The sequence below is a fragment of the Pleionea sp. CnH1-48 genome (assembly GCF_024124665.1).
GTDB lineage: Bacteria > Pseudomonadota > Gammaproteobacteria > Enterobacterales > Kangiellaceae > JAMXSB01.
The window spans coordinates 1-57,671 of sequence record NZ_JAMXSB010000009.1 but is presented as its reverse complement, the minus strand read 5'-3'; the positions used below and the strand labels follow the sequence as shown (position 1 = coordinate 57,671).

Annotated in this window: 46 protein-coding genes and 10 tRNA genes (1 of these 56 running past the window's edge); 26 read left to right on the top strand and 30 right to left on the bottom strand. The window is 40.9% G+C overall.

The annotated features are described in order from the left end of the window. On the bottom strand, window positions 1–2,894 hold the 5' portion of the coding sequence (locus NH399_RS15000; RefSeq protein WP_253041452.1) for an efflux RND transporter permease subunit. It extends 262 nt beyond the left edge of the window; only the first 2,894 of its 3,156 coding nucleotides appear in the window; it begins with the start codon at window positions 2,892–2,894; its stop codon lies off the left edge, out of view. Between the two features lie 15 nt (window positions 2,895–2,909). After that, a complete protein-coding gene (locus NH399_RS14995) occupies window positions 2,910–4,184 on the bottom strand; it encodes an efflux RND transporter periplasmic adaptor subunit (RefSeq protein WP_253041450.1) in 1,275 nt (424 codons plus the stop codon). A 463-nt stretch (window positions 4,185–4,647) separates the two neighbouring features. Here NH399_RS14995 and NH399_RS14990 point away from each other — a divergent pair. From NH399_RS14990 to NH399_RS14980, 4 genes are all read left to right on the top strand, one after another. Next, a tRNA-Ile gene (locus tag NH399_RS14990) sits at window positions 4,648–4,724 on the top strand. 162 nt (window positions 4,725–4,886) lie between these two features. Beyond that, window positions 4,887–5,033, top strand: coding sequence for a YhfG family protein (locus tag NH399_RS25945; protein WP_371876082.1), 147 nt, complete (start codon window positions 4,887–4,889; stop codon window positions 5,031–5,033). Beyond that, window positions 5,023–5,610 (top strand): Fic family protein, encoded by a 588-nt coding sequence (locus NH399_RS14985; protein ID WP_253041448.1) that lies wholly within the window; start codon window positions 5,023–5,025, stop codon window positions 5,608–5,610. The genes NH399_RS25945 and NH399_RS14985 overlap by 11 nt, the downstream gene beginning before the upstream one ends. A gap of 379 nt (window positions 5,611–5,989) precedes the next feature. Continuing rightward, a complete protein-coding gene (locus NH399_RS14980; protein ID WP_253041446.1) occupies window positions 5,990–7,885 on the top strand; it encodes a hypothetical protein in 1,896 nt (631 codons plus the stop codon). A 96-nt stretch (window positions 7,886–7,981) separates the two neighbouring features. On the opposite strand, the gene NH399_RS14975 is transcribed toward NH399_RS14980, so the two are convergent. Both NH399_RS14975 and NH399_RS14970 read right to left on the bottom strand, forming a co-directional pair. After that, on the bottom strand, window positions 7,982–8,809 hold the full coding sequence (locus NH399_RS14975; protein WP_253041444.1) for a hypothetical protein: 828 nt from the start codon (window positions 8,807–8,809) through the stop codon (window positions 7,982–7,984). Window positions 8,810–8,966: 157 nt separating this feature from the next. Continuing rightward, on the bottom strand, window positions 8,967–11,006 hold the full coding sequence (locus NH399_RS14970) for a winged helix-turn-helix domain-containing protein (RefSeq protein ID WP_253041442.1): 2,040 nt from the start codon (window positions 11,004–11,006) through the stop codon (window positions 8,967–8,969). 365 nt (window positions 11,007–11,371) lie between these two features. Between NH399_RS14970 and NH399_RS14965 the strand changes: the two genes are divergently transcribed. The 5 genes from NH399_RS14965 (at window position 11,372) to NH399_RS14945 (ending at window position 14,644) form a co-directional block, all read left to right on the top strand. Next, window positions 11,372–12,283 carry a hypothetical protein gene (locus NH399_RS14965; RefSeq protein ID WP_253041440.1) on the top strand — a complete coding sequence of 304 codons (912 nt, stop codon included), beginning with the start codon at window positions 11,372–11,374 and terminating at the stop codon, window positions 12,281–12,283. 82 nt (window positions 12,284–12,365) lie between these two features. Beyond that, the gene (locus NH399_RS14960; RefSeq protein ID WP_253041438.1) at window positions 12,366–13,139 is read left to right on the top strand and encodes a hypothetical protein; all 774 of its coding nucleotides are present in this window, start codon (window positions 12,366–12,368) and stop codon (window positions 13,137–13,139) included. A 196-nt stretch (window positions 13,140–13,335) separates the two neighbouring features. Beyond that, the gene (locus NH399_RS14955) at window positions 13,336–13,527 is read left to right on the top strand and encodes a hypothetical protein (RefSeq protein WP_253041436.1); all 192 of its coding nucleotides are present in this window, start codon (window positions 13,336–13,338) and stop codon (window positions 13,525–13,527) included. Between the two features lie 372 nt (window positions 13,528–13,899). After that, window positions 13,900–14,163 (top strand): hypothetical protein, encoded by a 264-nt coding sequence (locus tag NH399_RS14950; RefSeq protein ID WP_253041434.1) that lies wholly within the window; start codon window positions 13,900–13,902, stop codon window positions 14,161–14,163. Between the two features lie 235 nt (window positions 14,164–14,398). Continuing rightward, window positions 14,399–14,644 carry a hypothetical protein gene (locus tag NH399_RS14945; RefSeq protein ID WP_253041432.1) on the top strand — a complete coding sequence of 82 codons (246 nt, stop codon included), beginning with the start codon at window positions 14,399–14,401 and terminating at the stop codon, window positions 14,642–14,644. A 197-nt stretch (window positions 14,645–14,841) separates the two neighbouring features. Here the strand turns inward: NH399_RS14945 and NH399_RS14940 are convergent, their stop codons facing one another. From NH399_RS14940 to NH399_RS14930, 3 genes are all read right to left on the bottom strand, one after another. After that, complete coding sequence (locus NH399_RS14940) at window positions 14,842–16,257, bottom strand: hypothetical protein (protein WP_253041430.1); 1,416 nt, start codon at window positions 16,255–16,257, stop codon at window positions 14,842–14,844. A gap of 1,104 nt (window positions 16,258–17,361) precedes the next feature. After that, window positions 17,362–18,840, bottom strand: a complete 1,479-nt coding sequence (locus NH399_RS14935) for a DUF4407 domain-containing protein (protein WP_253041428.1) — start codon at window positions 18,838–18,840, stop codon at window positions 17,362–17,364. 244 nt (window positions 18,841–19,084) lie between these two features. Then, on the bottom strand, window positions 19,085–19,981 hold the full coding sequence (locus tag NH399_RS14930) for an FHA domain-containing protein (RefSeq protein ID WP_253041426.1): 897 nt from the start codon (window positions 19,979–19,981) through the stop codon (window positions 19,085–19,087). Window positions 19,982–20,236: 255 nt separating this feature from the next. On the opposite strand from NH399_RS14930, the gene NH399_RS14925 reads away from it, so the two are divergent. Continuing rightward, the gene (locus tag NH399_RS14925; RefSeq protein WP_253041424.1) at window positions 20,237–21,472 is read left to right on the top strand and encodes a hypothetical protein; all 1,236 of its coding nucleotides are present in this window, start codon (window positions 20,237–20,239) and stop codon (window positions 21,470–21,472) included. Between the two features lie 52 nt (window positions 21,473–21,524). Here NH399_RS14925 and NH399_RS14920 read toward each other — a convergent pair whose 3' ends face one another. The 3 genes from NH399_RS14920 to NH399_RS14910 all read right to left on the bottom strand — a co-directional run bounded on the left by NH399_RS14920 (window position 21,525) and on the right by NH399_RS14910 (window position 26,150). Beyond that, the gene (locus NH399_RS14920) at window positions 21,525–24,044 is read right to left on the bottom strand and encodes a serine/threonine-protein kinase (protein ID WP_253041821.1); all 2,520 of its coding nucleotides are present in this window, start codon (window positions 24,042–24,044) and stop codon (window positions 21,525–21,527) included. Window positions 24,045–24,293: 249 nt separating this feature from the next. Next, the gene (locus NH399_RS14915; RefSeq protein WP_253041422.1) at window positions 24,294–25,028 is read right to left on the bottom strand and encodes a hypothetical protein; all 735 of its coding nucleotides are present in this window, start codon (window positions 25,026–25,028) and stop codon (window positions 24,294–24,296) included. Window positions 25,029–25,052: 24 nt separating this feature from the next. Then, the gene (locus NH399_RS14910; RefSeq protein WP_253041420.1) at window positions 25,053–26,150 is read right to left on the bottom strand and encodes a hypothetical protein; all 1,098 of its coding nucleotides are present in this window, start codon (window positions 26,148–26,150) and stop codon (window positions 25,053–25,055) included. Between the two features lie 267 nt (window positions 26,151–26,417). On the opposite strand from NH399_RS14910, the gene NH399_RS14905 reads away from it, so the two are divergent. The 3 genes from NH399_RS14905 to NH399_RS14895 are packed head-to-tail and all read left to right on the top strand — an operon-like array spanning window position 26,418 to window position 28,936. Continuing rightward, on the top strand, window positions 26,418–26,684 hold the full coding sequence (locus NH399_RS14905) for a DUF4212 domain-containing protein (protein ID WP_253041418.1): 267 nt from the start codon (window positions 26,418–26,420) through the stop codon (window positions 26,682–26,684). 12 nt (window positions 26,685–26,696) lie between these two features. Continuing rightward, a complete protein-coding gene (locus NH399_RS14900; protein WP_253041416.1) occupies window positions 26,697–28,427 on the top strand; it encodes a sodium:solute symporter family protein in 1,731 nt (576 codons plus the stop codon). Between the two features lie 20 nt (window positions 28,428–28,447). After that, on the top strand, window positions 28,448–28,936 hold the full coding sequence (locus NH399_RS14895) for a hypothetical protein (RefSeq protein WP_253041414.1): 489 nt from the start codon (window positions 28,448–28,450) through the stop codon (window positions 28,934–28,936). Between the two features lie 88 nt (window positions 28,937–29,024). On the opposite strand, the gene NH399_RS14890 is transcribed toward NH399_RS14895, so the two are convergent. After that, on the bottom strand, window positions 29,025–32,153 hold the full coding sequence (locus NH399_RS14890; protein WP_253041412.1) for a response regulator: 3,129 nt from the start codon (window positions 32,151–32,153) through the stop codon (window positions 29,025–29,027). Window positions 32,154–32,645: 492 nt separating this feature from the next. Between NH399_RS14890 and NH399_RS14885 the strand changes: the two genes are divergently transcribed. From NH399_RS14885 to NH399_RS14875, 3 genes are all read left to right on the top strand, one after another. Then, entirely contained in the window at window positions 32,646–34,883 is a 2,238-nt protein-coding gene (locus NH399_RS14885; RefSeq protein WP_253041410.1) for a PKD domain-containing protein, read from the top strand. Window positions 34,884–35,213: 330 nt separating this feature from the next. Then, window positions 35,214–37,343, top strand: coding sequence for a pre-peptidase C-terminal domain-containing protein (locus NH399_RS14880; RefSeq protein ID WP_253041408.1), 2,130 nt, complete (start codon window positions 35,214–35,216; stop codon window positions 37,341–37,343). A 119-nt stretch (window positions 37,344–37,462) separates the two neighbouring features. Next, window positions 37,463–37,942: a hypothetical protein gene (locus NH399_RS14875; protein ID WP_253041406.1), complete on the top strand. Its 480-nt coding sequence runs from the start codon at window positions 37,463–37,465 to the stop codon at window positions 37,940–37,942. Window positions 37,943–38,025: 83 nt separating this feature from the next. On the opposite strand, the gene NH399_RS14870 is transcribed toward NH399_RS14875, so the two are convergent. The 5 genes from NH399_RS14870 to NH399_RS14850 form a co-directional block, all read right to left on the bottom strand. Next, the gene (locus tag NH399_RS14870; RefSeq protein WP_253041404.1) at window positions 38,026–39,177 is read right to left on the bottom strand and encodes an amidohydrolase family protein; all 1,152 of its coding nucleotides are present in this window, start codon (window positions 39,175–39,177) and stop codon (window positions 38,026–38,028) included. Window positions 39,178–39,377: 200 nt separating this feature from the next. Continuing rightward, window positions 39,378–40,622, bottom strand: a complete 1,245-nt coding sequence (locus NH399_RS14865) for a HEAT repeat domain-containing protein (RefSeq protein WP_253041401.1) — start codon at window positions 40,620–40,622, stop codon at window positions 39,378–39,380. 11 nt (window positions 40,623–40,633) lie between these two features. Next, window positions 40,634–41,815 (bottom strand): outer membrane protein assembly factor BamD, encoded by a 1,182-nt coding sequence (bamD, locus tag NH399_RS14860; protein ID WP_253041399.1) that lies wholly within the window; start codon window positions 41,813–41,815, stop codon window positions 40,634–40,636. A 75-nt stretch (window positions 41,816–41,890) separates the two neighbouring features. Beyond that, complete coding sequence (locus tag NH399_RS14855) at window positions 41,891–42,655, bottom strand: hypothetical protein (protein WP_253041397.1); 765 nt, start codon at window positions 42,653–42,655, stop codon at window positions 41,891–41,893. After that, window positions 42,648–43,220, bottom strand: a complete 573-nt coding sequence (locus tag NH399_RS14850) for an RNA polymerase sigma factor (protein WP_253041395.1) — start codon at window positions 43,218–43,220, stop codon at window positions 42,648–42,650. Before NH399_RS14850 ends, NH399_RS14855 begins: the two co-directional genes overlap by 8 nt. A 262-nt stretch (window positions 43,221–43,482) precedes the next feature. Between NH399_RS14850 and NH399_RS14845 the strand changes: the two genes are divergently transcribed. Next, window positions 43,483–44,283 (top strand): hypothetical protein, encoded by an 801-nt coding sequence (locus tag NH399_RS14845; RefSeq protein WP_253041393.1) that lies wholly within the window; start codon window positions 43,483–43,485, stop codon window positions 44,281–44,283. 173 nt (window positions 44,284–44,456) lie between these two features. Here the strand turns inward: NH399_RS14845 and NH399_RS14840 are convergent, their stop codons facing one another. The 6 genes from NH399_RS14840 to NH399_RS14815 all read right to left on the bottom strand — a co-directional run bounded on the left by NH399_RS14840 (window position 44,457) and on the right by NH399_RS14815 (window position 49,699). Next, window positions 44,457–45,152, bottom strand: coding sequence for a LytTR family DNA-binding domain-containing protein (locus tag NH399_RS14840; RefSeq protein ID WP_253041391.1), 696 nt, complete (start codon window positions 45,150–45,152; stop codon window positions 44,457–44,459). 12 nt (window positions 45,153–45,164) lie between these two features. Then, the gene (locus NH399_RS14835; protein ID WP_253041389.1) at window positions 45,165–46,898 is read right to left on the bottom strand and encodes a histidine kinase; all 1,734 of its coding nucleotides are present in this window, start codon (window positions 46,896–46,898) and stop codon (window positions 45,165–45,167) included. 62 nt (window positions 46,899–46,960) lie between these two features. Further along, window positions 46,961–48,331, bottom strand: coding sequence for an alpha/beta hydrolase-fold protein (locus NH399_RS14830; RefSeq protein WP_253041387.1), 1,371 nt, complete (start codon window positions 48,329–48,331; stop codon window positions 46,961–46,963). A 108-nt stretch (window positions 48,332–48,439) separates the two neighbouring features. Beyond that, window positions 48,440–48,811: a VOC family protein gene (locus NH399_RS14825; protein WP_253041385.1), complete on the bottom strand. Its 372-nt coding sequence runs from the start codon at window positions 48,809–48,811 to the stop codon at window positions 48,440–48,442. 23 nt (window positions 48,812–48,834) lie between these two features. Beyond that, window positions 48,835–49,050 (bottom strand): helix-turn-helix transcriptional regulator, encoded by a 216-nt coding sequence (locus tag NH399_RS14820; RefSeq protein ID WP_253041383.1) that lies wholly within the window; start codon window positions 49,048–49,050, stop codon window positions 48,835–48,837. 1 nt (window position 49,051) lies between these two features. Beyond that, window positions 49,052–49,699 carry a DUF2975 domain-containing protein gene (locus NH399_RS14815; RefSeq protein WP_253041380.1) on the bottom strand — a complete coding sequence of 216 codons (648 nt, stop codon included), beginning with the start codon at window positions 49,697–49,699 and terminating at the stop codon, window positions 49,052–49,054. 1,117 nt (window positions 49,700–50,816) lie between these two features. Here NH399_RS14815 and NH399_RS14810 point away from each other — a divergent pair. The 9 genes from NH399_RS14810 (at window position 50,817) to NH399_RS14770 (ending at window position 51,664) form a co-directional block, all read left to right on the top strand. Beyond that, window positions 50,817–50,906, top strand: a tRNA-Tyr gene (locus tag NH399_RS14810). Window positions 50,907–50,915: 9 nt separating this feature from the next. Continuing rightward, window positions 50,916–50,991: transfer RNA gene (locus NH399_RS14805), tRNA-Asn, on the top strand. Window positions 50,992–51,006: 15 nt separating this feature from the next. After that, window positions 51,007–51,081: transfer RNA gene (locus tag NH399_RS14800), tRNA-Glu, on the top strand. A 41-nt stretch (window positions 51,082–51,122) separates the two neighbouring features. Further along, window positions 51,123–51,198, top strand: a tRNA-His gene (locus NH399_RS14795). Between the two features lie 5 nt (window positions 51,199–51,203). After that, window positions 51,204–51,302, top strand: a tRNA-Ser gene (locus tag NH399_RS14790). A gap of 17 nt (window positions 51,303–51,319) precedes the next feature. Beyond that, window positions 51,320–51,394, top strand: a tRNA-Lys gene (locus NH399_RS14785). Between the two features lie 12 nt (window positions 51,395–51,406). Further along, a tRNA-Leu gene (locus NH399_RS14780) sits at window positions 51,407–51,491 on the top strand. Window positions 51,492–51,496: 5 nt separating this feature from the next. After that, a tRNA-Asn gene (locus NH399_RS14775) sits at window positions 51,497–51,572 on the top strand. 17 nt (window positions 51,573–51,589) lie between these two features. Then, window positions 51,590–51,664 (top strand) — tRNA-Lys (locus NH399_RS14770). A 480-nt stretch (window positions 51,665–52,144) separates the two neighbouring features. On the opposite strand, the gene NH399_RS14765 is transcribed toward NH399_RS14770, so the two are convergent. From NH399_RS14765 to NH399_RS25750, 8 genes are all read right to left on the bottom strand, one after another. After that, window positions 52,145–53,020, bottom strand: a complete 876-nt coding sequence (locus tag NH399_RS14765) for an IS3 family transposase (protein ID WP_371876084.1) — start codon at window positions 53,018–53,020, stop codon at window positions 52,145–52,147. Between the two features lie 20 nt (window positions 53,021–53,040). Continuing rightward, entirely contained in the window at window positions 53,041–54,183 is a 1,143-nt protein-coding gene (locus tag NH399_RS14760; protein ID WP_253041376.1) for an IS30 family transposase, read from the bottom strand. Further along, complete coding sequence (locus NH399_RS14755) at window positions 54,113–54,517, bottom strand: transposase (RefSeq protein WP_253041374.1); 405 nt, start codon at window positions 54,515–54,517, stop codon at window positions 54,113–54,115. Before NH399_RS14755 ends, NH399_RS14760 begins: the two co-directional genes overlap by 71 nt. Before the next feature lie 216 nt (window positions 54,518–54,733). After that, window positions 54,734–55,249 (bottom strand): hypothetical protein, encoded by a 516-nt coding sequence (locus NH399_RS14750; RefSeq protein ID WP_253041372.1) that lies wholly within the window; start codon window positions 55,247–55,249, stop codon window positions 54,734–54,736. A gap of 96 nt (window positions 55,250–55,345) precedes the next feature. After that, window positions 55,346–55,813 carry an Imm26 family immunity protein gene (locus NH399_RS14745; RefSeq protein ID WP_253041370.1) on the bottom strand — a complete coding sequence of 156 codons (468 nt, stop codon included), beginning with the start codon at window positions 55,811–55,813 and terminating at the stop codon, window positions 55,346–55,348. Then, window positions 55,810–55,950, bottom strand: coding sequence for a hypothetical protein (locus tag NH399_RS14740; protein WP_253041368.1), 141 nt, complete (start codon window positions 55,948–55,950; stop codon window positions 55,810–55,812). The genes NH399_RS14745 and NH399_RS14740 overlap by 4 nt, the downstream gene beginning before the upstream one ends. Before the next feature lie 88 nt (window positions 55,951–56,038). After that, complete coding sequence (locus NH399_RS14735; RefSeq protein ID WP_253041366.1) at window positions 56,039–56,263, bottom strand: hypothetical protein; 225 nt, start codon at window positions 56,261–56,263, stop codon at window positions 56,039–56,041. Window positions 56,264–56,280: 17 nt separating this feature from the next. Beyond that, on the bottom strand, window positions 56,281–57,671 hold a 1,391-nt coding region (locus tag NH399_RS25750), incomplete at its 5' end, for an RHS repeat domain-containing protein (RefSeq protein ID WP_305885097.1).

The window sequence follows — 57,671 nt, the reverse complement described above, 5'->3', positions numbered from 1 at the left end:
AACACCGGGCGGAATCGCGCAGCGCCCGCTGTTCGAACGGCCTCGTCGATAGACATACCTTCTGCCCGTTTCCGATTCACATAGTCCACTAAGACTAAGGAGTCATTAACCACAACACCGCTTAAGGCCAGAATGCCCATCACCGAGAGCAGAGTAAGATTCATCCCCATGATCCAATGACCGGCAATGGCTCCGACGGCGCCAAAGGGAATAACTGACATCACAATAAAAGGCTGAACATAAGACTTAAAAGGAATCGCCAGCAACACAAAGATCATAAAGAATAATCCCAGTGCTCCATACATCAACGAGTTTGAAGCTTCTCGCTGATCTTTTGCCTCACCTTCAAAACTGTAACTTACGCTCGGATAAGAAGGCAAAATATTGCGGATCTGCTCATCCATTTCTCGCTTCACCACTTCCATATTACCGCGCTCTTTATCAAAATCTGCGGTGACATTAATGGTTCTGCGACGATCAACACGCTGAATAGTGGAAGGACTACGACCCGGCTTAACAGAAGCCACTTCATGAAACGGTACTTCTCGACCATCTGCGGTTCGGATCAACATAGAATCCAAAGTCGCCAGAGAGTTGCGAGCTTCCAGTGGATAACGCACCATAACTTTCACTTCATTACGGCCACGCTGAATGCGCTGAACTTCAAAACCATAAATAGCCTGACGTACCTGACGCGCCAAAGTAGTTAGATTCAATCCAAGCAAACGAGCTTCGGGTTTAAGTTCGAGCTGCAATTCTTCTTTACCATCCGATAAAGAATCCTGAATGTCGAACACCGCTTCGTATTCACCTAATCGATCTTTAACTTCCGCAGCCATGGCTTCTAACTGCTGAATATTATGACCACGCAATTCTATGTCGATAGGGTTACCACGCCAGCCTATTTCGGCGCGATAACTTAAGTTTTCAGCTCCAGCAATCTTACCAACCAGCTTGCGCCACTCATTAACAATTTGTTGGCTCGAAACTTCAATGGTTCTAAACTCTGGCGCAACGATTTCAACTCGCACACGGCCAATATGACTGCCTCCAGCACCAGTTGTCGAAAAGATGTGATTGATCACACTTTCGTTGGTCACCGGATCAATGTATTTATCTTTTAGCTTTAAAGCTTGTCGATTAATATGTTCCACCATGGCATCAGTGCTTTCAAAAGCGGTCCCAACAGGCATCGTCAGATCAGCACGAGCCACTTCACTCTGCACCCGAGGGAACCAGGTAAACCGGGTCCACCCACTAGAGAACATGGCAGAAACAATAAATAAAACGCTAATAGCGACGGCAATTGAAGTATAACGATACTCCAACACCCAATGTAGAACGGGTCGATAACATTTATTGATAAAGATTTCTAAACTGCCTGCTATCGCCTGCTGAATTCGCGTTAAACGAGTTCTATCTTTACCAGTGCGACGCTTCACATGCTTTAAGTGTGCAGGAAGAATAAATTTTGATTCAATAAGAGAAAACAATAAAACAGGAACAACGACATAAGGAATCGATTGATACCAGGAACCACGCCCTTCCATAAAGGCTAATGGAACAAACGCCGCTATCGTTGTTAAAACACCAAAGGTCACAGGCACAGCCACTTCTTGAGTGCCTTCAACCGCAGCTTTGTATGGATCGACACCTCGTTGCAAATGAGAGTAAACATTTTCTCCCGTTACAATAGCATCATCTACGACAATTCCCAGCACGAGAATAAAAGCAAACAAGCTCATTATATTGAGCGTAATACCAAAAGCAGGCATCAAAATAAAAGCGCCCATAAAGCTCATCGGTATACCAATACAAACCCAAAGAGCTACCGCAGGACGAAGAAACAGAGCAAGTAAAAGCGCGACTAAGAATGCTCCTTGCATCGCATTGTTAGAGAGTGTTTCTAATCGGGCTTTTACAATTTTGCTGCGGTCACGCCAGAAGTCTAAAGAAATACCATCCGGTAACGTGGTGCGTTTTTCATCGATGTAGCTTTTTACGATATCAGCTACTTCAATGGCACTTTGATCACCCACGCGGAATATTTCTATCTCTACCGCAGGCTGATTATTGAATCGAGTTTTTAATGGTGTTTCTTCAAATCCATCACGAATAGTCGCTATATCTCGTAATAAAACTTTAGAGCCATCCTGACTGGTCACTACCGGAATGCTACCAAAATCAGAACCGATGTAAGCCTGACCACGACTACGAATGAAGATATCGCCACCTTGAGTACGCATATTACCCGCCGATAAATCCAGCGAGTTTTGACGCAAAACTTGTGACACTTGTTCTAAAGTTAAACCATACTCTTTGAGCGTCGCTTCCGATAGCTCGATAGAGATTTCAAAACGTTTAGTATTCTCTAAAAAGACTTGAGTAATACCTGGTTTAGCTGAAATATCATCACGAATTTCATCGGCTAAATTACGCAAAGTCAGTTCGTCAGCATTACCATAAATTACAGCACTGATAACCTCTCGACGTCGCTCAGCGATGCTAACAACAGGACGCTCAGCATCTTCTGGAAACGAATTAATGGCGTCCACTCGAACTTTAACATCATCCATTAACTCTCGTAGTTCAACACCGTCTTCTGCTTCGATGGTAATACGCGAACTGCCTTCCGTTGAACGAGACACAATCTGACGAATGCCCGTGAGATCTTGTACCGCCTCTTCAATACGAATACTGATCCCTTCTTCTACTTCGCGAGGAGAGGCACCAGGAAAAGACACTCTAACGTTCACTTGATTGATTTCGAAATCAGGGAAGACTTCGAGTGGAATTCTGTTGTTCAAAGAATAAAGACCAATGGCAAATATCGCGACCATTAACAAGTTGGCGGCAACATCATTCTTGGTAAACCAGGCAATTAATCCGTGCATCGTTGAGTCTCCTGATTAACCTTGCGTTGCCGCAGCTTTACGTTGAGAGACTTGCTTGGCGGGCTTCTCTTTTTCTTTCGCAACCCGCTCTCCACGACCTTTTTTGCCAGGAGTTTTTTGTGCTTCATCGAGACCACGTACACGGGTACCTGCTGGCACATTGCTGACAGGTGTTAATGAGTAGCGTTCTCCAGCATCCAGATTGTCGCGAACGATAATGTAATCGTCATCAGACCAAACAGGCGTTAAATTGCGTTTATCCAAACGCCCTTCTATCACAACACCCAAGGCATTGTTTTGCGAGACGGCTCGGCGCGGCAAAATAAAGACTTGTTCTAATAATTTGCCGTAGATTTTTGCTTCAACAAATTGGCCAATTTTTAAGGACGGACGTTGGTTATCAGATTGCTCGTAAGGATTTTCAATCTGTGCAATCAGATAAAGCTGTCGAGTCCCCGAATCGATAGCCCCTTCGGTACGAATGATAGCGCCTTCCCATTCATAATGACTCATACCGACTTGCGCAGAGAAAATTACTTTGGGGAGAATGTCGTTGTCTTTGGCACCGATATAATCACCGGGCAAGTCGATGTATTCTTGCTCTCGGTTTTGAATTGGCAGACGCACTTCGATGGCATCAGTCGCGTAGATATCAGCGACAGCCGTTGAGGCGTTAATCAATTGACCAATGTCGACCATTTTTGCCAATACACGACCATCATAAGGTGCGCGAAGTTCGGTTCGCTCGAGATTGAGTCTGGCTTTTTCTAATCGCGCTTTGGCTGCTTTAAGTTGTGCTTGCGCTGCTGCAACCTGAGGTTCTCTTAGGGCCAATGCACGGGCTTTCTGAGTGCTGGGTTTACGGTTCCAATCTTGCTCGGCGATGGCCGCTTGCGCTTTTTCTTGCTCGAGAGCAACTTCGGCCTCGGCAACGGAGGCTTCAGCTACCGATACTTCGACCTGATAGTCGCGAGGATCGACTTTTAATAAAACGTCACCTTGTTTAAAGAAGGCACCTGAGCGTAAGGACTCGGAAATGTGAACCACCTTGCCGCCGACTTCAGAGACCAATCGCGATTGCACTTTGGGCTGGGTGACACCAAAAGAATCAACGGTAACCTGATAGTCGCCGCGTTCCAGTGCTTTCATTTCTACAGCAACGGCGGTAGGGGGTCGTTGGCCAAACTTTCTTCCTTGGGGCGGGTTAGATGTGATCAGTTGATACGCCACAGCCCCTATAATAAGGGCCACAAGTGGTAATAAGATCTTTCTACGAGAAACAGCACTCATTCAGAAATCACTCTCTCTAAAATTAAACCTTGGGAATCCAGATATCAGGGTAATGGATAACTTACTGAATATCAGGATTTTTTACATTATTTTACATGGCTATTAGGCTGCGGAAAAAAGTCGTTAACGGGATTGAACCCGAGGCGATTTTACCGTAAACTTGCGCCCCTCTGCTGTCACTAATCGACTGCGTTTTTGAGGTGTTTTCGCACTGCCTAAACCGCTCAATTATTGTTCAGCATAGTCAAAGCGAAAGCGACTATAACGGATTTATACGTCAGAATTGAGTCTGTTGAGTTAAACGGACGATTATCCAAGTTAAGTATAGCTTTTGCAGGGGTTTTCCGAGAACTCTCATCTCTCAAAATACCCCAACCTACTCCGCTTTAGAAATGAGATTAAACGCCAAGTTTAAGCACATAGAAATCGCGCTAAATAGGTAGGTACCCATAAAAGTAAAAATGGGCCCTTAGCTCAGCTGGTTAGAGCACCCGACTCATAATCGGTAGGTCCACAGTTCAAGTCTGTGAGGGCCCACCATTTTTACTTCATCTCGTCAGAAAGAAACAACACCCGGCTAGCCCTCTACAATCCATATTGGCTCTATTTCGAAACCTCGTTTTGCGAACCTTTACTGTAGCCCCACAAATTGAAATAACGGCTCTAAAAAGCTATAATTTTGCCAATAAGCAAGGGGGCTATATGGCAACTAACGAACTGAAAAAGAAAGAATTTAAACGCACTGCAAGAGCTAATATGGTGGCTAGCTTGCGGTTAGAAGGTATTAAACCCCCCCTTAGCTCCCGAACCAAAAGTATTAGTGAATTAAAAGCCAAATATGCGCGATAAGTACGGTGTTGAACAAGACACCTACTGTTATTCAGAATCAACAGTCCTAAAAAACTTACTGAATATCAGAAACCTCGAAGAACTAGAGGAAGCTGAAGCAGAATTTATCCTTACCCGTGTTCAATCCTATGAACCAATCTTTACAAACTTTGATCTGAATCATTTAAAAACCATCCACTATCATTTATTTCAGGACCTTTATAGCTGGGCAGGACAAATAAGGACGGTTGATATTAGTAAAGGTAATTCTCGTTTTTGTACAACTTCCCGTATTGAACCAGAAGCGGAAAAGCTTCTAGCGGCTCTCAATGAAACATCCTTATCAACAATGAACCAGGATGAAGTTGCTAGTACGATTGCTGAGTTTTATTGTGACTTAAATGTTGTGCATCCGTTTAGAGATGGGAATGGGCGAACCCAAAGATTATTTTTTGATGAATTTGTGGGGAATCATCATTACAAGATTAATTGGGACTTAGTATCAAGGGATGAGTGGGTAGAAGCTAATATTGCTGGTTTTCATTGTGATTATTCGTTGATGACGCATATTTTTGCGAGAACAATATATTCTTATTGATAGCTGAAAAATATCCACACCTCTCGATAACTTAAATACCGAATATACGTAATCCTATGAACTTTTATAGTCATTACTTTATATCTCCTTACTTATCATTCTGTCTCATTTAAATAAATGTCGTTTACCTATAGCGACAACCTCTTAACCTATAACGACGCCTATATTTTTCATTCAATTTCAAAGAGTTATATTTCGTGCGCGCTGAAGCATTATTCCTTTTAGTGACATTGTCAGACTGGCTGGTCCTAACAGAAAAGGCGTTAAGGTTTTGCGGCGATAGATTATTTAGATCGTTAATTGAGAGCAGGTAAGCCTCTTTTGAGTAACTTACTTCTGGTTTTCGATTGGCGTCATACCAATAAAATAGTTGGAGAAAATGATGAAGAATAAGTGGTATCTAAAATTAATACCTCTTACTTTCCTTTCCTGCGTAGGAATTGAGAGAGTAGAAGCTAATGAAGAATATGAAGGGTTGATGACTCAAAAGGAATTAACCGCCGAGTTCATCGAATATTACAGCCAAAAAGGTTATACCTATGTTCAGCTTAAAGACTGTAATATCTTAAGTCGTCAAACCATTAAGAGCCAACCCACAGCAATCAGAGTTCAACAAGATTTGCTGAATAAACAAGCAAAGGCAGCGGGATGTTATTCTAGCAAAGCAGTCGACTTTTATAACGACAAAAACATTTACTTAGTAAGCATCGCATTTGATGGCTCAAACTCAAAGAGTAAATCACTCGCAGAATCAGACAATGTTTTTTTGGCTGACAACGTCAATAAAACCAATATTACTGCGAATGATAGCCAGGGATTAAAAATAGACCGAGTCATTGATATTCATGAGCTGGATCATGAGCAAACTTTAGTCACGAGTAATGAAATCAATGTTTCGAGTAATCATGCGTCTTATAGAAACATCGTTGTTAACGGGGTATTTGTTAAACAATATACAAAGCCGCCGGTACAATCTATTCTTACTCAGGCTGCTGCATCTAACTCTGGAACGGGTATTGTTAATGGAAACTTCAGCAATGGTACGACAGGTTGGACAGCAAGATTTAAAACCACCACTTACTTTTGTGAAAACTTTCAAAATCAAGTAGGAAATCCATCTCCAGTTCACATTGGATATCACCATGGAAACCCGTACGGCGGACAACATGCAACAATTGCTGGCGCAGATCCCTACTGTTTACAGAGAGAAATCCAACAAACCTTTGTTTTTCCTGAAGCGAGTAAACTTTCATATCGCTGGAAAATAGCTCCAGAAGTAGATCATCAAGACTTTGTCCAGACGAGCACTCTCTACAGAATAATTAACAATTTCACTACTGGTCGATACTATTACTTAAAACATAATGATAACAGGCTGAATCAACCCTTTAGAACATCAACTCGAAATAGCATTTCTTTCAGTGGGCATACAGCTAAAATTCGTTTCAAAATGCAAGACACAGCACAAAGCAACGTCGTTCACTCTGCTCGTCATGGAGGCTTTTATGTCGATGATGTTAAATTTATACCTCAATCCATTAACTCAGCGGCTAAACCACAATCGGGTCTTTGGTATAACCAAGGGCGCTCAGGTCATGGATTAGAAATTTCTAAAAGTGTTAATAATGAATATGTCATGATTTGGTATACCTACAAAAGTGATGGAACACCTATCTGGTATATCAGTGATTTAAAACCTATGTACTACGGCGTCTGGATTGCGGGACTACATAAAGTAACCTGGAACCAAAATACACAATCAACAACGTCAGAACCTATCGGTGAAGTTAAGTTCGAAATGTACGACAATAAAACCATGAAATACTCATGGCAATTCAACGCAGCTTATGGAAACCGAAGCGGCAGTGAGTATATGGTTCAATTTTTTGGTAATGGCGGCGTAACCGGACTATGGTATGAACCCGCACTTTCAGGATGGGGATTGTCAGTTGACTATGAAGGTCAAGCTTCTCCAAATAATACAGTAGTAACAGCATACTTATTCGATGGTAGTGAGCCTGTTTGGGCACAAGGGGTAGCAGGCGGAACACCGACTGGCGATAAAAAGTTTGTGATGAGTTACATTACATCCACAGGTCTTTGCCCTGGATGCACAGGAAATATCTCTACTAACCGACAAAACATAGGCGATGTATTCCTTGATCTGAATTACGCAAATGGTGAGGGTTGGACAGACCTTCAATTCCCCAGCGGAAGACACTGGAATAGAGGGACTCGCTCACGTCCAGTGGATTTAAGTCGTTTAACGCTTTAAGTTCCAGGAAAATGAACATAAAGATCTCAGCCGAGGTCTTTATGTTCTCGTTATCATACAGAAGCAAAACGTAAATCTTATAGCCTAGCTTTCTAATCATATCTCTTTCAAATTGTACTCTTCTAATAACTCACTTATATCTGGCCAATCAACCTTTTGATTACATTCATTAGCCAGTGAGGTAGACCATTTTTTACGCGTCTCAATATATTTAATTAGTTTCTTCCTATAGTCTTCATCAGAATCGTGACGATCAGGAGGCACTGGCCACCCTCCTGGTGGAATGTTCACTACAAGTTCAGCAACTGTTATTGACGCGCGCGATATAATTATAGGCCTCTTTTTCTCCACGTTCCAAAGAATCATGTAATTAGACAAACCTGCAATGATAGCGTTGCACCTATAGCTTCTTTTGTTCTTTGTTTCAAAAGAGTACCTTTCAGAAAATCCATCCTTTATTTCTTGAGCATACTTTGTTGGGCTAAATAACAGCATAATAGTAGCTTTAATAGATACCACCAACAAAAAAATGATAGCTAATAAAGGAAAGATAAACTCAAAGTTTTTAGTTAACTTTTTACTAGGTATCTTTCCTTTTTTTGATTGATGAGTTAATGCTTTATTGTAGTTGACACGAATAAAATAATAAGTAAACCATACTGTTCCAGACAAAATCATTGTAATAGAAAATATAATGGGTATTATTCCATTTGCGAGTGCGATATCAATTACACTGCTGAAGCTAGTGAATAAAGAAAATCGAATATCAAAAGATAAAAGAAAGGCAGTGCTAAAAGCAGCACATAAACAGTAGAAAATACAAAGTAATAAAGCACTAATAAATGCATAGTTGCTTTTCAAGAAACTAATAAGCCTGCCCAAAACAGTTCTCACTTCTGCTTCAACTTTTTCATCAGGTCCCATACTCATACCTTATTAGATATAACGGTTAATACAATAAAAATCTAATTAGTCACATCCATAATTGAAGCCATTCACTCCCACTTTCAATTAAGCTCCTACCTAAGCTATCATTTACGTCATCGAATCGAAAGTGCATAAATAGTATCTCTTGATGTACCTACTCAACCCTAGAAATATAAACATCCGACTCACGACTATCCGTTTGACTAAAGATAATCTGAGAATGCTCAGGGTGCACACTCAAAGATAATCCAATTGCAGAAGGCAGCTGGTGAGTCACTTTATTCGTTTCACCTGTTTGTAAGTTTAAGCGCCAAATACCTCTACCCGCCTTGGTCTTTGGATAATAGAGATAGCTTCCTTGCACTACCCAGTGTTCATCATAGGCAATATTAAAATCATCCAAAACGGTTCGATGCTCGCCATCCTTTAAACTCATAGAAAAGAGTTTATTCTCACCGGGCCGGGAATAAATAATACTGTCCAGTGCCGTTGTTTGTATTCGATTAACGGCAAATTCTGTTAAAGACTTTGTTGCACCATTTTCAGCTAGCTGGACTATCTGAGCAACTTTCCCCTCAGACTTAACAATACCGTAAACTTTATCATCTAAAGAATAGACGCAATTAAACAGCGAAAAGTTTGGAGTAAGTAACTCTAACGACTTTGTTGCCAAATCCGTCTGATAACATTGATAGCCGTCTTTTCCCCGTCTGGTGAACAATAACTTCTTACCATCACTCGACCATTGAGGAAATATCAAGTCTTGATCAGGAAGCGACACCACTAACGATTGTTGTTCACTTTTTTTATCGTATACCCATATAGAAGACTTACCTTGGCGGTTACTAGAAAAAGCAATCGCACTACCATCGGGAGAATAAGCCGGAAAGTTGTTGTACTTAATGGAATGAATAATTCGAGACGGTTTGCTGTCAACGGAATCAGTACTCACCTGCCAAATATTGGCGTTATAACGTAACACCTGAAAAGCCAGTCGAGTATTATCTTGGCTCATCGATAAAAACTGCGCGTCTCGCCCACCTAATAAAGTCAACTCGGGATCGTCTTTAGTAGTTAACCACAGCTGTTTATCGCCTTGATGATTACTATCAAAGAGAAGTGTTCGACTGTCACTTAACCACTCAAAACCGTTAATAAATCCAAATTGATGAGTGATCGCCACCACCAACTCAGTATTATCAAATGCAAGATAATGAATGTTTCTGGATGAATCCGTTCCTCTGGTAAATCCGAGGTATTTGCCATTAGGAGAAAAACGAGGATTTGAGTCAGTCACTTTGGCGTCGGTAGGATAAGTAATTTGTGATGACGACTCAGAATCTAAATCAAAAAGCCACAACGACTTATTGTCGCTGTTACTGCTGGGGGCCACATAGGCAAAGCGCTTTCCATCAGGTGACCAGTCGAATATACGAGTGATGCCCGCCAGGGCGCATTGCCCTACTCTTTTATGTTGTAAATCCGACAATTGATACAGCAAGATATCGCAACGCTGCCCCTTGTAGCCAGCTACCAACAACTGCGAGTCATCAGGAGAAAATGTTGCTGAAGATAGATGCAACTCTTCGTGTTGAATCACTCTTTCGGTCTTATCTTGGGTATCAACCAATTTAATGACCATCTGGTTATTTTGATTCACCGAGAACGCAATCTTGTCTCCGCTATTGGATAGCTCTGGTTGAACCTCATTGGCTAAATCAGTGGTCAATCGTTGAGCATTGGAAATAGCAGCTTGAATGGCAGACGTTGGTGAAGCCGTCGGCAACAGAAAATAAATGAACGCGATGAGCAATAGCACACCAGCGAAAGCACTCCATAATAATGTTGGTTTTGATGCCTCATTCACGGGATGAATAAAGCGATACCCTTTCTTAGGAATGGTTTCAATATAAACAGGATTGCTTGTGCTATCCCCCAACACCGAGCGTAACTCAGCGACACACCGAGATAACGCATCTTCATTAACCGCCCTGTCTTGCCACAAGTTTTCGATGAGTTCATTGCGCGAAAGTAACTTATCTGGGTTGGCCAGAAAAACAGCCAGCAACTTCGCAATTCGAGGTTGCAGTCTTCGTTGCTCCTGCTTAGAAATGAGCTTGCCATCGGCAGGATCAAAACGCCAACCGCCAAAATGGCAAGGCGTACTTTGCTGTTTTAGTGATTTCTCGGTCATTTCATAACCATATTTCAATAATTTAAATAAAACAATCAGTTACAACAATTATAACGATAAAAGGAGGTTTTGAGGATATTAAAAAGAGGCTTTCCACAGGCTTATTACAGCCTAATTTGAATATGTTGAATCGCAGACCTGTTTAACAACGATGGATAAAAACAATGCGTAAAAACAAACCTATTCTCACGGCAAAGTTGTGGACTTTTTGCAGAACCTCACATGTCATTTATAGATCAATTCAATCTTTTTTAATGATTTCATTGTCTCTGCTTATCCCTGGAATCGCCGCAGCAGCAGACGCAAACTCAAAACAGAAAAATTGCGAATCGCTATTATTGGTAAGCGACTGGAATGCCAACAATGTGAAAATATACAATGGATGCACAGGCAACTTTATCCGCGACCTAGACAGTCAAGGCCTCATCCGTGGACCATTAGGCATTCTACAAGCGCCAGATGGCGACATATTGGTCATCAGTGAGAACAACGGACGCTTGATCAAATACGATTATCAAACCCTCTCCGAAGGCACCGTAGTGATGGGAGATGACCCTACAACGGCAGAAGTTGAAGACAACTTCATACAAAATCCGGTCGGCGCCATCATGGACGATAACGGCATGATGTACGTTGCCAGCTTCACCCTTAATTCTGTAGTGAAAGTAAACACACAAAACTGGACCATCGAAGACGAGATACTACCGGCCAACAATGGATACATTAATGGAATAGACTCCGGAATGGTCATAGGTGATGACAATGAACTCTACTTACCTGGTTACTACAGCAACAACATCATCAAAGTCAATCTGGATACCAAAAACGTTTCTCCGGTTGTGGTTGAAGGCGAAGGCGGTTTAAGAGCGCCGCGAGCGATTCTTGTGAAAGAAAACGAACTTCATGTAGCAGCTGAGCGCAGCAATGCGATTATGATCTTCGACAGACAAACAGGCGCTATAAAAAGCACTTTGGTTGATATTGCTTATCCAGCCGCTCTAAAAGAGGACGGCGAAGGCTACTTTATTACTAATTCACCAGCCGCCGTTTTTCGAATTCCAAATGACGGCAGCGCTTATGAAAAAATAGTTAAAAAAGGAACCAGTGGATTATCTGCCGTCACCTTTGTATATCGATTACAAAAAAGCAACTTTGATATGGGTGATAATAACACCGATGACAATACAATCGAGCCTGCGAGAAGCGGTGGAGGAAGCCTGTCATTCTGGCTACTGGCATGTCTAATCATTCGTGCAGCCATTAAAAAGCGAATGTAGTTTACCTTCCAATAACCTTCGGCAGAACCTGCCGAAGGTACTATGTTACAGAGCCTAGTCTAGTTCTTTGCAGGAGTGAATAATGCGCAAACACTATCTACTTATCACCGTCTTAATGATTATTCTGGCAGGATGCAAAAGCTCGAATCAAAATGATACCAGCCCACCAGTTGACGATGAGCTGGTTCAACTGGCATCAGCAGATTATGAAGTGCTGTTAATTGGCAACAGCCACAGCTCTAATAACAATCTACCCGGACTGATTGAACGACTTATTGAACAAGGCTCTTCTGGTAAAACAGCCAATGTGATAGCCGCCCCTGGATGGCAATTTCTCGATGATCGATTGAATGATCCAACAACGAATGCTTATTTAACAGGACGTCAATGGACTCATGTGAGCCTGCAAGCTCAAAAGTATTCGACAACGGGACAATACTGGTATCCCACCACAGCAGCCGAAGAATGGATCAGACGGGTGAAACGACAAGAAGCCACTCCAATTATGTTCCCCGAATGGCCAAGACGACGAAACTATGAGGAAGGCTTGCGAGTTCATGAACTGCATGTCGATATAGCGACAAGAGAAAGCGCCTGTGTCGCTCCCATAGGGCTTGCGTGGGATGCCTTTATCGCAGAACATCCCTTCGTCACTTTGCACGCTGCCGATGGCAACCACTCAAATCCAACGGGTGCACTGCTAACGGCTTATGTTTTTTATCAAGTGATCACTAATAATCCAGTTAACGAGTTAAACAACACTCCTGGACTTGGCATTAGCGACGATCTCCAAAAGACGTTACGAGACATCGCTTTTGAAGTGGTGACTCTGAATCCTCCTTGCCAGTATCTTTGATGAAAAATATGCTTTATTAATACGGTTCAAAACAATCCACAACTTTACCCATTCACAGCCAATATCAATAGAGCGCACAAAAAAATGATCATAGATATGAAGTATTGCCCCAAAATATTCTCTTTACCAAATGAGCATGAGTTAAATCCAGTATCGTTTTTACATATTCAATAACAACGGGCATCTAAGTAAGAACTTGAGTCAATGGCTAGCCAAACTCAAGCCACCACCCCAAAAGCTCATAATAAAAGTACTCAATATTGGAGTGCTTACTACCCACGGAAAATATACGCAGCACAACAATGTTGATATTTATGCTCAAGGGCAGGTTGTCGATGGAGGAAATCTGATAGCACTAGAAGACTCGGATAAACCCAAACGCTATTAAATATACAACGGTTACCCTCTCTACATATCAAGTTCAAAAGATAACAATACACTTATCCTCGATAACGACGATAAGATTGCTAATAGCGTTGTAAAAAAGCTCAAGCCTAATCAGTGGATAACACTTGATACGGGAGCTTTCAGGGGGGTACTTAAAAGATGCAGAGCAAAATAGATAGTCGACGATAATAATGGCTCCCAGTTACATATACGCCCAACATTTATCCCCACAGGAAAGCTTCAAGCCTCTATTGCAAATATCAATCAACATGTAGCGACGATCACCAATTAGCCTCTGGCCGCTCACTTTACCAAAGGAAGTGTCAGCGACAATACTTTCATAGAAGATGTGAGTTATGAAGCCTGTCATATTATGGATGTTTTTCAATACTCAACAACTAAAGAAAACTATGACCTCATTTTATTGGATTATCCTATTATCGACCGATATGGTCATGCACTTTTTCAACTGACGCACAATACAGACGACACTATCTCCCCAAAATATAAAACAATCATAGAAAGTGCTTATCAACGTATGGATAACAATTTGGCAAGAACTAACACCTATGCCAAAGCGAATGGCAATGAGCTTTTAGTCACTCAGGACATGGCTTCACTCCTGTTAATACAGTAATCAACCTGAATCAGTTTATTTTTAAGCAGGTATTTTCAATAGAGCAAAACTGAAATGTTAGAGATATCCCAAGGAAAGTATCAGCTCTTATCTATGTAAATCAGAACTTTAATGATAAAGAGAAAAAAGAAGCGATTAATAAATTACATGGAGCGTTTTCGCAACTAAGGCCTCAGCACCGGGACAGCTTGTTGCAGAGAAAGTTCTCTTAAAGGAGGAACTAGAGCCCGTTTTGATGAATTATAAAAACTCAGGTGAGTTATATGTACTGCTCAAACCTGGCTTTGTATTTCAACCCCAAGCTCTATCAGACAGACCTTTATTTGATAAACCCATTTTTAATGGCGAGCATGGATATTCAACTCATCATAATGAGTCGCTAGGTATTATTTCATACAATAATGAGCTTTCCAATGTAGTAGATACGGCAAAATATATCCTAGAAGCTCTAGACAGAGAAGACATGCAAGGTAAGACTTGATAAAAACAGACTCCAGGACTTATCCTCAGGTTCAAAAGTGAATGGCAGCTTAATGATGAAGCTCCTATCGATACCATTCACTAGAACTTGAAGCCAAGTTTCCGTTTGGTATATCTGCGTAAATAATATCTATCCTCGGTTTACTGAATGATTATGAATAACACTAAATCAAGTTATCCAACAAGCACAAAACTAACTTAAGCCCGTCTTCTTAAAGCCCCTAAATAAAAACCGAATAAAATTAAAATAAAAGGATTAATGGCGCCACCGCCACCTTCATCACTACTGGCATCAGGAGTATCGACATTAGATACCTTATAAGCCCAAAGTTCCATAGGTTCTACATTATCTATATAATTATGTGCCTTAGAAAAAATAATGCCATTAGTCATCACAGAGTCGGTCAGGTAGTTAATATTATCAATTTTTGGGTAGCTAGTTTCGAAAAGTACTGAGTTCTGGTTGTAATCCACTCGATACAATGAAGCAACCTCTTCAGCATCCTGTTGAATAAAAAATAGATTAGCGGAATCTTGACTACTGACTAACCTGTTTCGTTTATCAGGGTCAACAGTGTAGGAGCCATTGATAGTTCCATCCGTAACTATCAGACCATCATCAAACGTCGTGACATAAACTTTCTCACCAACAAGATCAATCTCATTCGCTTGATCCATCATGTCAAAAACTTTACCTGCTGCTCCTGTCGCTTTGGATACAGACCAAAGCTCTCTACCAATGGCAAGAACGATATAGTTAGCATTTTGTCTGACAATTGCGGTGTTGGAAGATCCTGAAATACCAGAAGAGATTTCGATTAAGTTTACTTGTGTTCCATCTTCCCCCTGATTACGACCAATAGTTAACTTATCTGAAGACAATGTGTATATGTAGTTCTCATCAACCGCAACCATTCGGGTCGATGCAGGCAATGACATTTTAAACTCTTTAGAAAAGCCATCAGAACTCCAAATATCATTTCTATTAGGGGAACTATCTTTATTCTCTACTGTAAAATATAAACTTCCTTGAAACATCTTTCCTGAAATAACACGCCCATTATGAAATAGCTCAGTGCCAGTTTCAGTCCCATCTGTACGCCAAAGAGAATAGCTACCGTCAGCCAGCTGCAAAGTAAAAAACATCATGTTTTTATAGGGAATAAAGAGTAACATGCTAGTTCGACCATATTTGCTGGTCGAACGCTGACAGTAAGGATCGCAGCCCACTTCAAATTCTTTCAGCAATCGAGTCCCTTCCTGAGAACCATCCGTCACCCATAGCTGTTCATGCCACTTGTCTCTATTCACGGTAAAATAAGCCAAGTTTCCAGAAATATAAAATATACGTCGAAAAGAGGTTCGGTAACGATGATAATCACTAGATGAGGGGCCAGAAACTATATCAGATAAAATAAAAGTCCCAGCTTCTGTTCCATCAGAAACCCAAGGTTCCTCACCATAATCACTATGGTCAACTGTAAATAGAATCTTATTTTTGAAAATGACTGGCTCAGTAATGTATCCAGTATTCTTTAAAACTCGAACAACATCATTCTCTTGTGCTTGTGCCAAACAACACAGCAAAGTTAGTGCTAATAGTACAACTCTCATCTAAAGCAGCCTCTTTTAACAAATACATGAAATCCTTTCTATTGAGTCCCTATTAAAATAGAGGCGACTTTATACGCAAAACCAGTGCAAAAGTCAACCAATCGCTTAATTTAGCAGTTAATTATCTATTAATAGAACGCTAAAGACGTAGCTATAAAGTAAATTTCATTTATCTAGAGCCTATCGAAGACTCTCGGTCACACACTTTTGTTTTTCAGCCTCCTATTAGCATTACTCGTCCAAAGCGCCTCCATCAGGTAATATACAATCCTCTAATGACTCTTTGAGTGATCTCATCCCCTCTTCTGTCTTACCGAATAAATCAGCTCCCCCTACGGATGAAAAACAAATGCAGTTCTGAGAATGAAGCGGACAGGTTAATAGATAAAATTACAGAAAAAACATATGACGTTATCAGTCTTGTTGAAAGCTTGCTGCCCAAATCATTTCTAGCTCCTTTGGCAGAAAGTATCTTTTCTGGCCTGCTGAGTCAGTCTAAAAAACCAGCCAGTCAAACATAAGAATTTTCTCGAACGTAACCCCTGCGCCCCAAATAAGTTCATACAAGTAACAAAGGATGATTTCAACTTATGCAGACCATATACCTCATGAAACCAATCTCAGTTCTGTTATTATTCTTATTGCCGATGGATACAGCATCTAAGTCACACTCGGACTTGACACAAGCTAATATTAAAAATGACTTAAAAAAATAAGCCAGAAAACAATTTACCAATGCCGATAAAAAGACTCAAAGCAAACGGATAGCTCTTGAGAAAAGAAGGGAGAAAAAATCTCCTGATTCAACTCCAGATAACTTCAGCTGTGGCATTGTTACTTTCCCCTTTTATCAAAGAAACGCCAAAAACCACTACATCATTTATGGTACAATAAAACTCGAAACATGAATCCCTATTGACGGAGCACGAAAAAAGAAAACGACCTGGCATATCTCCTTAACTAACTCATGAGATGTTACTTATAGTCAAAGCCCCTCGATAATTGGGGCTAATCGACAAAGCAAATACAGCCAGTCAAAAAAACTGGCATGTGCCGACGATCAGTATCGACAACGAATTATTTAACTTGCCTCTAGAGCTTTTCTTAAACCGCATTCACCGCATCAAGCTCTCCGGTTTCACGAATTCTTCGCTCGCGAGCCATCTTGCGTTCGGCTTTTGCAGCCTCTAAAAGTTCTTCTTCTTCAAGCAATGCTATCTGCATTTTTCGATACATACGTAACGAGTAGAAGCTGAATGGGGAGAAAAATAGTTTAACAATGACTGGCATTAACTCGATAGCAATAAAGAAGATTTTTAACAGCAAACTAAACATAGAAGCCGCTTCGCCGACCTCGGGATCGTTATGAATACTCTTCAGCGCCAGATAACGACGCAACATCCCCGTTTTAACTTCGTAGAATAAACCGTCTTTTTCTAACTTAGTTCGATACTCATCCATCTTCTTTTGCTTATCATCGATAGCACGGTTAAGAGTTGCTTTAGCAGCCAACAGATCGTCATTCAAGCGACCTATATTCTCTCCATTTTGAGCATAATTGGTTTCTGATAATATCAATTCATTGCGCTCTTTCTGCACAAGATTTAACTCTTCTGTTGCGGTGTCAATATCGGGCTTCAAAGCCGTGAGCTTATCCTTTGCGTCAGCCAAACTGCCTTCTAAAATGCCTATCTGTTCCTTGATATCGGTATAGGTAGAAACCGCACGACGATATTTAGGACCTTCCGTCGGTGCTCGTCCGTCTTTACCTGTTCTCTCTAACAAGGCTTCATTAAACCAGTAGCTGTATTCTTCTCGACTGGTGGCCAGCCGTTTATTAATAGAAGCTATTTCGGCTATAAGCACTTGTTGTGTGCGTTGAAGCTCAGCAAGGTTTTCCTGCTTTACCGTCAAAGTATTGCCCAGCGTCTCTGTATCATTTGAACGGACAGATAGTTCGTAACGTGACTTTTGTTCGCTCAGCTGTACGATCTCGGCCTGAATATCTTCAACTTTTTTACGATCAACACCAATGCCGGTCTCTAACTCCTGCTCATACTTCTCTAGCTTGGCAAAATACTCCTGATTCTTTTCGTTTGATTCTTTCTGTATTTGCTCATCAATGGCATTCGCTTGTAAGCTGATCTCAGCCAGAGTGGCCAATCCTATTGCGATGATAAGTGAGTAAACAATTCTCGGGATGAGCCCAAACAAGCTACGAATGGGCAACCCGCCTTTAAAGGGATTTTTCAGTGCCCAGTCAGAGCCAATGATGGCCTGATCAAGAAAGAACAGTGTCAGAGCAAAAATAACCCCGATGATAATGGCCGCATACAAATCCAAAAACATGGAAACGCCATAAGAAAACAGCAGACAAGTGAATGCAAAAGTGACTATCTGGCGGAATACCATGGCATAGACCAGCGTATGATCGTATTTTCCACACTCTTTTAGCACTTGATAATCGGTGAGAGAAAGAAAAGCGAAGAACTTAAATAGCTTACTTTCCTTTTGAGGTGGTCGATTCAAAGTATCACGAACCGCCCGAAGAGGCGTGTTTTCACTGGAATTATTATCTGACATAACGCAGCCTTTTTTATTTTCTAAAGCAATCGCACACTACAAATAGCTTTAGACGATCAGACTGGTGATTTGGTTTGGTGAAGAATGTAAAAATATGTGTGATTAAGGAAAAATTAATGAATTAATATTAGAAAAAGTGCGATCTCTAGTTGGAAAGCACTTCACTCACGTTCAATATGTTAATGGCGGCGATTCGACTTTTTTCGTCATATACAAAAAACAGTCATACAATAGAGCTATGGGACTAGCCTTTACGAATATCTATCAAGCATTCATGCAATCGGATTTCACCACGACGTCTCTCGAACAAATGCTGACTCCAGTAGGGCGAAAATTCTTTCAGTGCTTTTCTGGCTCGATAGATTTGAATATTGAAATTATTCATATCAATCCCCAAGGTATGCAGCATCAAATCATTACTGAGCCATCCGCGGTCACTCTCCTTAGCATCTTTATCCTCCAGCCGATGCCGAGCCAGTTCCAACATCAAGTAATGATAGATCTTGCGTCCTAAATTAAACTCCTCGTTTTGGACTCTCAATACAACACCAACATGTTCTTCGTTGCGGCTAACATCAAAAATGATCTGGGGGATTTCTTGTTCTTGATCAGAGAATAATTCAGTTTCTTGTAATAAGAAGTTAGGATAAAAATGCCACAGTTTTCCATCCATAATAAAACTGAATCCCTCCTTTATCTCCTGGTGTTCGTTGTCTTTTTCAAAAAACCATTGCTGTCCTTGCTTAATAATTTGACAGTCAGGTTGCTCCTCACTTGGCAAAATATTCAGTTCATCCAGCTCGATACTAGTAGAGGATTCTTTGTGAACCAGTATTGGGCGAGGCTCAGAGTCATCCTCAAGCACCCACGCAACCGAATTATCTTTGCAGGTAGAAAATACATCGCCCTTGTTTAAACACAAGCTATGCCCTTTCTCGATTCTTTTTCCGTTGATAAAACAACCATTTTTACTTTCATCAGTCACAAACCAATGGCCACTTTGCCAGCGCATGACACAGTGCAACCGAGAGCTGCCTGGGTGAGAAATAAGCGTATCAGCCGCATTGGCATCTCGGCCTACGATATGCACAGGTTTTAAATAAATGGAGGTGTTGGAATGTACCGAGTTAAAGGTTCCCATGATGCAGCTTTGTCTATCCGTGCGTGTGTAAGGGAATGTTATTGACTTTTCAAGTTTTAATCAAATGCAGAGCGCAACTTTTCATAAGATAGAGCGACTAAAAACCAACGAACAGGGCGACATGATTCTCATATAGAGATTATTAGGAAGTAATAGGATGTAATGGCTTTAAAAATGTTTATCTCTAGAATACACAACCAAGCAGTATCAAACAGGAAATATGCCACAGGGCATACAAAACTTTGGAGAACAATTATGGACAGCTTAGCAAGAATTTCAGCCACCGAAAGCTTCACTTCAAAACTCAATGAGTTTGGTCACACCATCGCCAAGCTCACGGCGCTATCCTTAGCTACCTGCGCATCGGTATTCGCACAAGACGATGCATCAGATACTCTTGATAAAGAATGGCACAATGCCATGTTGATTTCTCATCCGTATACAACCAATTTAAATCCGATGATTAACAGCGTTAATTTGTCGGTAAAAAATAGCCAACCGGTTTTTGAAACACTAACCCGAGTTGCAAAAGAAAATGCTCAACCGCGACGCATCTTATGGACTGTAGAGGTAGAGCCAGAAACGAAATTTTTCCGCCTGAAAAATCTTAAAAATGGCCTTTATCTTTCACGTATTGATGGAACAAATAAAGTAGTGCTGATGAATAAACCGCCTAGAGAGCACTTACTGTCTCAATGGTTTGTTCAATCTCTTACCATAGAAAAAGACTATGCTATTGTGAATCGCAGTGGAGACCAAGATTACGCATTAAACTTAAACGAGAGTTTTTCTGCTGAACAGTCGGGTAACGTAACGCCTGTTTCTCTCAAGAAAATTAGTAATGAACAATCAACGGCTTTTATGTATCGAATGAACAGCCGCTTTCTTGACGCAACGCTCTACCCTCTGGATATTGAAAAAGGCACTTGCCTGGTCTTTTTGCCAACAGGCGTACCGCTAGAAAGCTTTACTAATCCGTCACCTTCTCACTACTTTTCGGATTCGGTGACCCGTCGTTACAAGATCAGCATTAAAGGCTCAGGCCCAGATATTTATTCTTTTATCGATGGCATTGGTTTTGACCCGCTGAGCGACAGCCTGACAGTGCAACAGCAATCTATATTAACAGCATTAAGAGCACGGGTAGACAACCTGAAGATTGTTATAGAAAACGAATTGGATGCAGAGATCGTGTTCCAATCATTTAAAGAACAGCTGTCTGATGCTTACAACTCAAACACCCCTATTAGCATTCTTTACTTTCCAGAAAGCTACACCCAACTAACGACTGATAAAGCCGATGGAAAAATAGAAAAAGAACATATTATCCTTGATGAACAGAGACTGGGTATGAAGGTCACCATTCATCAAAGTTTAAGTGCCTCTTATAGCTATGGCTTATTAGTGAAAAAGAGCGATAACAACGGCAATGAAGAGATTATTATTGTTGACCCAACCGATACAACCAAGCCAACAAAACCAAGATTCTAATAAAATTGGAAAGCACATTAAACGGCATAGCGTATTACTAAGGCTATGTCGTTTAAGCTGTTGTAAGCGCGGCTTTCTCTAGCTTTTCTTTCAAGCTTTTAAGCCAGGGAAAGTTATACCAATGCAATCCAACACCAGATTTCAACGCCTTTTCAGCATTAACAAAAGCCGCCTCTTGCTGTCCTAGCAACGCATAAATTTGAGAGGATAATAGATAATAAGAGCTGCTATCCGAAACTTTATCAACAGAGGCTTTTGCACTCATGTCTTGCAGCGCCAGTAGCGCATTAGAAGTTTGCCCCAGATGAGCATAAGCCATCGCCAGGTAAGCCATTTCTTTCCATTGAATCGTTTCCAGTTCCATAATTTCTTCAACGTAAGCTTGATAAAGCCGATTAGACTCTTCGAGATTTCCAGCACTTTTTTGAGCTTCGGCAAGATTAATTAGTACTCGTCTATCTTGAGGATTTGACTGCCGCAGTTTTTGTAACTCTTCAATGCTCTTGTTGTACTGGCCACTCAACAAATAGGCAACACTTAAATTATAACGAATATCATCGGTTACTTGCTGTCCTACAAAACTCTTACCCAATTGCGCAGCTTGCTCCATATTACCCAGATGAATGTAGGCAATAAGTTGATATTCTCTAGCTATGATATTACTGGCATCCATCACCAGCCATAACTCAACCACATCAAGCAGGTTCTGATATTGGCCAAGCACTTCTAGCATATAACTTTTTAAATGATAATAACTTCCTGTTTTACGAATATTACTGTGGCCATCTAGATACTGAACCGCTTCGGCTTCTTTGCCCTGTTCAAACAAAAGCATCGTATGCCTTAAAACCAGATAACTATAATCAATGTTCGGCAACTGTCGCAGCCGCTCTAATACACTTAGTGCATTCTCAAATTGATTGGCCTCCAGATAATACCAAAACAACAGCTCTTGCCCACTGGAAGAGTCACTGATGCGATCCGCTACTTCTTTCGTTTTTTTTAACCATGTATCATCTTGAGTCGCATCATACTGTTGTAGATACACTTTACCGAGTTGCAATGTGCTGCCAGTAAAGTCAGGGTTATTACGACTCAACTCTTTGAGTCCAGTAATAATCTCGTCAACAGGAAGCTGCTCAATATGGGCTCGAAAGTAAGCGTACTTTTTTAATGAGGCTTCATCAAGATTTAAAGCAGCATGTTCTTTGTTTTCATTACCAATGATCTTGTTAGACAAACTATGAACCAGCTCAGCAAACACCAATAAGTTATCTGTCGGAACCGACAGTTCTTCTGTTTTAATCACCTTGCGTTCCTGCTTACTAAACAAGGCAATCTTAACGTCGCATGCCAGATTATTGCTGCAATGTACTTCGCTAAATAAGATTTCATCAACCACTAACTTTTCTGCGACTTCTGGCCAATGCCGTTCTCCTCGCCACTCGCGATTAGGAACAAGCATTCGCCCAGACGCCGATAATACAGACTGCATCAGTTCATCATTTAAAATGACAGATAACTCTTTGCTTTTCTCGAGCAAGGACACATCAAATTGCGAGCTGTCTGCGCTAAGGTCGTCCGTTTGATTGACGACCAAAGCCGGAATAACCAGTGTTTTGACTTCTTGCTGTGGCGACCAGTAATAGGCAAAGATAGCAATGAACACTAACAGTGCTGCAGGCAAAAGATAAAGTAACGGGCGCTTTTTAGAAGACACTTCAATATCAATGGTTTCGGTGAGCGTGTCGGCATGACCTGAAGACAGTTGTTGTTGGCTCTGTAACAAGATATCAACTACCTGATGGATGGAAGGTCTTTTATCGGGTTTACGTTGGAGCATGGCCTGGCAGAGGGACTCAAAAGCTCTGTAACGCTCATCAAGCAACAAAAACTCCGAGAAGTTGATCTCACGATTTAATCGCTTTCTGGCTTCGACCAGATCGTTATTTTCAATATAAGGGTGCCGTCCATAGATAGTTGAGAAAAGAATAATCCCCAGAGCAAATACATCGGTTTTATCCGAAACATTTTCTCCTTTGATCTGTTCCGGTGAGAGACACTCCCATGTACCAGACACCTGACTGTCTGATGAGTGCTCGCTGGAGGAATCATTTGCAGTATCTTGTCCTGCTCTGGCCAACCCAAAGTCTGTCAATTTAACCTGCTTAGAAGACTCCATAAGCATGTTACTTAACTTAATATCACCATGAATAATTCCGGCTTCATGAATCGCTTTAATACCCTGTGCAGCTGACAACAAAAAGCTCACAAAATCTTCATGGTTAAAATGCTTGAGCGTCTCAAAGGTTAGCGGTAGAGCATTATCAACATACTCCATCACCATGGCTTGTTGCCCATCCCAATCTAGAATATCGTAGATGGTAACCACATTAGGAGAGTTAACCTGTGCTAGGGTTCTGGCTTCCTGAGTAATTTTTGCTTGGTGCTTATGAAACAGTTTTATTGCAACATCACGCTCTAACTGTTTGTCCCAGGCCTTATAGACAGTACCATATCCGCCTTTTCCAAGGATGTTCTTTTGAATATATCGGGTTTGCTCCGTAGGCATGCGCACACAATTTGTCCGTTAAAGGGAAGATAATTGTATCCCTTCTATGGGGGTAATTCATCTTTGGCGCTGGCGGCAGGAAGGCTTTGGAGAATATTTACCTTTATTTATATTATTTTTATGAGATATGTCTCGTTCTTAAATAACTGGCTGGCTATAAAACAGGCTTAAAAAAAATCTCTTAACGAGAACAATCAATCTCTAAAACGCCGACGATACCATGACAGCATCGTCGACCAAGGGAGTCATTTAATGATGGTCGTGTCCATCATGTTCGTGTTGATGTTGCTGCTTGTAGTAGGCTTTCAGACCCTTTTTATTAATTTTTCCGCCTTCATCAAGTGCTGTTTCGGCAATGCGTTCAAATCGAGTCTGCTGAGACTTCGCCTTTCCAGCTTTTTGCATCTTTAAAGTCTTTCGTGATTTAAACCGTTTGAGTTCAGATATCGCCTCGTACTCGCCAGAAAGTGCCAGCCCTAACATTGCGTACTTGCTAAAGTCAGCATTTCTTTCACCCTCTGTTTTGTGCAACTTACCTAAACCTCTTACATTGCGCTTAGTCCAGGTCTCTTCATCAAGACTGGCTACCAAATAACGTAATGCCTTTTTACTTTTTGTGTGGTTAATAAAATAACCCAGGCCATATATGGCTGCATTTTTTGCACGCTCATGGGCAATGCTATATTCATCACCGGGATCTCTTTCGATAAAGCGAATGATATCGCCCAGGTCTTCTTTGTCACCGATGATCTCTAACATTACTATGGTGTTGGGCCATAACTCACTCTGTGAGTAATCGTTCAAAATCGCTTTTAGTTGAGGAACGTGGACCTCGTTGTATTGAAGCGCTTCTTCGTAAGGTAAACCTTGAATATAGGTTTTGCTAACAAACTCATTAACACTCATTAACTCAGCAGCCATACTGGAAGCAGACATCACAAGCGCAGAAAATGTCACTATTGCTTTCTTCATAGAAATATTCATTGTCTTATCCTTTAGTTACTTAAGTTAGTTGTTAATAAAAGAGTTGCACTCAGATTGATTCACTCTACGTTTCGACGTACCAACATAACTGTCCATCAAGTTGTTGCTACCATTACGGTGGCTTAATCCTTTGTTGTGACCGTATTCATGGGCCCAGACCATACCTTCCTGATTCTCGGTAAATCGAATGAAGACGGCCTTTTTGCCCGGTGTGCTAGCACAACCAATGATATTAGGAGACAAGCTGGAGCAATAATTTATTGCTTTAACTAGAGTAATGCCATCAGGGTAAGCCGATAAATCGCCTCGCGCATCGAGGGTACCATCACCTTGCGTTGTGGTTGTTACATTTCCAGAACGTTTCATCGTTACAGGACATGCCACATCATCACTGCCATCTTGTGTTAATAAAATATCAGATGCATCACCAAGAATACGATCAGCCTCACTGTTAGAAAAGCTGGGTGCAATGCTATGGCGATAAACTTTAATGGCTCTGTTTTTAATAGGGTCAATCGCTTTTACAACCACCGAAGAAAGCTCGTCGTTTTTGCTGCTACCAACATAAGAAGTATTAACCACATAACTTTGTTTCCAACCACCAAAGTTATTATGCTCATAAGTATCTAACTGAAAACCACTCGGTACTTTTACTGATGACACATCATCATTCTTAATACCACGAGCATTAAGAACATTAAGTGTATACGAGCCTTCCAACAGCTTTACACCATAGCCACCATAGTTGCTGTGTTGATATAACGTAGGGCCATTCAGCGCAATTTGATGAGGGCTAGAACTGGATATGGTAAAGATGGTTCTCCAGTCAGAACTATTCGGCCCAAGATAATTGACTTTCTTGGTCCACAAATCTAATTGCAAGCGGACATTTCTGGCGCTATCAAACAGATAAACCGACCATTGATCTCGACCGTATTCGGTAAATACAAATTTATGAGAATAATTGGGTGCACCTCCTCTCTCATACCACTTACTGCCAATTTGATAGAAGCTCGAACCATTGGTGTGAACAAGCTTAACATCCTGTCCATTAACCGCAGCAGAGTCAGCGGATGTGAACATAAATGGCAGTGACAATATAAATGCCTTAATCGTCTTCATTTAATTTCTCCTAAATTAAATTGTTGAACAAAACTGCCTTTCACTAAATTTTCCTTTAGTCCTTAGCAGTTGAGTTCAAGGTTAAGACGAATCGCCTTTCTATTCGATTACATCCCATTACACTTATCTCCTTACGAGTTCCCACTCACAACATCTTCAATAGCTATTGAATATCGCCTCCCAAAAAGCACTAAATTTTGGTCGAATTAGGTTCAAAACTTACGTATTATCAAAACCTAACGCCTTTCTGCATGATAAGGATCGACCATGACTTCTGATAATAAAAATAAAGCTCAGACTTATTGGCGCGCCAACGTTAAACTCATGATGATTCTATTAACCATCTGGTTCATCGTCTCATTTGTATTCGGTGTTCTTCTGGTTGACCAACTTAATACAATCCGCCTCGGTGGCTACAAACTTGGCTTCTGGTTTGCTCAACAGGGCTCTATCTATACCTTTGTGATTCTTATTTTTGTGTATGCAAAAAAAATGAAAGCATTGGATAAACAATACGGTTTAGATGATCAATAGGAGCTTGTTGTTATGGATTTAAAAACGGTTACTTATCTTATTGTCGGGGCAACTTTTTTGCTCTATATCGGCATTGCAATATGGTCGCGGGCCAGCTCGACAAAGGACTTTTATATTGCTGGTGGAGGTGTCCATCCGGTAGCTAACGGGATGGCGACGGCAGCCGACTGGATGTCAGCCGCTTCGTTTATATCAATGGCAGGCTTAATCGCCTTTATGGGTTATGGCGGTTCCGTCTTTTTAATGGGATGGACTGGCGGTTATGTTTTATTGGCCATGTTACTCGCACCTTATTTACGAAAGTTTGGCAAGTTCACAGTACCCGAATTTATCGGTGAACGTTACTATTCTAACGCAGCTCGCATCGTTGCTGTACTTTGTCTCATTATTATTTCAGTGACTTATGTTATTGGCCAGATGAAAGGTGTTGGCGTCGCTTTTTCTCGCTTTCTTGAAGTATCTTATGGTACTGGACTTATGGTCGGCATGTTGATCGTTTTTATCTATGCCGTGCTAGGGGGCATGAAAGGAATTACTTACACTCAAATTGCACAATACTGCGTATTGATTTTTGCCTACACCATTCCTGCTATCTTTATTTCTTTAACACTGACTGGCAACCCTATCCCGCAACTAGGATTAGGTGACACTATGACAGGAACCAATACCTACTTACTTGATAAGCTGGATCAGGTAGTCACTGAGTTAGGATTCGCTGAGTACACAACAGAAAAGCGCCTCAGCACTTTAAACATGTTTGCTTATACCATGTCACTAATGATCGGCACAGCAGGACTTCCTCACGTCATCATTCGCTTCTTTACCGTACCCAAAGTAAAAGATGCACGAAGTTCAGCCGGCTGGGCATTAGTATTTATTGCCATACTTTACACCACCGCACCTGCCGTTGCTGGCATGGCGAGATTAAACCTCATAGAAACCATAGAGCCGAATCCAGGCGACCACCTGGTTTATGATGAGCGTCCCGACTGGTTTAAAAACTGGGAAACTACAGGTCTATTAAAGTTTGAAGATAAAAACAACGATGGCCGCATTCAGATGTCTGCTGATACCACAGACAACGAGATGGTAAAGATTGATCGCGACATTATGGTCCTTGCTAATCCAGAAATCGCGCAACTGCCTAACTGGGTAATCGCCCTGGTAGCGGCAGGAGGGTTAGCCGCAGCCTTATCAACCGCCGCAGGGCTATTGTTAGCCATCTCTTCAGCCATTTCTCATGATTTAATTAAAGGTGTGTTCATTCCCGATATTAATGAAAAAGCAGAATTACTCGCCAGCCGGATTGCTATGGCCGTTGCTATCGGACTCGCGGGTTACCTCGGTTATAATCCGCCCGACTTTGCAGCAGGCACAGTCGCACTGGCATTTGGCTTGGCGGCATCCTCTTTGTTTCCTGCACTCATGATGGGGATCTTTAGTAAGAACATAAACAAACAGGGAGCCATTGCAGGAATGATTGCAGGGATCACAGTGACTTTACTTTACGTCTTCCAACACAAAGGAATCATGTTTGTGCAAAGCACTTCCTTTTTAGGCGATATGAAAGCTAACTGGTTTTTGGGAATAGAGCCGAATGCCTTTGGCTTTGTGGGTGCGATTATTAATTTTACAGTGGCGGCCATTGTGACACGAATGACGGGCAAACCACCCGTTGAAGTACAAGAGTTGGTTGAATATATACGAGTGCCTTCAGGCGTTAGCCGTGCGCAAGACCACTAACCCGGAGAAATGAAGCTTTGATGTTAAAGAATAAACACATAACCGTCGCGCTTCTGGTGGCACCCTGTTTGGCGCTCATCAGCTACTTTGCTGTTGACTATCTGGTGAGCCAACCAGCTCAAAGAGCCGAGAAAGGGCAAAGTTATGTTTTGGTAGAGAAACCTAACTGCCGCTATCTAAGTGGCCTTTGTGAATTAAAAAATGGGGATGTGTCTCTGACTCTGTCAGCAACAAAAACACCTCAATCCAAACTATTCCTTCGTGTTGAATCTAAAGTTGCTCTTGATGGTATCGTGTTAGCTTTAGTAGAACCCATAGTCAATGAAGTTTCCAAAGTTAAAGATATTACCGCGCCAGAAACGATGGCATCAACGAACGCATCTAATAAAAGCTGGAGTATAGAAGTACCCTATCCCAAACCAGGTCAACGCTTAAGAGTTGCTGCCTCCGCGGCTGGAACTCATTATTACGGTGAGGCGTCCACCGTTTTTATAGATATGAATCCTTGAAGAATAACGATACTCACAAGACAAGTCAGTAAGGTATAAAGCATGTACTTTTTTAAGAGTGCATGCTCAATACCCCAATAGCATTCCATCAATCGAGTGACGCAAAAACCGGAGAGCTTTCATCACTGACGGGTTGTGTCTTTTGCCGCCCTTCTTTTACTTTGGTAGGAGGATAATCAAAGTGCTCTCGGAAAGCTCGGCTAAATGCCGATAAACTTTGATAACCCACCGCATAAGCAACCTCGCTGATAGTGCCATCGCATTCAGTTAACATTTGATGGGCCAGTTCCAATCGTCTTTTTTTGAGCAGATTCATCGGTGAGCAACCATAGATTTTTTGTGTATAGCGATACAACGAACTTCGCGTCATATTAAGTGCGGTATACATTTGCTCTACGTCAAACTCATACTTACTTAAGTTTTTAGTAATAATGTTATCGAGCTTTTTGCAACGCTTAGCGTCTTGCCCTTCAAAAGAATGATTGCCGAGTTCTCGACCGCCACTTTGTTGGAACTCTTTTAACAGTACTTCAGATAAGCGTTGTTTTTGTGCCAGATGATTTTTAACTCTTGCTTTGAGCTCGTCATTATCAAAAGGCTTAGTGACATAGTCATCGGCGCCAAGCAAAAGACCATGAACTCGTTGCTCAGTCTCCGACAATGCCGTGAGTAATATAATCGATAAATGAGCCAACTGCGGATTTGACTTTAATTGCTCAGTTAACTGATAACCATCCATCTCTGGCATCATTACATCGACAATGAGTAGATCCGGCTGAATTGACTCTGCCACCTTAAGTGCTTCGAGCCCGTTTTCAGCTTCAACAATATGATAATCGGGTTGCAAGATCCCACGTATCAGCTGTCGGATCTTCTTATTGTCATCAACGACCAGCACCACAGGCTTCGATTGCGTAGGCTCCGCTTCTGTATGATTGCCGGCTGCTTTGTTTACGTCAGACAGTGCAAGCTGAGTCACCAAGTCTTTTGAAAGTTCATGTTGCTCACTATGATTATCAGAGTTGTCTTCTTGTGCTTTTTTAAAGGAACTCAGAAGCTCCCTGGAATAATGTTCACATCCCTTTTTAAAACTGAGCTTAACGCAACACCCCTCGCCTTCTTGACTCGAAATACTCACACTTCCCTCATGAAGCTCGATTAACTCTTTGACCATAGAAAGGCCAACACCAGTTCCAGGAAGGCGTTTATCAGCAGATGACTTCCCCTGATAAAAACGATTGAACACGTAAGCCAGCTCGCTTTTACTAATTCCAGGGCCATCATCTTTAACAGACAAAACGTAGTGATCATCCTCGTTTTCTAGCTCTAAGGTAATAGTACAACCATTAACACAGTACTTACCGGCATTAGAGAGTATATTGGAGATGATTTTTTCGAAGTGTGAGGGGTCAAAAAATAGAGTAGTGTGTCCTTCGAAGCTTTGTTTCTTTAAGCGAATATTTTTTTCTTTGAACTGTAATTGAAAGCGATTAACACAAGCATCAATCGCCTGCGACAAATTAAATTCCGATACAAGAACAGGCATGGTGTTAGCATCAATCTTTTCAATATCTAACACTTCATTTAACAAAGTCATCATATGCAAGTTGTTTTCTAATGCAGACTCAACGGGCTCTCGATGGGGTAAGTTCTTATGGGCAAGTAAAGATTTAAGCGGTCCAATAGACAAAGTTAAAGCGGTACGAAACTCATGAGATAAATTATTAAAGAAACGTTGCTTTGTCTCTCCAACCTCAATGGCCTTCTGGTTCAGTTCGGCTTCTTTATCCAGTAATAACTTAAGCTGCTTACGTTTTTGATAAAGTAGCAAAGCAATAACTAAAAGCGCAGATAATACAATCATCAATAACCAGCGCTGTGTTTTTTCGTTCTTCAGTTGATAGCTATTAACCGCAGCCAGCTGAGTTAATCTAGAAATCTCCTGTGTTTTCTCCCTCGCGTCGTACTTCTCTTGTAAGTCCATGAGCGTTTGATTATTAGTTCGATTAATCAGCTTAAGTGAGCTGTCATGAAAGAGCTTATAGTATTCAAGTGCTTGTTCATGATTCTCTAACATTTGATAAGTCAAAGCATAGTCTTCATAAATCCACATCAGTGACTGAATACTATTGATTTTTTTATAGTAGGTCTCTGCGGCCTTAAGAGATAATATGCTTTCCTCAAACTGTTCCAGCTGACGGTAAGCAATAGCCATATTATTAGAAGCGACAGCGCTTTCATATTCCAGTCGATGCTCGCTTGCAAGCGCAAGAATTCTCTTGCCGGTTTCCACTGCCTGTTGAAAACTATTCTGACTGATATATTGACTTTGCTGAATGATCAACGCCCGTAACATTGAACGATAATCCTGTATACCTTCAGCGATGCTCAACACTTTTTTCTGCATAGCCTGACTTTGAGCCATATCTTGTTGGTACTGTGGATTATCTTTGGCGTTCCCCGATGCCAACGAATCTGCAATATCCACAGCTCGCGCATAGTAGATATTCATGTTGTTTGAGAGCGCCGCAACCTCTCTATACTGATCTCCCATAGCACGAGCAACCAAAATGTTTTCGTTACTAAAACTCAGTGCACGTTCATATTGCTTCGTGTAATAAAACAGCTGCACTATTTGATTGCGAATACTTAACTCGAGCCCAGCCAATTCAAGTTTTTTAGCGCCTTCGAGTGCAGCAGTAAGTTGAGGCAAGGCTTTAGTGAACTGGTACTTCCGTACATGATAAGTGCCTAATAAATACGTATACCAAACATTCAACTCAGTCTGAGGTTCACTATAAAACTCGGTCTGAAAGGGTGCCAGACGGTTTAAGAAGTTTTCCATATCCAGATTGTGTAACATCAACATCCCATGTATTAACGCTAATTGAGGTTGATAGTTTGCATTTTCTCTAAAGATCCGTGTTAACTGTTCATAGGTTTCTTCCGCCTTCATCGAGTCACCCGTTTTGAGATAGAGCTCGATCAACAACCACTGGCTTTCAAAAAAAGAAGCGTCCGAATGACTAGCAAGGATGTCACGATTATTTTCTATAACACGAATAGCCAACTGCGGATTCGTATGCCGCATAGTCTTAGGCGTTTGCATTAAGTCGCCTTCGGCATGACTGAACAAGCAAACAAAAGCCACAACCAAAAAAAGGATATTGCGAAATATAAATCCAGAGGTTCTCATAATTTTTGTTCTTGCTGCCATTTTCAACTCTGACTCAAACATCTCATTGCCAGTCTGCTCTAAAGTGACTATACAGGTCAATGTAAATACTCCCTTAGTTGTCATTTTTGAGATAGCTTTATCCCATATTTTTTTTGTTTTTATTTCTTGAGATATTTTTAACCGCAAGCGCTGCCTTTTTTAAAAACCACATTGATTAGAGAGTTACTTTGTTTAATCGTCTCAAAGTATATATTGAAAATACCACTCATTTTTTGTGCACTTTACAGCTGCATCTCAAACTCTAATTAGCGCATAAACAGCGCATATTCAGCTTACTTCAGGAAGAACTTTAGCGCTTTGCTCAGTAGACCAATTGACACTCATTGACAATCAAGTGCGACTTTAAGGCAAACATCGTGATTCACAATTCAGTAAATTTCAGGCTCCGCATTCGACAGTGTTTAAGAATAAACCTCATAAAATTTCTGTGAATGTGAGAATTCAAATGATAATAATATGGAGACAGAGTCAATGAGAAATGCAACACACTACTTAAAGCTCTTGTGTATACAACTTTGTTTGATAGGACCTTTGTTTGCCGGAGAAAAAGTTAACGAGTCAATTGATTTAGCAGGTAACCGCCAGGCGACCTGGTATTTGCCTGATAATGCACCCAACGGCTGGATACTTTTGCAACATGGTTTTCAACGTAACAAAAGTAATTTGGATGATTTAGCCACGCACTTGATGGACAACGGTCTGATGGTGCTAACCATTAACAGCAGCGTAACAGGAGGCAACGCGAATCTGGCCAAAAGTGTCGCCGATGCTTTAGTCGACAATCCACCAACGCCTCCAAATAACATTCCACTACCAGCAAAAATGATAGTAGCCGGTCATTCTGCTGGTGCTCTATTTGTTAGCCACATGGGAGGGCAGCTAGTACAGCGAGGTTACGCACCACTTCAAGGCGCCATCTTGTTTGATCCTGTTGATGCCAACGATGGTATGCAAACACCCTTACAATCCATGCTGAATAATGGCAATCCAGTATTGTCTATTCTGGCAAACTCGAGTTCATGTAACTCAAGCAATAATGCCCTACAACCGCTGCGCGCCCTTACTGATGCATTCGTTGGTATTAAGCTAACCAATGATTCCAAGCATACCGATGTAGAAGGCAGCTCGACAGGTGGCATCATTACCTGGTTATGCGGAACGCCAAAAACTCACAACATTAACTATCTGCAAGATTTTGCCTTACATTGGGCAAAAGATATGTTGAGTGGAACTGTCTCGGCAGACTACTACCCTGGCGGCAGCAAAATTCAGCAACTGCTAGATGACAATGACGGCATTCTGATCAAAGAACTCACCACTCAACCACCTACGGCAGACTTTTCATTCTCTGCCTCAGAGCTATCCGTGCAATTTACTAACAGCAGCAGCGACGATGGAAATATCGTTTCTTACAACTGGCAGTTTGGTGATGGTTCAAGCTCTACACAAGAGAGTCCATCTCATCAATACAATGCAGCAGGCACTTACACTGTTACGCTTACCGTCACAGATGACGACGGCCAAACTGGTAATGCCAGCAAAAACGTGACCGTTGTAGAAGACTCTGCAGCACCTTCTGCCAGCTTCACTTATGTAAAAAATAACCTCACCGTAGATTTTAGCGATACCAGCAGCGACAGCGATGGCAGCATTGCCTCATGGAGTTGGTCGTTCGGTGATGGCTCAACTTCAAATCAGGCGAATCCTTCGCATACGTTTAATGCGGCAGGCAGCTATGATGTAACCTTGGAAGTTACTGACAATGATGGACTCACAGATAGCAACACACAAACTGTTTCTGTTATCGATGGTGATGACGGTTTAGAAAACGGTGCAAGTATCAGCGATCTGTCGGCAGCAAGAAACGATGCGCTTTACTTCAAAATGAATGTTCCTGCTAATGCACGTGACTTGCGCTTTGCTATCAGTGGAGGTTCCGGTGACGCCGATATTTACGTTCGTTATGGTGCTGTTCCAACGACCAGTCAATATGATTATCGTCCTTACAAAAATGGCAACAACGAAACTGTTGATATTCCTTCACCGCAAGGCGGAGTATGGCACTTAATGGTTCGAGCCTATCGAGCTTATTCGGGTGTCACGTTAACAGCCTCTTACTTAACATCAGATAACCAAGCTCCAACAGCGAGCTTTAATGTGAACACCAGCGGGTTATCTGCATCCTTCACAGATACCAGTAGTGATGTTGATGGTTCAATTGCATCACGTTTGTGGACATTTGGAGACGGCACTCAATCAACCGATGCCAATCCCACACACAGCTATGCTCAAGCTGGCAGCTACAATGTCACTCTCGCGGTTACCGATGATGACGGAGCAACCAATAGCGTTACACAGAGTATTGAAGTCTCGACAGATGACAATGGCCCAACAGAGCTGATCAATGGCAACACGGTCACTGACTTATCGGCATCCACAGGCGAAGAACTTCACTATGTTCTTAAGAACGTTCCTGCGGATACTGCCGAACTTAGATTCCTCATTGAAGGTGGCAGTGGCGATGCAGACATTTATATTCGTTATGGTGCAGCCCCAACAACTTCAGAGTATGACCATCGTCCTTATCGTAATGGCAACTACGAGCCAGTAAACATATCCAGCCCTCAATCAGGAAACTGGTATGTAATGGTAAGAGCTTACAGAACCTTCTCTGGCGTTAATCTATCAGCCACTCATACTGTAAATTAAGCAACACAGGGCGGAGTTATCCGCCCTTCTTACTCTGCGCAAGTGTAATACCTCAAACACCCTTATCTAAAAATAAAAAGCTTATACCAAGAGGCAAAATCAACTAACTCACTCAGGTTAAGACTCCGTGACAATGATATGAGATCTTATATCAAAGCTTAATACGAAATTCTTGCTAAATTAGCGACCATGGTTTTGCGCTCAGGCTTACGAGTCGATTTGTTTCTATTGATTAGAAACTATGGCATCTCTAAGAAGATAAGGTAAGCGACAAGCTCAGCAACCAATGATAAAGCTGTCTTAAAACAAACAATAAAAAAGAGGCAAATCATGGTTACAATGAAATATCTTTCGGTAATAGCAGCCACTGGCATAATCATAGCGCCAAGTGTTTATGCTCAAAAACAAGAGGTTACCGAAAAAGCTTTACGTACTCAGTCGGTTGTACAAGCAGCAAAGCCCAATTTATTCAAAGCTCTCATTACTAATAAATCATTATTAAAAACAGCACACAATTATAGAACTCTTAACGCAAAAAAAATAACTATACAAAAATCAGACGCGAGCTTTATTAAACTGCACTTTAGTAATTTCGATATTCCAGCGGGAAGCTATGTTGAAGTAAGAAATAAAAGCGGTTCTCAAATACATCGATATGGAGGACAAGCATCATCACTTTATACATTGCAACCCGGGGACGATGGGATTCGTTCCTTTTCTGCCTTATCCATTATCGGAGACACAGCGGTTGTAGAATGGTTTGGTCCTGAATCATCACAGCAGCCATATCATATAGAAATCGACTCCTTTATGGGGGGACTGAATAAAGCTGACCTTGCTTACAACCAGTCTTACCTGGAAAGTTCAGACATCGCACCTATGTCTACCTGCGGAATCAATGAACGAGTGGATGTACAATGCTGGGCTGATTCTCATCCAACAGAATATGAACGTACTCGTCCTGTCGCACGACTTCTTATTAACGGCTCTGGTTTGTGTACGGCCTGGCGCGTCGGTGAAAACAATCGACTATTCACCAATAATCACTGTGTTTCTGGTGCATCGGGTGTTAAAAACCTAGAAGTCTGGTTCAACTATCAAAATACAGAATGCAGCAGTGGCTCAAGTTCTACTCCCGTTATTGTTACGGGTGATGAACTGCTATCTACCAACAGTGACCTCGACTACACGCTGTTTACGGTTAAAAATTTCGAGACAATCCAATCTTTCGGTCACTTTGGTTTAGATGTTCGTAACCCAATCGAGCAAGAACGCATTTATATTCCACAACATGGAAGCGGCGATCCCAAACAACTGGCTATCGAAAGCGATGAAAATAGTGATGGTTTGTGCCGAGTGGATGTCACTTTGGCCGATGGCTCTGCTCCTAATACTGACATGGGTTATATGTGCGATACCACAGGAGGAAGTTCTGGCTCCCCGGTTCTAGCGGTCAGTAGTCATAATGTTTTAGCACTTCATCATTTTGGCGGCTGCCCAAACCAGGGAGTTCTTATTAACAAAATTTGGCCCAAGGTGACAACGTTTTTTAATCACCAAATCCCGGTAGGTGACAATGGAACACCTTCGGGCCAACCTGTCGCCAACTTTGATGTCACTGCCAATGCTCTCGAAGTCAACTTCACCGATACGAGTGCCGACAGCAACGGCCAAATTACTTATCACCAGTGGCATTTTGGTGATGGCCAAAGTAGCAATCAAAAAAGCCCGACACATGTTTATGCTAGTGCTGGCAACTATTCTGTGAATCTTGAAGTTACTGACAACGATGGCAACAAAAATTCTAATAGCCAAATCATTTCGATCACAAACAATAATAATGGGGCACTTCAAAAAGGAGTAGCGACAGAAAACCTGAATGCATCAATAGATAAAGAATTGCTCTTTTATTTTGATGTTCCTGACGAAGCTCAAACCTTAACAATTAATACTTATGACGGTGACGGGGATGCCGATTTATATGTTCAGTTTGGCGAACACCCCAACGAAGACCGCTACGACTGTCGCCCCTACCTGGGCGGTAACCGAGAAACCTGCCGCATCAACTCGCCCCGTGTGGGTCGCTACTATGTCTTGTTAAAAGCCTATCGTGCATTCTCCGGTGTTAGCTTACTAGCGGACTATACATCAGGCAGCTCAGGAGTCAGTTTTGAAGAAAACAACGTGTCAGATAGTACCGGAAGCTGGAAGCACTATTCTTTACTCGTTCCAGAAGGCATGACCAAACTCGTCGGAAAAATTTCGAATGGCACAGGCGATGCAGACTTGTACGTGCGCAGAGGAGAACAACCTACAAACTCAAGTTATCAATGTCGCCCCTACAAAAATGGAAACAACGAGACATGTACCATATCTAACCCGGAGTCGGGTCTTTGGTACTTTAGTATAAAAGCTTACAGTAGCTACTCCGGCGTTTCTATTAGTGGGGAGGCAAACTAAGGGTCCAGGGGGAACTTATTACCATGGATGGTATTTTTTTATAACCGATTTTTACAAAAGATAGGAAAGTACCTGCTCGGGGAACACCAATAACGACAACAATACATAGGAGAAAAATAATGAAAACATCAAAACTTTTGCTAAGCTCACTGCTCTTAACAGTCAGTAGCTTGAGCATGGCCAACTCAACAGCTGCTCGTTCTTGTGAAGATCCTGTTGAAGCTGTTTTAAGAATCATGACTTGTATCGAGAACGAGAATGCTTTTTGTGCGGCATCAGGTTATGACTCAAAGTTTGCCAAACTTCACAATGGCATCGATACCAACACTGATAAGCCAGGCTACTTCTTCTGGTTAGGCGCTTTCTTCTTCATCGACTTCAAACTGGAGTTTGATCACATCGAGCCAGTCGGCGACGACCAGGTTAGCTTGCGTTATGTAGAAACGGTTACCTTTAACGACGGCGATGTATTTAAACAACACGAGCATGCTCTGGTGACAGTAGGACCAAACTGTAGAATGACCTTATGGGATCAGTACGGAGATAACAAAGAACAAAAAGATGTGGATGACAAAGCAGATAGCTTATTTCCATTTTAAATTCTAAGTCATACAAAAAGCCCCGACTTAATAATCGGGGCCTTTTTTACACTCATAATTAATATTGCAACAAGGAATGCATATTAATTTCTTGGAATTTTAAAGATGTCTCTAGCGTTGCCAGCCATAACTAGCTGAGCTTCTTCAAAGGTATAATCCACACGCTGCATGCTTTCAATCACTAGGTCTTTGTACGACTTAGTATTGCCGGGGCTACCAGGACCATCCGATCCATAAATAATTTTGTGAACAATGCCAGCGCTTTTTGCTCGACTTAACACACTGTCCATGAGCTCACCATTAGGGTCGTGACGTTGAGAACCCAATGCAGAAATCTCAATGTATGCATTATCGTACTTCTCCGCCAGGTGAAAAACTTCTTCTATTTTGGTATAGCCTTCATGATTAGCATCATTACCAGCATGCCCTAAAACAAACTTAACATCTGGATATTGTTTAATGGCGTTTTCCAGATAGACGGGGTCAAAGGTTCTCATAACAAAATCCAACTCATCTTCATCAAACTCAGATACTTTACGTAAAGGGCTTGTGCCAACATGGTGATAAACAGGCTTGTCGTACTCTTTTGCCACTTCATAGACATCAAAGTATTTAGGATCATCAAAAGGTGTCAGAGTATGCGCAAATGCGAGCTTTATGCCAACAACATAAGGGTGAGATAAAGCATTCTTCAAGTTCTCAAGGCTTGCTGCTTTTTCTGTATCCCAATTTTCGACGCTCAAACTTGCTAAGCCATAAAAATAGGGCTTGTCTTCAAAACTATTACGCTGATCATCTAGGTACCCTAACAGATCTTCATTTGGCTCGATGCCCCATGTTTCTGGTGCATAAGTTGCAAATAGAATACAGTTATTTGCCGCAGCCCGACGACACTCGTTTTTTATACCAATAAAAGCGCCATAAGGATTAAGTTGGAATGAAGAAAAAAGTCTTAATAAAGGAATTTTTATGGCATCAGGAAGGTCAATAGGAAATACACATTTAACAAACTCTTTGCCTTTAGGCCCAAGTTTATCATAGCTCCCAGGGTGCAAATGCATATCGAGAATGTCGAGCTCTTGTCCTAAATAGAAACTCTCATGGTGCTCGTTGTCTGTTACCCACTTAGTGAACTGGCTGAGATCAGGAGCCTCATCCATGGGTGTATGAGCATTGATATCTGAGCTTGCCATTAGTGCTACGGCAACAGCAGCAGACGCCGCTATTCTTTTCATTGTTAGTCCCCTTATAGTTGTGTTGTTATAGAGATATTTTTTCAACAAAGGGGTTATAACACTCTCGATAATCCAGGTGTAAACAAAACAACGAAGGTGATACTAAAAGTAAAGTGAATGACACTTTCTATCAAGGAAGGATAATCAGCCTCCATTCCTTTTATACTATAGGTAGGAGGCTAAAATTTTTAACTATACTTTCAATGCTTAGCGAGTACAGAGGCAAAATAATCTAAGGCTTCAGGCTCATCGGATTGTCCTAGCCAAAAGATAGCTTTTTGTTTTATAAACTTAGGATTATCGTTTTTAATTAACTGAATCAAGCCTTTAGTCGCATACTCTTTATCTAACTGAGAGATGGAAAAAACGGCAGACTCTCTGACCTTCCTGGCATCCTTCCCTTCTGCAATCTCCATTAATACAGGCAAAGCATTTCTCTCTTTATTTTGCGAAAGCCAGAAGATAGCTTTTTCCCTTACTACTGTTTTCGAGTGCTGTTTTGCATACGCCAATAACAGTTTCCATGCGTCATCAGATTCAACTTGAGATAGTGCAAAAACAGCTTTCTCTAACACGTACTTGGAGTTTTCTTTAGCAATAACAGTTTGAATAGTTGATAAAGCTTTTGGAGCATTTTTATTTGCCAACCAGAAGAGAGCTTCCGCGCGCAAGGTTTTATTCTCGTGTTTTTTTGCTAAGGCGATAAGCTTATCAACTGACTTGGGATAGCTATTTTCGCTTAGAGCAAATATCGCTTTCTTTTTGTCGCTAAGAGTTCGCTTAGACTCCTGCAAAATATCATTAAGAGAATGATAGCCTGCTTTGTTTCGCGCTTGTCCTAGCCAGAAAATGGCTTGCTTACGATACTTTGTATCATTACCTTTAGAATATTCTTCTAACAGTTGATGAGCTTTCTTTCCTTTGTGCCATGCGATGCTGGCTAGCGCTGCATGTTTAACATTATTAGGTGAAGCATCATGATCGCTCTTAACCATTAGATCATCAAGGAATAATAAGCTTTCTTTTTGTGAAACTTTCTCGAGATAGGTCACGGATATCCCGTTGCTCTCTACCTTACATGCATCGCCAACGCTAAGCAGTCGAGCAATTCCACCACGCTCTTTTTTAAGGTATACAGTTAGATTCTTTGAGTCTCCCAGCTTACCCTTGTTAATCCCGCCATAATATTTACCCTTTTTATCCAGTTCACATTTCGCTTCTCCATCGCGCTGATAACAACATGGCATGCCATTTCCGGGCTCCATTTCTACATCATACGCAAACCACTGGCTATCTTTTACTTCTTGGGCTTTTATAGTTTCAGCAACCGTGCCATTCAAACTTACTCGAGATACTTCTGCGGTAGCACCTCGAACCACGACAGTTGCTAAGACGGTCAAACCAATTAAGGTCAGTGTTCGAGTTGGCTTTTTATTCCTATTCATAATTTATCCCCTTACTGAAAAGTTTCGCTGAAGTACTCAAGAACTTCATCAGAGTTAATCATTGAAAGACGTTTGATGGCCTCTCGCTTTAGCTGTGGCTCACTTTCTGACTTAGCAATATTGATCAGGCTTTTTGCATTAGACTGGATGAAGAGAGCTTTAATAACTCGCTCTTTAACTTTAATACTGTCGCTATTTTTATAGATTGCCTCTAGATACTTCTGGGTTTTGTCCGCCCCCATTATTCCCATTTTCTCTACAGCATGAAGCACTAACTCTTCTTGCTTTTCGCTCTGGATAACTTTATTAAGTTGCTCAACACCACCACCAACCGCTAAACTTTGAATGATATCCTCTTTATTTTCTTCATACTCTCTATCTGAGTACAAAGACCAAAGCATATCAGCTCTTCCCATCGCCCCAATAAGTCGAATCGCTTTGGTCTGTAGTGCCTTGTCTTGTTCATTCTTAGCGGCATTAAATAATAAATCAGCGTCACTCATGACCATAAAGCTTTTTAATAGCTTCAGCTTTAATTGCGTATCACCTGTTTTTTTATAGATATTAGATAAGATTGAAGATGCCGACTTAGAGCCAGAAATACTAAGCGTTTCGATGGCATAAACTTGTAACGATGGGTCTCCTTTACCGGACGCTAAGTCAGCTATTTTCTCGAATGCACCAGCACTACCTGACTGACTTAGAACAAACATCGCTCGTTTCTTTACCTGAGCAGAATGCTCACCATCCAAGATGCTCTCTAATATCTTTATCGCTTTATCCGACGACGAATTCATCAGTGCATTGATTGCATAGAGTTTCATTTCTTCATCATCGATTTCGGCATGACTCCCTTGCTTGTCTCTAATTTCAATTTTTAGAGCCTGAGCATCGTCAACCCAGCGACTATCAGGATAACGTTTAGCGAGTGTCTTAATGCTAGCAAGTGCCTGATGATATTCTTTGCTTTTAAATTGAGCATAAGCTAACCAGTATAATGCCGCGTCGCTCTTCTTACCTTCTTCTTCAACGATCCTTGCAAACGAACGTTGTGCCGCTTTCCATTCTTTATTATCCAGTTGTTCCTGACCTTCGATATAGAGGCGATCATTCGCTACAACAGCCACAGAGCCTAGAAAACCCATTGCAACGGCCATTGGAATTAGTTTTTTAATCAATCCATCTTTCTTCATAATCATTTACCTTACTTAACTGACTTTCTATTTGCATTCACTTTTATGACGGACTAGAAGAGTCGGAGGTTTGCTTTAAATTCGATTTCTTTTTAAGTTGTTATTGGTAATTCGTAACTTAAATAAAAGATCGGTGCTGTGGAGCCGTTCTTTTACGAGTTTGAGGTCGTTATACTCTTCATTACCAGGTATCTGTTCTGAGTTATTATTCAGTTCAATTAGAATAGATTCAATTTGTTGGAGCGTAGCTAAAAGTTGTTTGTCGCCATTATTTTCTACGATTCTTCGATACAATCGATTGAAGACAACAAGTTCCTCAATTATCTGTCTTCGCTCATGGATCTGTTGAGCGATATCACCATTGCCGTTGCTGACAACAGTTAGTAGACGGTCACTGGAATCTAGGTGACTACTGATATTGGCGAGTAAAATTCTTTGGCTGTCCTGCTTCGAGAAGACTGGCTGTTGAGCAATATCTACTGGAGGTTCACCACTCCAACGGCCTAAGAAAAATGCTCCCATAATCAATGCCATACTAATGCCGAAAGCGAAAGAGCCCTTAAATAAAGGTAACCACTGCCACTGGCTCGATGCATCTTGCTGCTTATTTTTTTTCTTCATAGACTCTGGCTCTAGCCTATGTATCGCTGACATAATATTTTGATTCAGATTAACACTGGCCTGAGGCACAGGTTCTGTCAATGTGGCGTCCATTAACTCACACAGTTTTGCATACTCTAGTTGCAGTTCTGGTGAAGCTTCCATTGCTTTAACCATAGCCTCTGATTTTTCTGGCTCTAACTCGCCGTAATAAAATAAAATCAAGTCTTCTTCATTCATAGCGGTTTACCTCTACCGATCCTAACTTAGGCTCGAGTAATTCTTTTAAGCGCTTTACAGCTCTAAAAATTCGGTTTTTTACCGTGTTCGGATTCACATCTAGAATCAGGCTAATATCTTCGATGGTTTGCTCTTCATAGTGACGCAGAAGAAAAGCAATGCGAATGTCATCCCCCAGTTGCAGTAGTGCGTTTTGCGTTAACGAGTGAATATTATTATTCCACTGTATTTGCTCAGGGGTTGGATTCGACGAATCTTCTTCATTAACGGTTGTGGAAGTTTCGCGGCTATTTTGCTTCGACAGTCGGCGCTGCATATCGATAGCATGATTAACCGTTATCGAATACAACCAGGTAGAAAGCTTTGCTTTCTCGTCGAAGCTGCCGATTTTTTGATAGACCTTAACAAACACCTCTTGCACACAATCCTCTGCATGGGCTTGATCCTGCAAAATACGATAGGCAGCGGCATACAGCTTCTGGCTGTAGGCTTCTACCAATGATTGAAAGGCTTGGTGGTCTCCCGCTTTAATTTGGGCCACGCTCATGTATTCTTTATTATTCATATACCCTGTATGACGAAGCCCACCCCATAGTGGTTTGCTTTTCTTTTAAAATATTCGCCAAAAGTAACAATAGCAATAAAATCAATATTTTATAACGGATTATTGAGTACTGATCACCAAAGAAGTCAAATCATCACAAAGCTCATATTGAGAACATTGTGCAATTTATTCACTAGAGACAACCGACATCGAGCACTTGTGTCTATAGTTTGGAATGTAATGAGCAATTATTGCTCAACGAGTTAGCGAAGGGAGAAAGCACATGGCTAAAAAAGTGGGTGTTATCACAATTCACGGTATGGGAGATACCAATCCCAACTATCATCTTGAGCTAGTCAGAAAGCTTCGAAAACGCGTAGGCAAAAGTGACTGGGATAAAAACGTTCATTTAGAAAGCTGCTTCTATCAAGATTTGTTACAGGCGAATCAAGAAGACTATTGGACAGAGGCTGACGAAAAATATGACCTCAAGTGGGACTTCCTAAGAAAGTTTATGCTTTTTTCCTTTTCCGATGCTGCGTCGATAGAGCATAGTCTCAGTAATGACCAACGTCTCTACAAACAAGTGCATGGAAAAATTGCACTGGCTTTTGACAATACCTTGGCAGAACTGGAAAACGCTAACTCTCCAGTGGTGGTAGTTGCTCACTCTTTGGGCTCGGAGCAAATATCGAACTATATTTGGGACGCAATGAAAAACCTACGTTTCTTTGAGTCTGATTCTGGAACTAGCGAAGAAAAAAGTTTTCGTCGGCTTGATTCCTGTAAGTATTTATTTACCACAGGCAGTAGTATCCCCATCTTCAGAGCTGCTCTCGACTCACCACAACTATTTGAGCGTCCGAATGATGAATTTGAGTGGCACAACTACTTTGATTCATCTGATGTTTTAGGCTACCCACTAAAAAATATGGCATTATCTTATGAGGTAGACTGGCTGCACGATCACGAAGTCAATGTCGGCAGCTTTTTGACCAACTGGAATCCTGCCAGCCATGGACAGTACTGGGAGGATAAAGACGTTATCAAGCCTATAGCAAAAGTCATCGAAGATTATATATAACTGCTTTTATTTTACTCGCCACGGCGGGTTTTTACGGTTCTCTCCAGCCCAATAGAGTTTTATCTTGTTCCCGCCGAGGATCGAAAAAACACCTCGAGACAAAGGCCGTGCTTATCTTCTGATAAAGTAAAAAGTCACAGAGTTTTTTGGCACTGACCGTTAATATTTAAACTTTATTTTTTATCTTTATACTCTTGTTTATAAACAGCTCTACTCATAGGTAGGTTACTACCTGTTTTAAGTGTCACGCTATATTTACCTGCACCATGATTGACAACAGACCTAATAAGGGACTTTTGAGCTAAATATGAACGGTGGACCCTAAGAAAACTATCCTCCAGTAATGAAGCTAGCTGCTCCATGCTTTTATCATGCAACAGTCGCTGGCCCGTCTTTGTAACTATTTCACTATAATTTCCGCTAGCTTTTATAAAGTCTATTTCCTCCACTGGAACTAGAGTGAGTTCACCTTGCGACTTGACTGAAAGTTGAGATATCTGAATACGTGAGCTTTTTTCTATATTTTCAAAGCGTCGCATCGCTTGGTGGAAACGTTTGACAGAAACTGGTTTTGTCACAAAGTCCAACACACCAAAATCAAAAGCTCTAGCTGCTTTTTCAGGTGAAGCAGTAATGACTATGGTGTAAAACGTTTTCGCATTGCGATGCTCGAGAACAGAGTAGCCATCAGCACCATTGATATTTAGGTCGAGAAGCATTAAATCATATTGATTAGTGTCCAATCTATTTTTTGCCATGCTCGTTGAGTTAACAATATCTACTCTGCACCTCGAAAAATATTCACGGCATAAATCGGCAATACAGTCAGCTACTAAAGCGACATCTTCTACGATCAAAATATTTATCATGCTCAAATCTTATTAAAGCTCTAACTTGATAACTGTTTCCCAGCCATACTTCGTCTTATTGGATGTAACCTCACTGCTATTTGGCCACCAATATTCCAAACGAGATCTAACATAATCTAACCCAGTTCCTGTCGAATGTGAAACACTTGACGACCTAGAACCATTATTAGAAATGATATAGCGCCTCGTACTCATAGATTCTTCTTTAATAATGACAAACTTTGCTGACTCAGCACTTTTAAAACCATGGGTTAACCCATTCTCTATAATAGTTTGAAATACAGCCGGAGGTATAAGCTCATCGCCCGAGATATTCTTTACCTTTAGCTCAAAGTTTGCCTTTTGCTGCAATGACATAATTTTAAGATAGCTGTAACACATTCGTATTTCCTGATCTATCTTAACTTCAGGCCGCTTTAACATATTTGTCATTAGATAGAACTCTTCTGATAATGCCTCAACCATCTCTCCAGCGAGCTTTTGGTCCGTTTTTATTAGCTGTTGCAAACTCATCAAAGTGTTCATAAGAAAGTGCGGTTGGATGTGCTTTTGGACAAACTGAAACTCTAATTGTTCCAACTGCATCTTCGTCTTGTTTAGAGCTATTGTATTTCGCAAGATACGTCTAGACGAAATAACCATCATTAGTATACTGAAAATAGCCATTGCTAAGTTATCAATCTTAAATACAAATGAGGTTATAATAAAATTACTTAAAACCCAACTTTCACTGTCTAAAATATCACTTTGGTCAATATAGACAACAGCGACAAAAAAGACTGAAAAAGCAAGCATTAAAATACTGCCTTCCTCTTTCCTCATCGTTACAAATAAACAAAAAGCAAGTAACAAAGTCGATAAAACCAAGGCGCTATGCAATCCGACAAGCTCAGCAATCACTACTAGAAATATAAACGCCAGAAACCATTTAAAAAGCCACTTCTTAGACATCTTAAAGTGAACATTAAGGGTTAGTAACAAGCTAATGTAAATTGCATATTCAAGCAAACTAGTGAATGTTGACTTATCCATAAGAGAGACGGTTGCTGACAATCCGTTCCAATACAACACTTCGCTTAGCATCAATAAAAAGCATAAGGAAAACAATAAGGTTTGAGTTAGAAATACAATTTGCCTACCCATAGCAAAGTAAAACCCAAGATTTGCAATCACGGAAAATAAGAATATTCCAGAAAGCACAAGCGGTGCGGTAGACATCAGCCGAGACTGATGCTGAAACTCTTCAAGAGGCCCAATGCTTACATCTCTAAAAATGGCCCCTTTAAGATGACGATAGTTAGAAAACTCAAGCTGAATGACATTGACTCCTTTTTTTAAGGTTTCGTTAGTAATCTGACTCCTTACTAAGCTTCTACCTGCAGCCTCCTCATCAGCACTTTGACCTACCGCCCCATTTTTCAATAGCAATTGACCGTTAATAGAAACAGTGGTTGCAACCACATTAGACCTCAACTGAAACCAGATATCCTGACGACTCAAGTATTTGTCTGCCACTATAAATGGGAGTTGTATCCGCCAAACATTTTGTTCACTCGAAACCTCACGAAATATGCCTTTCACGTTAAGATCTTCTGCAACCAATTTGAAATCATCACCTTTATAGAGTTTTGCAACTGGGAACTTTGCTAGATCAAGAGGCTCACCCAAGTACTCTGGTATTTCATTAGCCTTTAGAGAGCTTGAAATACACACAGTACAGAATAATATAAGCAATATAGTTTTCAAGCACTTCCCTTAAGTGTATGTTGCGCACAACCTATGATTATAATTAAACCTATATACATGCATTAGTTTGAGGCTCTACTAACTGTGTTACTTTTTAGCTGTTTTATTTTCCGCTTATAAAACTCGACTAACTCAGCACCTTTTTTTGAATTTAATTTCAGAGCCTTATTATAGAAGAGCAATGCTTCTTTTTTATCACCCATTCTTTCTAAAAGCTGAGCTTTATACTCAATGGGTTTGTAAGAATCAGGGTAAGATTTTATAGCCAACTCAATAACAAATAAAGCAGTATTAAAGTCTGATTTAATCGCTTTCGTGTAAGCAAGATCAAGCAACACAGACTCATCAGGCTTAGCTTGAGAATAGTCAAAACTCGTGCTTGCGCCGTTATTCAGCCAATTAATATAAAACAGACCATTGTTGTTACCTTCTTCATTAGGGTAGTAATAATTCATGACGCGGTGAATTTTTTTCAGAACGGTAACATCAGGCTCGGTAGAAAAATAGTATCTTTGCATGCTTTCCAACTCTGAAATTCCAGGGAAGATTGACTGGCCGAACTCCAGGGAAACGTCTTCGAAATGCGCGACAATTTGCGAATAAGACAATGTTCTATAGCCGGAGGATAACTTATGCGGCTGATATAAGCTTTTAAAGGCATTATGGAAGCCAATGTTTGGAGTTGACTGATGGCCATCATATTCGTTGTGGTCGAAAATAACACGAAGACCGTTTTTGGGATACTGACTAAATGAATGCTTTGCAAACTCAAAACCATCCTTTATTTTGAAAAACTCATTACCCCCAACATTAGTATACAAAAACCCATTAATCTGACTACTCGACTTTAGAAAGTCTTTTAGGTCTTGTTGTAACTTTGGAGTATGGTGAAGAGAAGGACTGAAAGCAAAGCGAGCCCGATAAAGCTCGGGCTCTTTAATAAGTGAGTGATAAACAAAAAGACCACTTTTTGAATGACCAGCGAGAATACGATAATCGGATGCACGATAGGTTTTGCTTATTAACGGAACTAACTCCTCTTTAAGAAAAGCAAGAAAGTGGCTCGCGCCCGAATTTTCTTTATTGTTATAGCGAAAGTAAGGGCTAAAATCACGTGTTCGCTCACCAGTATTAAGAATAGATACAATGATCATTTCAGGAATATGTTGTTTGGAAGCTAAAAAACCCTGCGTAAACTCAGCGAAAGCTTTGAGTCTATCCCCGTCTAGCACATAAAGGACAGGGTAATTTTTCTCTGTATTAGTATAATAACTAGCTGGAAGCTTGATATGAAATGTTCTTTTTTCTCCTAACTTGATGGATTTAAACTCTATTTGTTCGGAAAATACATCTTGGTCGGTTTCGCCCGCCGATATTGCATTCCAGGAAATCAAACAAACCACTACAAAAAGGGTATATGTCAACTGTCTCATTGCTATGTCCTACTGCTCATTGAATGTAGCTTCAGACTATCGACAAGTATCTCTGATGAGCAGCAAAACCTGCCGAAATGCACTCCCCTTGTGTGAAAGTCACATCGGCTATCTCACTCGCCACGGCGGGTTCTTACGATTCTCTCCAGCCCAATAGAGCTTTATCTTGTTGCCACTGGGATCAAAAAGAATCGCCTCACGCCAAAGATAACGTTGATCTTCTGGCATCGAGTCAAACTCAATGCCTTGCTTGATCAATTCATTAACCCATTCGTCTAGCTTGCTATGTTCAAAATAGATAACAGCACCATTAGTATAATCATCTTCATCAAGATCTAACGAAAAGGTGGCATCCCCATCTGGACACTCAAATCGAGCATAATGTGGTGTATCAACGATCAGCTTAAAGCCTAACTTTTGATAGAAGGCGACGGCCTCCGGCATATTTTTTACAGGTAATGTGATCTGATTTAAATTCATTGCTAAACCTTTTTAATATCGAGCTATTCTATATCTTCCAACTGCAACAAATCACCAGGCTCACAATCGAGCGCCTCACAGAGTGCAAGCAGTGTAGAAAAACGAATGGCTTTGCCTTTTCCTCGTTTTAGAGTCGACAAGTTTGCCATAGTAATGCCCACTTCTTCAGACAGCTCTGTCAGAGACTTTTTACGTTGAACCAATAAAAGATCCAAGTTTACTTTGATCGACTTAGCCATATTAAATTGTCAACGCTTGTTCTTCGTGGATGTTTGCAGCTTCTTTCATAACACCAGCTAGCACCAATACAGCCAGCCCAATAAAAAAGCCCCCCAGATTAAAATAAACTACGGGGTTTAGTTGAATCGCTGATGAATGCTGTCCGATATCTTGCAAAATAAAAACTCCACCTATATAAGTCAAAATTGGATAAATGATATTCCAAGCAATAATGACATAGCCTATTTTTTGTATAAGCGTTGGAACCTCATGATTAAAGGCTTCTCTTTTTTCCAACAGAGAAAAAATCTTTCGCGCAATGAACAAGCCGTATAAAGCCAGTAACCCCATCACTTCGTTAATACCATTCGACAAGTACCAAGCAAAATGGCTTTTGCTGTTGTTCACCTTAATATCACCTCGCCCTTCAATCAGCTCCGCATGTTCAGTGAACTCAGCCACTCCTTCAACATTTTGGAACACTTTAAACCCCAACAAAAAATGAATGTCGGTGTGGCGCTCATTTGGCTCTGACGAAATATTCACTCCAATCACAACGACAGCAATGGCCCAAATAATTAAACCGGCGGCCACAAGCAGACATGAATAATCCAAAAATCGTTTTACACCAACGGTTAATCGCATAGTAGAAAGATGCTCTTCGCTCATTACAAAATCCTATTAAATATCTCACTGGCTTTTACAATAGCCTTTGGCAAATCGATTTTCAATAATTATTTATCGAAAATCGACAAATAATTATTGAAAATCGAACCCACACTTAACTTTCTAATGCATCCAGATGTGCTTAGTATGCCCCAGCAAGGCTGGTAACCATTTGTTTTCTAAATGGAAAGTAAACTCTTTGGCCATGAAGAACGAAGCACTTCGCCTTATAACCTTGGCTCCTATTGCGTCGCTTGAACATAAACTGCCAAGTCAGCTAAAATAGCGCCAGACTTACCCAAAGGGCTTTGATAAGCGACGGGTATAAACAAACATTAGGACGTAAAACATGCAAGCAGTATTTGATTGGAACATTCAGCAACAAGCAGCTCAAGGCGCTGCCTGCTTTGCCGTGTCTGATCAAAAACATTCCAATGCCAAAAAGGAGTATTCACTCCTAAATTAATGCTCCTTAAATTTGGGAGCAAATGGCTCCCGGATGTTTAAGTCACGCTGAAGATAAAACGCATTTTATTAAACCCGGTAGCCGCAAGGATACCGGGTTTTTTTATGGCTGTTTGTCAGCAAAAGAAAAGAGTTAAGGAAAGAATATTGATAAAGAAAGGCACTCACTAACCACTAAAAAAATGTGACTGACCACGGATAGAACTTGTTTTTTGCTCCAATTTTTTTTGGCGGCTGCCCTACACCCAAGCAAAAGATAACCCATTGTTTTTATTTAACTTTTTCAATTTTTCTTGTTGACTTTCGAAAAAATAACATTACAATGGCTTCCATACTTTGAACGGAATCAAACCTTGTTAAAGAAAGCAAATACTCAGCGCTTTCTTTATTAAGACTACTAACAACTAAGCAGTGATTGCGTTATCAGTTGTTAACAAAGTAGAGAGTATTTAACTCGTATAAATGGAAATTGGTGATCAGGTTATCGACTTTAAAAAAGCAAAACTTTCCATAGTTTTTGGATAACGACACAGCAAGGAATAATCAAGCTGGATTGTCATAGAAAGTAGTCAAGACGATATAGATTATGTTCTTTTGTGATGACATCAGATAATTAAACAACCAAGATTTATTTTTATTAACGAGAAAAATCATTGGAGTGCGTGCAGAGACGGATCAACTGCACCGGACTGTAAATCCGGTCCCCACCATAGGTATCCTGGTTCGAATCCAGGGCGCTCCACCAGAGAATTAAGGTGCTTTGATCTAAGTGGCTATGATACGCGCTTGTTAAGCGCGAAATACAAGTTCGACTCTTGTAAGCACCGCCATATTTAAAAAGGAATATCCCTATCGTCTAGTGGTTAGGACACCAGAGTTTCATCCTGGGTACCGGGGTTCGAATCCCCGTAGGGATACCAAATGATTAGTGAAGGAAATTTTTCTAACTGAAAAAACAATGGTGGCTATAGCTCAAGTGGTTAGAGCTCAAGGTTGTGGTCCTTGTGGTTCCGGTTCGAGTCCGGATAGTCACCCCAAATTAGGAAGTCTTAGCCGAAAGATTCTGGGTAGCGGCAGCAGTCTTGAAAACTGAAGGTTGGTATTTACTGACGTGTGGGTTCGAATCCCTCGACTTCCGCCAATTTAAAAACAAGATATGGAGTCTTGGCATAGTGGTTGTGCACCTGCCTTTTAAGCAGGCATAGGTTGGTTCGATTCCAACAGGCTCCACCAAATTAGCAAAAAGCCCAGGTGTTGAAACTGGTAAACATGCCGGATTTAGAATCCGGTGCCGCAAGGCTTGAGAGTTCGAATCTCTCCCTGGGTACCATATTTGGAACAATAGCTCAGCTGGTAGAGCGACTGCCTGTTAAGCAGAGGGTCGCAGGTTCAATCCCTGCTTGTTCCGCCAATTTATAAGTAAGAAACGGAGTCTTGGCATAGTGGCAGTGCACCGGTCTTTTAAACCGGTATAGGTTGGTTCGATTCCAACAGGCTCCACCAAATTTAGTTTGTAATAACTAGGCGTAAAATAGTTTTCCAATAATAAAGACCAATAAAAATAAGGATACAGTGCTCCCCCAGCCCCTCCGATTACAGTATAAAACCCAGTATCGTTCTGGTTTATACCAACTCTTCGAGAAAAGTTGTGGAAAATCCATAATTTCCATTCTATCTCCTTTTGACTCTTCTAGCTTTTCATCAGAGATTGAGTGAGGAGCTAAAACCATGCCAACACTTCCAACCAAGAAACTAATAGCCATAAAGATCATTACGAATATCAGAAAATACTCCATGCCTTTCCTTTTTTATTTAAATGACTCTCAGTAAACTTTGCTTCACACCTTATATTCCACTTCTAAAAGTTTAAGGAAAGTTAGAGCCAATTCGCTAGCTTAAAATAGTAGGCTCACACCTATGACTCTCTGATTAGTAACTTAGGAGTTAAACAGTGATCTTGATCCACTTTGACAGACACCTAGTTTAAGCAGCTGTCTCATACTCTACAGGAGATTGATATCCTAACGTAGAATGAAGTCGCTGCCGATTATAAAATACTTCGATATAATCAAAAATACTTTGTCTGGCTTCATCTCGAGTTCGGTAACGCTCATGATAGACGAGTTCAATCTTAAGCGAGTGATAAAAACTTTCCATCACTGCATTATCATAGCAGTCACCTTTTGCGCTCATAGAACAACGCATTCCAAACTGAGTCAGTAGTGATTGATAACCTTCGCTAGCATACTGTACGCCTCTATCCGAATGATGAACTAAACCGGGGTCTGGTTGACGAGTGTGAATGGCCATCATTAATGCATCTTCGACTAAAGTTGTTTTCATGCGTTCTGACATCGACCAACCCACAATTTTTCTCGAGTAAAGGTCTATCACAGTCGCTAAATAAAGCCACCCTTCGTTTGTTGGGATATACGTGATATCTGCGGCCCAAGCAATATTGGCTCGAATGGGATTGAATTCTCGGGCCAACAAGTTGGGCGCAATAGGCTTATTGTGCTGACTATTGGTCGTTGCCTTAAAACGCCGCTTGCTCTTAGCTCGTAATCCTTGCTCTCGCATCAGACGAGCAATGCGCTTTCGACTCACCTGGATACCCTGACGTTTTAGCTCTGCATGGATTCGGGGAGCCCCATACGTTCCTCGTGAGTCTTGATAAATCGACTTTATCATTTCAGTTAAAGCACTGTTTTCCTGGCTACGCTGGCTTGGTTGCCGTTTTAACCAATCATAAAACCCACTTCGTGACACCAATAAAACCTGACAAAGCCTGCTCACACTATGAAAGAGCCGTTGTCTACTAATATACGCATACTTTACTTCGACTCGTTCGCAAAGAATGCGGTTGAAGATTCAATCCATCAGCGCAACGCTTTTTCCATCATCTCTTTAGGCGTTCTAAATTTCAACACTTTTCTTGGCCTTTCGTTTAGATGAGTAGCTACTTCGTTGAGTTTCTTTTGAGAATGCTGAGCCAAACACGTCTTCTTAGGAAAGTACTGCCGAATGAGTGAATTGGTATTTTCATTTGTACCTCGCTGCCAGGGACATTGCGGATCACAAAAGTAAACTGGAATCTTTGTCGCTTTTGTAAATTCAGCATGTTTTGCCAGTTCCATGCCTCTATCCCAAGTGAGTGATTTTTTCATTGGCGCGGGCAGTTTTTTGAAGACATCAATTAAGGCATTGTTGACTGTACCCGAGTCTTTACCTTTTAGCTTTAAAATTAGCGTAAACCTCGTTTTCCTATCAACGAGAGTAGCTATGTGGGTATTGCGAGAGCCAGATACCAAGTCTCCTTCCCAGTGACCAATAGACTTCCGAATTTCAGCATTTTTAGGACGTTGATGAATTGATACGCCATTTACAATGTTTATTGTTCCTCGGTCGCCAGAACGAGAATGGTGCTTACTATGCCGCATCTTATGAGAACGTCTTAAGTGAACAGCCAATGAGTGATGTAATGTCTTTCTGCTACGTACATAGAGCGTTTTATAAATTGTTTCGTGAGAAAGGTGCATGCTATTTTGACGGGGAAAGCTAACTTTTAACCATCCAGAAATTTGTTCAGGGGACCACTTTAGTTGTAGCTTCTGGATTACTAATTTTTTAAGCTCTGTATTGCTCGCAAGTGCGCAGAGCTTAGGGCGTTTCGCCATTCTCCAAGCTCTTCTATCGGCATCTACAGCTTTGTACCAGCGTCGGCCTCTGTTTCTTTTTATCTCCCGTGAAATCGTTGAAGGCGCTCGCCCTAACATTTTTGCAATCGATCGGATACTCATTTTTGCTGATAATCCTGCTCTAATCTCTTCACGCTCCTCAATAGTCAGGTGGTGAATAGCTCGATTTCTTTTACTGGGTTTTATGCCTCCATGATCTCGTAGGATAGTAAATATAGAACCTGGCTTAGCATCAATTACTCGGCTTATATCACTATATCCAGCTCCTTGTTTCCATAAATCGAAAACAAGCTCTTTCTCTTCTCGTGTATATGTACGCTTCATTAGACACTCCGCAACAATTTAATATCTTAGGATAACTGTTGCGCTGACCAATTGAATCTTCAGCCGCCTTTTTTAAAATGTCCCGTTCTTCTCGCAACCGAGCATTCTCAAGCTCCAACTGTTTGATTTTTAATTGCTCGGGCGTTAATTGGCTTTCATTATCGATTGAGCTACTTTCACTGCCGCTATACTTTTTACGCCAGTTATAAAGCATCGTGGTTGTAATACCTAATTCTCGAGCGATTTGTTCCTGACTTTTATCTGAGTTTTCCATCAGCTTAACTGCTTCGACCTTAAACTCTCGCGTAAAGCTTCTTCTTTGCTTCTTTTTCATTATCTACACCTCTTTGAATAGTTTAACCTATCAAATAATGTGTCCGTCAAATCGGGGTAAGATCACTCTTTATAAAACAGAAACAGAGGGGGCTTAAAGCGCCCCTTACTTCTCTTAGATAGTCCTTAAAAAATCTTTGTGTTCCTAGTGAAAACACTTAAATAACTATAAAATACATTGGGGATATTAGTGTAAACTTGATGGAATTCTCAAGTTCTACGCTGCCTTTCTCTCAGCAGCTTGAGGCTTTTTTCTTATATACTCCTTTTGTAAGCTCCAGTAAATCTCTTGATAATGATTGTGCTTAAAGCGTCCTCCAACCTCTGTATTTCGTATTGCATCAACCATTAATATTGTTGGTCTTGATGTTAATCCTCGAAATTTTCTATATACCTGTAAGCATATTAAGCCGTTTAAAAGCAAAGTTTCATTGCTTTGGGGTAATGTCCTTAAGTTTATCTTTGGCGTTAGTGTCTTACTTTGAATAAAAAACTGAGAAACACCGTTATCTATGAACTCCTTAAGCTTGCTTAAAGGGATCTCTTGCCTTACATTGGTGTAACCTCCATACACTAAATCTCTTTGAAAGTAGCTTGCAATTAATGCATAAGGGCTAAACTCTTTTGGTAGATTAACCTTGAGATAAGCTGTCAACTTGCTTTCATCAACGCTTAACTCATATTCTTTAGTTGTGCCAATACGACACCACTCACTTTCCGTATAAAGTTTCATGACGCTATACCTTTTTGTTTTAAATTTAAAGTGAGCAATTCCGTTTGCTCAAAGATATCTTAGGGGATATAAGCCATCCCTTGCTTAACAGAGAAATCAAATTTTCTTTGGTGCTAACTGTTCAACCCAAATATTAGGTTTACCCTCAAAGTGGTCAATCAGTCTATCTTCAACATGGTTTTTATCCCAGCTAGCCGTACATTCTAAGCTTTTACATTCTTCATAGGTTGAGTCTGTAATTTCACCTGTGCTAGGCTCATATAGTTGAAATTTACCAGTGTTCGAGTCTTGGATAAATGTCATAGGTAAAACTTCATGTTCTTCCTTTACGGGAAGCTTTCCAACTTTAAGCCAATGCCCCTGAGTAACTACATAATAATCAACTGCAAGAAAATACAAATCGTCTGCCTCATGTATTTTATACAGCTCGTCTTTCCCTAGCGGCTTATCTACTTTGATAGAGAAAAATGCCAATGCTTCCTCAAGTATCTGAGCATAAGTAAAACTCCCGTCTCTTAATTGTATTTCAACAATAGCCCCAACAGTCATTCTTTGTCTTTTCATTCTTTTTTCTCCACAGTGCCAAACTTTTTTGGTAGATTAGCCTTGAGATAAGCTGTTAACTTACTTTCATCAACGCTTAATTCATATTCTTTAGTTGTGCCAACACGACACCACTCACTTTCCGTATAAAGTTCCATGACACATTTCCGAAAATATTTAAAAAGGGCGCAATCCATACGCCCTTTAGATATTACTTAGGTTTTACGGGTTTTAAATCAGTGAAAGTCATTCACTATTTGATTTTTCTTTCCGATTTAAATAAAAGCCTCCAACAATTAGTGCTAGTATTACAATAAATTGCCCTTTCGCTCCCCAATAGTGAGCTGCACCTATATCCACAGCTCCAATCAGAAGGCCCAAGAGAACTAAAAGCAATGTTGCCTTCCAGCCATTTACCCTGAATGAAACAAGCACAATAACAGAATAAATTATTATTAATCCCAAGGTCATAAAACATTACTCCTATTTTAAACACACTCTTTATTATCACACTTATCCTTGAAGAACTTATAAGCTTCAAATGGTATAAACTTTCGAAAGAAACTTGAATTAAAAACATCTTCAATTCGATAAGTAAACTTATCTTGATCCTTATATACTTCTTTAAGAACCATTCCAGCACCTATCAAAAGAATCTCTCCTCCCCTATCAGACATGTGTTTATCTATAATTTTTTTGGAGGAACGTATAATTGTAGAGCCACCTTTAGTCTTCTGTGTAGTAATAGTTTTGCCTTTATTAATCTCTTCTTTTAGCTTCTTAACTTGCTTACCACTTTTGCGTGCATTTCCCAAAAACTTAAGTTTACTGGGTGCAAAAAAACCAATAGCTCCAAAAAGTGCAACCTCAACTAAATCAATGCACCACCAACGCCCAGCATTCTTAAAGAGCTGTAAGCCAATACTTGCAGTTACCCCCAACAAAGCGCCCTTGACACCTAGCTCACCTGTTGGATCAACCAAAGAGAAAGGGCTATTGCTCACATACAGATATGTATTGATTCCTCCCGCTAAACCGATAGGATCACTTGTAATATAACGACCTAACATCGGATCATAATAACGATTCCAGTTGTAATGCAGGCTTGTCTCACTATCAAAATACTGACCTGTAAACCTAAGATTGTTCTCAACATCACCCACAAGGATTGTAGCGCTACCCCATAAATCATAATCGGCTTGCCATACAACAAACTGTTGTGAGTCGGTCAATATCTCAGGCGTTCCTATATGCGAGTTGTGATAATAATAGATATCGTCATACTCTAACATAGCCAGAGGCCGTTTATTAAGATAAATATACTCCTTGGAGATATTCCCTTGCTCTGATACCTCTGCAATTAATACCCCTTCCAGATTATAAATATAACGAGTGGTTACACCGTTAGCCGTTTTATGAGTTCGCAAACCATTTGCATTGTACTTATAGGTAATGAGGTGGTTGCTATTCATGGCACTGGCTAAACGTCCAGCGTGGTTATATTCAAACAACCAACCGCCTTTCGAACGCATGTTACCTGCGGCATCATAAGAGAATGAAAGGTTATTAAAGTCGGTTAGCTTATTGTCACCATTAGCATAGTTATAGACGGTGTATTTAGGTTCTGGAGTCGGTGTGAAAGCGAAACGTGAGTTAGGCTTTTGATTCACTAACCACTTTTCAAAACGTGAGCTACCTTTGGATAATTCAACCATGTCTGCGGAAAGCATCCCACCCGCACAAAGCTGACGCAGGTTTTCACATTCTTCTGGAGAAACAAAAGAGCAAACAGTATCTAAATCATCACATAGATTTGGGTCAGTGTCGCCGCCGCAATCTTGAATAGTCGGGTCACAACTGGGCGGTTCTTGGCAGTCCG

Bases quoted from the DNA above. Each gene is read 5' to 3' on its own strand.
- NH399_RS14995 (WP_253041450.1), bottom strand. From the start codon at position 4,184: ATGAGTGCTGTTTCTCGTAGAAAGATCTTATTACCACTTGTGGCCCTT.
- NH399_RS25945 (WP_371876082.1), top strand. From the start codon at position 4,887: ATGGCAACTAACGAACTGAAAAAGAAAGAATTTAAACGCACTGCAAGA.
- NH399_RS14985 (WP_253041448.1), top strand. From the start codon at position 5,023: ATGCGCGATAAGTACGGTGTTGAACAAGACACCTACTGTTATTCAGAA.
- NH399_RS14980 (WP_253041446.1), top strand. From the start codon at position 5,990: ATGATGAAGAATAAGTGGTATCTAAAATTAATACCTCTTACTTTCCTT.
- NH399_RS14975 (WP_253041444.1), bottom strand. From the start codon at position 8,809: ATGGGACCTGATGAAAAAGTTGAAGCAGAAGTGAGAACTGTTTTGGGC.
- NH399_RS14970 (WP_253041442.1), bottom strand. From the start codon at position 11,006: ATGACCGAGAAATCACTAAAACAGCAAAGTACGCCTTGCCATTTTGGC.
- NH399_RS14960 (WP_253041438.1), top strand. From the start codon at position 12,366: ATGCGCAAACACTATCTACTTATCACCGTCTTAATGATTATTCTGGCA.
- NH399_RS14950 (WP_253041434.1), top strand. From the start codon at position 13,900: ATGGATGTTTTTCAATACTCAACAACTAAAGAAAACTATGACCTCATT.
- NH399_RS14945 (WP_253041432.1), top strand. From the start codon at position 14,399: ATGAATTATAAAAACTCAGGTGAGTTATATGTACTGCTCAAACCTGGC.
- NH399_RS14940 (WP_253041430.1), bottom strand. From the start codon at position 16,257: ATGAGAGTTGTACTATTAGCACTAACTTTGCTGTGTTGTTTGGCACAA.
- NH399_RS14935 (WP_253041428.1), bottom strand. From the start codon at position 18,840: ATGTCAGATAATAATTCCAGTGAAAACACGCCTCTTCGGGCGGTTCGT.
- NH399_RS14930 (WP_253041426.1), bottom strand. From the start codon at position 19,981: ATGGGAACCTTTAACTCGGTACATTCCAACACCTCCATTTATTTAAAA.
- NH399_RS14925 (WP_253041424.1), top strand. From the start codon at position 20,237: ATGGACAGCTTAGCAAGAATTTCAGCCACCGAAAGCTTCACTTCAAAA.
- NH399_RS14920 (WP_253041821.1), bottom strand. From the start codon at position 24,044: ATGCCTACGGAGCAAACCCGATATATTCAAAAGAACATCCTTGGAAAA.
- NH399_RS14915 (WP_253041422.1), bottom strand. From the start codon at position 25,028: ATGAATATTTCTATGAAGAAAGCAATAGTGACATTTTCTGCGCTTGTG.
- NH399_RS14910 (WP_253041420.1), bottom strand. From the start codon at position 26,150: ATGAAGACGATTAAGGCATTTATATTGTCACTGCCATTTATGTTCACA.
- NH399_RS14905 (WP_253041418.1), top strand. From the start codon at position 26,418: ATGACTTCTGATAATAAAAATAAAGCTCAGACTTATTGGCGCGCCAAC.
- NH399_RS14900 (WP_253041416.1), top strand. From the start codon at position 26,697: ATGGATTTAAAAACGGTTACTTATCTTATTGTCGGGGCAACTTTTTTG.
- NH399_RS14895 (WP_253041414.1), top strand. From the start codon at position 28,448: ATGTTAAAGAATAAACACATAACCGTCGCGCTTCTGGTGGCACCCTGT.
- NH399_RS14890 (WP_253041412.1), bottom strand. From the start codon at position 32,153: ATGGCAGCAAGAACAAAAATTATGAGAACCTCTGGATTTATATTTCGC.
- NH399_RS14885 (WP_253041410.1), top strand. From the start codon at position 32,646: ATGAGAAATGCAACACACTACTTAAAGCTCTTGTGTATACAACTTTGT.
- NH399_RS14880 (WP_253041408.1), top strand. From the start codon at position 35,214: ATGGTTACAATGAAATATCTTTCGGTAATAGCAGCCACTGGCATAATC.
- NH399_RS14875 (WP_253041406.1), top strand. From the start codon at position 37,463: ATGAAAACATCAAAACTTTTGCTAAGCTCACTGCTCTTAACAGTCAGT.
- NH399_RS14870 (WP_253041404.1), bottom strand. From the start codon at position 39,177: ATGAAAAGAATAGCGGCGTCTGCTGCTGTTGCCGTAGCACTAATGGCA.
- NH399_RS14865 (WP_253041401.1), bottom strand. From the start codon at position 40,622: ATGAATAGGAATAAAAAGCCAACTCGAACACTGACCTTAATTGGTTTG.
- bamD (WP_253041399.1), bottom strand. From the start codon at position 41,815: ATGAAGAAAGATGGATTGATTAAAAAACTAATTCCAATGGCCGTTGCA.
- NH399_RS14855 (WP_253041397.1), bottom strand. From the start codon at position 42,655: ATGAATGAAGAAGACTTGATTTTATTTTATTACGGCGAGTTAGAGCCA.
- NH399_RS14850 (WP_253041395.1), bottom strand. From the start codon at position 43,220: ATGAATAATAAAGAATACATGAGCGTGGCCCAAATTAAAGCGGGAGAC.
- NH399_RS14845 (WP_253041393.1), top strand. From the start codon at position 43,483: ATGGCTAAAAAAGTGGGTGTTATCACAATTCACGGTATGGGAGATACC.
- NH399_RS14840 (WP_253041391.1), bottom strand. From the start codon at position 45,152: ATGATAAATATTTTGATCGTAGAAGATGTCGCTTTAGTAGCTGACTGT.
- NH399_RS14830 (WP_253041387.1), bottom strand. From the start codon at position 48,331: ATGAGACAGTTGACATATACCCTTTTTGTAGTGGTTTGTTTGATTTCC.
- NH399_RS14825 (WP_253041385.1), bottom strand. From the start codon at position 48,811: ATGAATTTAAATCAGATCACATTACCTGTAAAAAATATGCCGGAGGCC.
- NH399_RS14820 (WP_253041383.1), bottom strand. From the start codon at position 49,050: ATGGCTAAGTCGATCAAAGTAAACTTGGATCTTTTATTGGTTCAACGT.
- NH399_RS14815 (WP_253041380.1), bottom strand. From the start codon at position 49,699: ATGAGCGAAGAGCATCTTTCTACTATGCGATTAACCGTTGGTGTAAAA.
- NH399_RS14760 (WP_253041376.1), bottom strand. From the start codon at position 54,183: ATGAAGCGTACATATACACGAGAAGAGAAAGAGCTTGTTTTCGATTTA.
- NH399_RS14755 (WP_253041374.1), bottom strand. From the start codon at position 54,517: ATGAAAAAGAAGCAAAGAAGAAGCTTTACGCGAGAGTTTAAGGTCGAA.
- NH399_RS14750 (WP_253041372.1), bottom strand. From the start codon at position 55,249: ATGAAACTTTATACGGAAAGTGAGTGGTGTCGTATTGGCACAACTAAA.
- NH399_RS14745 (WP_253041370.1), bottom strand. From the start codon at position 55,813: ATGAAAAGACAAAGAATGACTGTTGGGGCTATTGTTGAAATACAATTA.
- NH399_RS14740 (WP_253041368.1), bottom strand. From the start codon at position 55,950: ATGGAACTTTATACGGAAAGTGAGTGGTGTCGTGTTGGCACAACTAAA.
- NH399_RS14735 (WP_253041366.1), bottom strand. From the start codon at position 56,263: ATGACCTTGGGATTAATAATAATTTATTCTGTTATTGTGCTTGTTTCA.